This window comes from Acidiferrobacteraceae bacterium (assembly GCA_037388825.1).
Lineage (GTDB): Bacteria > Pseudomonadota > Gammaproteobacteria > Acidiferrobacterales > JAJDNE01 > JARRJV01.
On the sequence record JARRJV010000003.1, the window covers coordinates 1 to 46489 of the forward strand.

At 61.4% G+C, this 46489-nt stretch carries 51 protein-coding genes and 1 tRNA gene; 27 read left to right on the forward strand and 25 right to left on the reverse strand.

From position 1 onward, the window contains the following. Positions 1 to 294, reverse strand: a 294-nt coding sequence (locus P8X48_00820) for a patatin-like phospholipase family protein (protein ID MEJ2105855.1), incomplete at its 3' end; no start/stop codon positions are given. 88 nt (positions 295 to 382) lie between these two features. On the opposite strand from P8X48_00820, the gene P8X48_00825 reads away from it, so the two are divergent. The 3 genes from P8X48_00825 (at position 383) to P8X48_00835 (ending at position 1874) form a co-directional block, all read left to right on the forward strand. Continuing rightward, the gene (locus P8X48_00825; GenBank protein MEJ2105856.1) at positions 383 to 823 is read left to right on the forward strand and encodes a VOC family protein; all 441 of its coding nucleotides are present in this window, start codon (positions 383 to 385) and stop codon (positions 821 to 823) included. 100 nt (positions 824 to 923) lie between these two features. Beyond that, complete coding sequence (locus P8X48_00830; GenBank protein ID MEJ2105857.1) at positions 924 to 1184, forward strand: iron-sulfur cluster assembly protein; 261 nt, start codon at positions 924 to 926, stop codon at positions 1182 to 1184. Between the two features lie 6 nt (positions 1185 to 1190). After that, entirely contained in the window at positions 1191 to 1874 is a 684-nt protein-coding gene (locus P8X48_00835) for a DUF489 family protein (protein ID MEJ2105858.1), read from the forward strand. Here the strand turns inward: P8X48_00835 and gatB are convergent. Genes gatB through gatC form a run of 3 tightly spaced genes read right to left on the reverse strand, consistent with a single transcriptional unit; the run spans position 1777 to position 5055 of the window. Next, a complete protein-coding gene (gene gatB / locus P8X48_00840; protein ID MEJ2105859.1) occupies positions 1777 to 3282 on the reverse strand; it encodes an Asp-tRNA(Asn)/Glu-tRNA(Gln) amidotransferase subunit GatB in 1506 nt (501 codons plus the stop codon). The two genes, P8X48_00835 and gatB, sit on opposite strands and share 98 nt — an antisense overlap. Continuing rightward, the gene (gatA, locus tag P8X48_00845; GenBank protein ID MEJ2105860.1) at positions 3282 to 4736 is read right to left on the reverse strand and encodes an Asp-tRNA(Asn)/Glu-tRNA(Gln) amidotransferase subunit GatA; all 1455 of its coding nucleotides are present in this window, start codon (positions 4734 to 4736) and stop codon (positions 3282 to 3284) included. The genes gatB and gatA overlap by 1 nt, the downstream gene beginning before the upstream one ends. Positions 4737 to 4767: 31 nt before the next feature. After that, positions 4768 to 5055 carry an Asp-tRNA(Asn)/Glu-tRNA(Gln) amidotransferase subunit GatC gene (gene gatC, locus P8X48_00850; protein MEJ2105861.1) on the reverse strand — a complete coding sequence of 96 codons (288 nt, stop codon included), beginning with the start codon at positions 5053 to 5055 and terminating at the stop codon, positions 4768 to 4770. 121 nt (positions 5056 to 5176) lie between these two features. Between gatC and P8X48_00855 the strand changes: the two genes are divergently transcribed. The 13 genes from P8X48_00855 to glgP all read left to right on the forward strand — a co-directional run bounded on the left by P8X48_00855 (position 5177) and on the right by glgP (position 19365). Beyond that, positions 5177 to 6220 (forward strand): rod shape-determining protein, encoded by a 1044-nt coding sequence (locus P8X48_00855; protein ID MEJ2105862.1) that lies wholly within the window; start codon positions 5177 to 5179, stop codon positions 6218 to 6220. A gap of 15 nt (positions 6221 to 6235) precedes the next feature. Then, on the forward strand, positions 6236 to 7105 hold the full coding sequence (gene mreC / locus P8X48_00860; protein ID MEJ2105863.1) for a rod shape-determining protein MreC: 870 nt from the start codon (positions 6236 to 6238) through the stop codon (positions 7103 to 7105). Continuing rightward, positions 7102 to 7593, forward strand: a complete 492-nt coding sequence (mreD, locus tag P8X48_00865) for a rod shape-determining protein MreD (protein ID MEJ2105864.1) — start codon at positions 7102 to 7104, stop codon at positions 7591 to 7593. Before mreC ends, mreD begins: the two co-directional genes overlap by 4 nt. A gap of 3 nt (positions 7594 to 7596) precedes the next feature. Then, on the forward strand, positions 7597 to 9498 hold the full coding sequence (mrdA, locus tag P8X48_00870) for a penicillin-binding protein 2 (protein ID MEJ2105865.1): 1902 nt from the start codon (positions 7597 to 7599) through the stop codon (positions 9496 to 9498). Beyond that, a complete protein-coding gene (rodA, locus tag P8X48_00875) occupies positions 9495 to 10589 on the forward strand; it encodes a rod shape-determining protein RodA (GenBank protein MEJ2105866.1) in 1095 nt (364 codons plus the stop codon). The genes mrdA and rodA overlap by 4 nt, the downstream gene beginning before the upstream one ends. A gap of 56 nt (positions 10590 to 10645) precedes the next feature. After that, complete coding sequence (gene mltB, locus P8X48_00880) at positions 10646 to 11605, forward strand: lytic murein transglycosylase B (GenBank protein MEJ2105867.1); 960 nt, start codon at positions 10646 to 10648, stop codon at positions 11603 to 11605. Then, a complete protein-coding gene (locus P8X48_00885) occupies positions 11602 to 12453 on the forward strand; it encodes a septal ring lytic transglycosylase RlpA family protein (GenBank protein ID MEJ2105868.1) in 852 nt (283 codons plus the stop codon). Before mltB ends, P8X48_00885 begins: the two co-directional genes overlap by 4 nt. After that, complete coding sequence (locus tag P8X48_00890) at positions 12438 to 13685, forward strand: D-alanyl-D-alanine carboxypeptidase (GenBank protein MEJ2105869.1); 1248 nt, start codon at positions 12438 to 12440, stop codon at positions 13683 to 13685. The genes P8X48_00885 and P8X48_00890 overlap by 16 nt, the downstream gene beginning before the upstream one ends. After that, positions 13651 to 14520 carry a D-amino acid aminotransferase gene (locus P8X48_00895; protein MEJ2105870.1) on the forward strand — a complete coding sequence of 290 codons (870 nt, stop codon included), beginning with the start codon at positions 13651 to 13653 and terminating at the stop codon, positions 14518 to 14520. The genes P8X48_00890 and P8X48_00895 overlap by 35 nt, the downstream gene beginning before the upstream one ends. Positions 14521 to 14578: 58 nt before the next feature. Next, the gene (gene lipB / locus P8X48_00900) at positions 14579 to 15229 is read left to right on the forward strand and encodes a lipoyl(octanoyl) transferase LipB (protein ID MEJ2105871.1); all 651 of its coding nucleotides are present in this window, start codon (positions 14579 to 14581) and stop codon (positions 15227 to 15229) included. A gap of 16 nt (positions 15230 to 15245) precedes the next feature. Further along, a complete protein-coding gene (lipA, locus tag P8X48_00905) occupies positions 15246 to 16190 on the forward strand; it encodes a lipoyl synthase (protein ID MEJ2105872.1) in 945 nt (314 codons plus the stop codon). Positions 16191 to 16273: 83 nt separating this feature from the next. Continuing rightward, positions 16274 to 16630, forward strand: coding sequence for a TusE/DsrC/DsvC family sulfur relay protein (locus P8X48_00910; GenBank protein ID MEJ2105873.1), 357 nt, complete (start codon positions 16274 to 16276; stop codon positions 16628 to 16630). A 176-nt stretch (positions 16631 to 16806) separates the two neighbouring features. Then, on the forward strand, positions 16807 to 19365 hold the full coding sequence (gene glgP, locus P8X48_00915; GenBank protein MEJ2105874.1) for an alpha-glucan family phosphorylase: 2559 nt from the start codon (positions 16807 to 16809) through the stop codon (positions 19363 to 19365). Here the strand turns inward: glgP and malQ are convergent. From malQ to glgC, 3 genes are read right to left on the reverse strand one after another with little or no spacing between them, the layout of a single operon-like run. Continuing rightward, complete coding sequence (gene malQ, locus P8X48_00920) at positions 19349 to 20845, reverse strand: 4-alpha-glucanotransferase (GenBank protein MEJ2105875.1); 1497 nt, start codon at positions 20843 to 20845, stop codon at positions 19349 to 19351. The genes glgP and malQ overlap by 17 nt on opposite strands. Then, positions 20842 to 22551 (reverse strand): glycoside hydrolase family 57 protein, encoded by a 1710-nt coding sequence (locus P8X48_00925; GenBank protein MEJ2105876.1) that lies wholly within the window; start codon positions 22549 to 22551, stop codon positions 20842 to 20844. Before P8X48_00925 ends, malQ begins: the two co-directional genes overlap by 4 nt. After that, on the reverse strand, positions 22541 to 23806 hold the full coding sequence (gene glgC, locus P8X48_00930; GenBank protein MEJ2105877.1) for a glucose-1-phosphate adenylyltransferase: 1266 nt from the start codon (positions 23804 to 23806) through the stop codon (positions 22541 to 22543). The genes P8X48_00925 and glgC overlap by 11 nt, the downstream gene beginning before the upstream one ends. Before the next feature lie 131 nt (positions 23807 to 23937). Here glgC and glgA point away from each other — a divergent pair, with 131 nt between their 5' ends. The 3 genes from glgA (at position 23938) to P8X48_00945 (ending at position 27851) form a co-directional block, all read left to right on the forward strand. Beyond that, positions 23938 to 25395 carry a glycogen synthase GlgA gene (glgA, locus tag P8X48_00935; GenBank protein MEJ2105878.1) on the forward strand — a complete coding sequence of 486 codons (1458 nt, stop codon included), beginning with the start codon at positions 23938 to 23940 and terminating at the stop codon, positions 25393 to 25395. Positions 25396 to 25487: 92 nt separating this feature from the next. Next, on the forward strand, positions 25488 to 26246 hold the full coding sequence (locus tag P8X48_00940; GenBank protein MEJ2105879.1) for a DUF4912 domain-containing protein: 759 nt from the start codon (positions 25488 to 25490) through the stop codon (positions 26244 to 26246). A 9-nt stretch (positions 26247 to 26255) separates the two neighbouring features. Then, positions 26256 to 27851, forward strand: coding sequence for a DUF1957 domain-containing protein (locus P8X48_00945; GenBank protein MEJ2105880.1), 1596 nt, complete (start codon positions 26256 to 26258; stop codon positions 27849 to 27851). Positions 27852 to 27872: 21 nt separating this feature from the next. Here the strand turns inward: P8X48_00945 and P8X48_00950 are convergent, their stop codons facing one another. Then, a complete protein-coding gene (locus tag P8X48_00950; protein MEJ2105881.1) occupies positions 27873 to 28154 on the reverse strand; it encodes a DUF4440 domain-containing protein in 282 nt (93 codons plus the stop codon). A 301-nt stretch (positions 28155 to 28455) separates the two neighbouring features. Between P8X48_00950 and P8X48_00955 the strand changes: the two genes are divergently transcribed. Genes P8X48_00955 through P8X48_00965 form a run of 3 tightly spaced genes read left to right on the forward strand, consistent with a single transcriptional unit; the run spans position 28456 to position 31297 of the window. Beyond that, a complete protein-coding gene (locus P8X48_00955; GenBank protein ID MEJ2105882.1) occupies positions 28456 to 29184 on the forward strand; it encodes an ABC transporter ATP-binding protein in 729 nt (242 codons plus the stop codon). Next, positions 29181 to 30101 (forward strand): efflux RND transporter periplasmic adaptor subunit, encoded by a 921-nt coding sequence (locus P8X48_00960; protein MEJ2105883.1) that lies wholly within the window; start codon positions 29181 to 29183, stop codon positions 30099 to 30101. The genes P8X48_00955 and P8X48_00960 overlap by 4 nt, the downstream gene beginning before the upstream one ends. Continuing rightward, the gene (locus tag P8X48_00965; GenBank protein MEJ2105884.1) at positions 30101 to 31297 is read left to right on the forward strand and encodes an ABC transporter permease; all 1197 of its coding nucleotides are present in this window, start codon (positions 30101 to 30103) and stop codon (positions 31295 to 31297) included. Before P8X48_00960 ends, P8X48_00965 begins: the two co-directional genes overlap by 1 nt. A 65-nt stretch (positions 31298 to 31362) precedes the next feature. Here P8X48_00965 and P8X48_00970 read toward each other — a convergent pair whose 3' ends face one another. From P8X48_00970 to rpsU, 8 genes are all read right to left on the reverse strand, one after another. Next, entirely contained in the window at positions 31363 to 31713 is a 351-nt protein-coding gene (locus P8X48_00970; protein MEJ2105885.1) for a YqjK family protein, read from the reverse strand. Further along, positions 31710 to 32093 carry a phage holin family protein gene (locus tag P8X48_00975; protein MEJ2105886.1) on the reverse strand — a complete coding sequence of 128 codons (384 nt, stop codon included), beginning with the start codon at positions 32091 to 32093 and terminating at the stop codon, positions 31710 to 31712. The genes P8X48_00970 and P8X48_00975 overlap by 4 nt, the downstream gene beginning before the upstream one ends. Before the next feature lie 3 nt (positions 32094 to 32096). After that, positions 32097 to 32438: a DUF883 family protein gene (locus tag P8X48_00980; GenBank protein MEJ2105887.1), complete on the reverse strand. Its 342-nt coding sequence runs from the start codon at positions 32436 to 32438 to the stop codon at positions 32097 to 32099. A gap of 191 nt (positions 32439 to 32629) precedes the next feature. Beyond that, positions 32630 to 32706 (reverse strand) — tRNA-Ile (locus P8X48_00985). Between the two features lie 123 nt (positions 32707 to 32829). After that, on the reverse strand, positions 32830 to 34665 hold the full coding sequence (rpoD, locus tag P8X48_00990; GenBank protein ID MEJ2105888.1) for an RNA polymerase sigma factor RpoD: 1836 nt from the start codon (positions 34663 to 34665) through the stop codon (positions 32830 to 32832). 76 nt (positions 34666 to 34741) lie between these two features. Further along, entirely contained in the window at positions 34742 to 36508 is a 1767-nt protein-coding gene (dnaG, locus tag P8X48_00995; GenBank protein ID MEJ2105889.1) for a DNA primase, read from the reverse strand. A gap of 74 nt (positions 36509 to 36582) precedes the next feature. Continuing rightward, the gene (locus P8X48_01000; GenBank protein ID MEJ2105890.1) at positions 36583 to 37029 is read right to left on the reverse strand and encodes a GatB/YqeY domain-containing protein; all 447 of its coding nucleotides are present in this window, start codon (positions 37027 to 37029) and stop codon (positions 36583 to 36585) included. A gap of 26 nt (positions 37030 to 37055) precedes the next feature. Continuing rightward, on the reverse strand, positions 37056 to 37271 hold the full coding sequence (rpsU, locus tag P8X48_01005; GenBank protein MEJ2105891.1) for a 30S ribosomal protein S21: 216 nt from the start codon (positions 37269 to 37271) through the stop codon (positions 37056 to 37058). 142 nt (positions 37272 to 37413) lie between these two features. Here rpsU and tsaD point away from each other — a divergent pair, with 142 nt between their 5' ends. After that, entirely contained in the window at positions 37414 to 38436 is a 1023-nt protein-coding gene (gene tsaD / locus P8X48_01010) for a tRNA (adenosine(37)-N6)-threonylcarbamoyltransferase complex transferase subunit TsaD (GenBank protein MEJ2105892.1), read from the forward strand. Position 38437: 1 nt separating this feature from the next. On the opposite strand, the gene plsY is transcribed toward tsaD, so the two are convergent. After that, a complete protein-coding gene (gene plsY, locus P8X48_01015; protein ID MEJ2105893.1) occupies positions 38438 to 39022 on the reverse strand; it encodes a glycerol-3-phosphate 1-O-acyltransferase PlsY in 585 nt (194 codons plus the stop codon). A gap of 92 nt (positions 39023 to 39114) precedes the next feature. Between plsY and folB the strand changes: the two genes are divergently transcribed. Continuing rightward, the gene (gene folB / locus P8X48_01020) at positions 39115 to 39477 is read left to right on the forward strand and encodes a dihydroneopterin aldolase (protein MEJ2105894.1); all 363 of its coding nucleotides are present in this window, start codon (positions 39115 to 39117) and stop codon (positions 39475 to 39477) included. 7 nt (positions 39478 to 39484) lie between these two features. Next, the gene (gene folK, locus P8X48_01025; GenBank protein ID MEJ2105895.1) at positions 39485 to 39973 is read left to right on the forward strand and encodes a 2-amino-4-hydroxy-6-hydroxymethyldihydropteridine diphosphokinase; all 489 of its coding nucleotides are present in this window, start codon (positions 39485 to 39487) and stop codon (positions 39971 to 39973) included. Positions 39974 to 40033: 60 nt separating this feature from the next. On the opposite strand, the gene P8X48_01030 is transcribed toward folK, so the two are convergent. Next, entirely contained in the window at positions 40034 to 40783 is a 750-nt protein-coding gene (locus P8X48_01030; GenBank protein ID MEJ2105896.1) for a pteridine reductase, read from the reverse strand. Positions 40784 to 40855: 72 nt separating this feature from the next. Between P8X48_01030 and P8X48_01035 the strand changes: the two genes are divergently transcribed. Continuing rightward, positions 40856 to 42031, forward strand: coding sequence for a class I SAM-dependent methyltransferase (locus tag P8X48_01035; protein MEJ2105897.1), 1176 nt, complete (start codon positions 40856 to 40858; stop codon positions 42029 to 42031). Here P8X48_01035 and P8X48_01040 read toward each other — a convergent pair. The 7 genes from P8X48_01040 to P8X48_01070 all read right to left on the reverse strand — a co-directional run bounded on the left by P8X48_01040 (position 42028) and on the right by P8X48_01070 (position 45121). Then, a complete protein-coding gene (locus P8X48_01040; GenBank protein ID MEJ2105898.1) occupies positions 42028 to 42654 on the reverse strand; it encodes a class I SAM-dependent methyltransferase in 627 nt (208 codons plus the stop codon). The genes P8X48_01035 and P8X48_01040 overlap by 4 nt on opposite strands. A gap of 59 nt (positions 42655 to 42713) precedes the next feature. After that, positions 42714 to 42926: a hypothetical protein gene (locus tag P8X48_01045; GenBank protein MEJ2105899.1), complete on the reverse strand. Its 213-nt coding sequence runs from the start codon at positions 42924 to 42926 to the stop codon at positions 42714 to 42716. A 31-nt stretch (positions 42927 to 42957) separates the two neighbouring features. Next, entirely contained in the window at positions 42958 to 43164 is a 207-nt protein-coding gene (locus P8X48_01050; GenBank protein ID MEJ2105900.1) for a DUF2905 domain-containing protein, read from the reverse strand. Positions 43165 to 43169: 5 nt separating this feature from the next. Further along, on the reverse strand, positions 43170 to 43796 hold the full coding sequence (locus P8X48_01055) for a carbonic anhydrase (GenBank protein MEJ2105901.1): 627 nt from the start codon (positions 43794 to 43796) through the stop codon (positions 43170 to 43172). A 162-nt stretch (positions 43797 to 43958) separates the two neighbouring features. Continuing rightward, on the reverse strand, positions 43959 to 44417 hold the full coding sequence (locus P8X48_01060; protein ID MEJ2105902.1) for a pyrimidine dimer DNA glycosylase/endonuclease V: 459 nt from the start codon (positions 44415 to 44417) through the stop codon (positions 43959 to 43961). Between the two features lie 13 nt (positions 44418 to 44430). Further along, a complete protein-coding gene (locus tag P8X48_01065; GenBank protein ID MEJ2105903.1) occupies positions 44431 to 44652 on the reverse strand; it encodes a GDCCVxC domain-containing (seleno)protein in 222 nt (73 codons plus the stop codon). Positions 44653 to 44662: 10 nt separating this feature from the next. Then, a complete protein-coding gene (locus tag P8X48_01070) occupies positions 44663 to 45121 on the reverse strand; it encodes a thioesterase domain-containing protein (protein ID MEJ2105904.1) in 459 nt (152 codons plus the stop codon). Positions 45122 to 45394: 273 nt separating this feature from the next. On the opposite strand from P8X48_01070, the gene P8X48_01075 reads away from it, so the two are divergent. Further along, positions 45395 to 46489, forward strand: a 1095-nt coding sequence (locus P8X48_01075) for a serine/threonine-protein kinase (protein MEJ2105905.1), incomplete at its 3' end; no start/stop codon positions are given.

The window sequence follows — 46489 nt, forward strand, 5'->3', positions numbered from 1 at the left end:
GAAGGCGGTGCGGGCAATGCCGAAGGCGTCGGTTCGAAACACCTGGTCGGCGGAGAAATGCGCCCACACGCGATGCAATCGACGAACACCACGCTGAAAGTTGACGGCGTAGGCGGCCAGGGCGGCGGCATTGATGGCCCCGGCCGAGGTCCCGCAGATGATCTGAAACGGGTTGGGGGCGCCCTTGGGCATCACCTCACAAACCGCCTTGAGGACGCCCACCTGATACGCGGCCCGGGCCCCGCCTCCGGTCAGTATCAGGGCCGTTTCCGGTTTTTCCGACGCCTGGCTCATCTTGTCCTTTGGTCCAACGGGCCCCATCCCTTACGATGCATCTAGCCTCACGCCAGCACGTGACGCAGTCAATACGGAGGGTACGACAATGATGAACCTGGGTCATGTGGTTTTCTACGTACGCGAACTGCAGCGTTCGCTCGCATTCTATCGCGACATCCTGGGCCTGCAGGTTGTGGGCGAGGTGTTCAATGGTCAGGCGGCGGCACTGACTGGCGGTAGCACACACCACGAATTGCTGCTGATCCAGGTGGGCGCCGCGCCCGGCCCGCTGCAGGGCCGACGCATTGGCCTGTATCACGTGGGCTGGAAGATCGGTGAGGATCTGGACACCCTGCGCCAGATGCGCGATCGCCTGGACGCGGCGGGCGTGGAACTGGATGGCATGTCGGACCATACCGTCAGCCAGAGCCTGTACCTGCGTGACCCGGATGGAAACGAGGTGGAACTGTTCGTGGACAATCCCGACGTGGACTGGAAGAACGATCCGCAATGGCTGTCCGAGCCGGTCAAGCCCCTGCGATTGTGACTTCGAAAGCCCGACCACCGGGGTCCACTATCGTCCACTATCGGCAGTGGTGTTGCGGCGCTGTGCTATGCTCGCCAAATCATGTTCCGGGAGTGAATTCATGGGTACCCGACTTAACGAAGAAACGATTCTCGCCGCGCTCGACAAGGTGATGGATCCCGAACTTCACCACAGCATCGTCAAACTGGGGTTCATTCGCGATATCGACATCGCCGAGGACTTCGTTCATCTCGACATTCAGCTGACCACGCCCCACTGCCCGCGCGCCGATGAAATCGTCGGCATGATCAGGGACGCGGTGAGCCAGATTGAAGGCGTACGGGAAGTAGAAGTCGACCGCGCCTGTCAACAGCAAGACTGACCCGCCTTGAGTACCCCGGAACATGACCGGATCCTTGCCCTTGCCGGCGTCTTCCAGTCCGCCGTGCTGGTCCAGCAGCTGGCCCGGGAATCACTCTGTGGGCAAACGGCCTACCGCGCCAGCATTCGCAGCATCCTGATGCTGGACGCGCCTGATGTAGCTTCGTTGTTCGGCGGAATCAGCGGGGTGCGCACCGGTCTGTCCAAGCTGCGGGAACAACTGGGTGGACGTTCCGGCCCCCATGAGCTTGAACTCGCGCGTTATGTCATTGCCATGGTGCAGTTGGCCGGGAAGCTCCCGCGCCACGCGGACGTCGAACAGGAACTGCAGGAAGGCATCTCGGCCGCACGCGTGCGTTACCTTGACGAACTGGATCAGGGAAATGAGGTACCACAGGGACTGGTGGATGAACTGGCACAGCTGTACGCCCGCACGATCAGCAACATGAACCCCCGCATTCTGGTGTCCGGTGAACACGGGTATCTGACCGACCCGGGCGTTGCCGCACGCGTGCGAGCCGGCCTGCTGGCGGGGATCCGTGCGGGTGTTGCCTGGCTGCAGCTGGGAGTCTTTGTTTTCGGGATAAAACACATCAAAATCGCATGTATATTTGGTATGAATCACCGGAAAATAGTTGGCAAAAATGTACCACAATTTTTGACAGTGCGTGTTCACGAGACTTTTTCTTGAGCAGTTCGTTTACCCGGGCGGGATTGGCCTTGCCCTTGCTCGCCTTCATCACCTGGCCGACAAAGTAGCCAAATACGGTCTCCTTGCCGCCACGGTATTGCTCCACCTGGGTCGCACTGTTGGCGAGCACCTCGTCCACCAGTTTCTCGATCGCCCCGGTGTCCGTGATCTGCTTCAGTCCTTTCTTCTCGATCACGGCGTCGGCATCGCCCTCACCGCTCCACATGGATTCGAACACTTCCTTGGCGATCTTCCCGGAGATGGTCTTGTCCTGTATGCGGGCGATGAGGCCGGCGAGCATCTTCGCCGTCACCGGAGAATCCGTGACCTCGAGATTGTCGCGATTGAGAAATGCACTGAAGTCACCGGTGATCCAGTTGGCCGCCTGCTTGGGCTCGCCGACGGACTTCGCCACTTCCTCAAAGAAGTCCGCCATGGCACGGGTGGCGGTAAGCACGCCGGCGTCGTAGGCCGACAGGTCATACTCTTCCATGAACCGTGCGCGCTTGTCGTGGGGCAGTTCCGGCAGGGTCGCCCGCACCTGCTCGACGAATTCCTCACTCAGCACCAAAGGCGGCAGATCGGGATCCGGGAAGTAACGGTAGTCCATGGCCTCTTCCTTGCTGCGCATGGACCGGGTCAGGTCCTTGACCGAATCGTACAGGCGGGTCTCCTGCACCACCGTACCACCACCCTCGATGACATCGATCTGGCGGTCGATTTCGAATCGGATCGCCTTTTCCACGAAACGGAAGGAGTTGATGTTCTTGAGCTCGGCGCGGGTACCGAATTCCTTTTGCCCCTTTGGGCGGACGGAGACATTGGCATCGCAACGGAAGGAGCCTTCCTGCATGTTGCCGTCACAAATCTCCAGGTAGCGCACCAGCTCGTGCAGACGCTTGAGATACGCCACCGCCTCTTCGGGCGAACGCATGTCCGGCTCGGATACAATCTCCAGCAGCGGGGTGCCGGCGCGATTCAGGTCAATGCCACTCATGCCGTGGAAGTCCTCGTGCAGGGACTTGCCCGCATCCTCTTCCAGGTGGGCACGCGTAATGCCAATGAGCTTTTCCTCGCCGTCCACGTCGACGGTGAGAAAGCCCTTGGCCACCACCGGCAACTCGTACTGGCTGATCTGGTAGCCCTTGGGCAGGTCCGGATAGAAATAGTTCTTGCGCGCGAACACGGAGTGCCGGTTCAGTTGCGCGCCGATGGCGAGACCGAACTTCACCGCCATGCGTGCCGCCTCGATGTTCATCACAGGCAAAACACCCGGAAGGGCCAGATCCACTGCACAGGCCTGGGTATTGGGCTCGGCACCGTACCGGGTGGACGCGCCGGAGAAGATCTTGCTCCGGGTACTGAGCTGGGCGTGGACCTCAAGACCGATGACGGTTTCCCATTCCATTACTCATACCCCTTGGGAATGCGCCGGTGCCAGTCGGTGACCTGCTGGAAGGAGTGGGCGACATTCAGCAGGCGCGCCTCGCCGAAGTACTGACCGATGAGTTGCAGACCAATGGGCCTTCCGGAGGAATCGAAACCGGCAGGAATGGACATGCCCGGCAGGCCGGCCAGGTTTACCGAGATCGTGTAGATGTCGTTCAGGTACATGGCCACCGGATCCGTGGTCTTGTCGCCCTGGGCAAAGGCGGTGGCCGGTGCGGTTGGACCCGCGATCACATCGCAAGACTCGAAGGCACGAACGAAATCCTCGGCAATCAGGCGACGCAGTTGCTGCGCCTTCAGATAGTAGGCGTCGTAGTAACCCGCCGACAGGGCGTAGGTGCCGATCATGATGCGGCGCTTGACCTCGGGTCCGAAACCCTCGGCACGGCTGCGTTCGTACATCTCCAGCAGATCGCCATAGTCCTTTGCCCGATGACCATAGCGCACTCCGTCATAGCGCGAGAGATTGCTTGAGGCCTCTGCCGGCGCCAGTACGTAGTAGCACGGGACGGCGAGACCACTGTTTGGCAGGCTGACGTCGACGATCTCGGCCCCCAGATTCCTGTATTCCTCAATCGCCGCCTGCACGGCGTTGCCTACTTCCGCATCCAGGCCTTCGGCGAAATATTCCTTTGGCAAGCCGATACGCAGACCCTTGAGGTCCTGGTTCAGGCTTGCCGTGTAATCGGGGACCGGCTCATTTACCGAGGTGGAGTCACGCTCGTCGAAACCGGCCATGACATTGAGCAACAGCGCCGCGTCTTCCGCGCTTTGCGTCATGGGCCCACCCTGGTCCAGGCTGGAGGCGAAGGCAATCATTCCGTAGCGCGACACACGACCGTAACTGGGTTTGAGTCCGGTGATGCCACACAGGGACGCGGGCTGGCGAATGGAACCGCCGGTGTCGGTACCGGTTGCCACCGGCGCCAGACGAGCCGCCACCGCGGCAGCGGATCCGCCGGAACTGCCACCGGGTACCCGCGTCGGATCCCAGGGGTTCTTTACCGGACCAAAATACGAGGTTTCGTTGCTCGAACCCATGGCGAACTCATCCATGTTCGTCTTTCCGAGAACCACACTGCCGGCCGCGGCGATCTTTTCCGCTACGGTGGCGTTGTACGGCGCCACGAATTCCTCCAGCATGTGCGATCCACAACTGGTGCGCATCCCGTCGGTACAGAAGATATCCTTGTGGGCCAGGGGCACCCCGGTCAGGGCGCCGGCCTTGCCTTCGGCGCGCAGGTCGTCGGCGGCCCCGGCCTGGGCCAGGGCGCGATCCTTGTCGACCGTGATGAAGGCATTGAGGTCCTCGTGGCGCGCAATACGCTCCAGGAACAGCTCGGTCAGTTCCACGCTGGAACATTCCTTGGCCGCCAGTGCGGCAGCCAGTTCGGCCACAGTCTTGTCGTACATGCGGGATCCGGTCTCCTGGTCCGTGACGGGGCTACTCGATCACCCGTGGTACCAGGTACAGCCCGGCCTCGGTCGCCGGCGCGATCTTCTGGAATTTTTCACGCTGGTCCGGCTCGGTCACGGCATCGGTGCGCAGGCGCAGCTCCATGTCCAGCGGGTGCGCCATGGGCGCAACGCCGGTGGTATCGACCTCGTTCATCTGCTCGATCAGCTCGAGAATCCGGGACAGGGTGGCGGAATAGTCCGCCAGCTCTTGCTCATCGAGCCGGAGTCGCGCAAGATGCGCTATCCGTTTTACTTCATCTGTATCGATCGACATGCGCCGGGCTCCGGGGCGTGGAAGGTCGGGGAAATTATCATAATATAAGCTTTGGTTGAACCCGGGTATTCTGATTGCTAGAGTTTGACCACACGCGTACCACTACCTTCGAAAACTACCTATGTTCAAAGCCTTGCGTGGTTTATTTTCCAGCGATCTTGCGATCGATCTGGGTACGGCCAACACGTTAATCTACGCCCGCGACAAGGGCATTGTGCTCAACGAGCCATCGGTGGTCGCCATCCGCCAGGGCCACGGGCACCGCGGCGGTCGCAACATTCTTGCCGTAGGCACCGACGCGAAGAAGATGCTGGGACGTACTCCCGGCAGCATCCAGGCGATCCGCCCCATGAAGGATGGCGTTATCGCCGACTTCACGGTCACCGGCGAGATGCTCAAGTATTTCATCCGCAAGGTACACGAAGACCGCCTGTTTCAGCCCAGCCCGCGCATCATCGTCTGTGTGCCGTGTGGATCCACCCAGGTGGAGCGCCGCGCCATTCGCGAATCGGCCATGAGCGCCGGTGCGCGCGAAGTCTATTTGATCGAGGAACCCATGGCTGCGGCCATCGGCGCCGAGCTCCCCATCGCCGAACCCAGCGGCTCCATGGTGCTGGACATCGGCGGCGGTACCAGCGAGGTGGGGGTGATCTCCCTGGGTGGAATCGTCTATGCCCACTCCCTGCGCATTGCCGGCGACAAGATGGATGAAGCCATCATCAGCTACATCCGCCGCAAGTACAGCCTGCTCATTGGCGATGCCACCGCGGAACAGATCAAGAAGGACATCGGTACCGCCTGGGAGGGCAGCGACGTTCGCGAAATGGAAATCAAGGGGCGCCACATCGCCGACGGCGTCCCGCGCCGCCAGATTCTCAACAGCAAGGAAGTCTACATCGCGCTGTCGGACAACCTGGCCGGCATCGTCAGCGCCATCAAGACCGCGCTCGAACAGACACCGCCGGAACTTGGCGCCGACGTGGCGGAAAAGGGACTGGTGGTAACCGGCGGTGGTGCCCTGCTTCGCGACCTCGACCGCATGCTCGCCGAGCAGACCGGTCTGCCCATCATCATCACCGACGATCCACTGACCTGCGTCGTTCGAGGATGCGGGCGGGCGCTGCAGGAAGCTGAAAACATGTCGGATGTTTTCGTATACGAGTAGGGTTCCGACCCCATCATGATTTCGGCCCCTGGCACGTCCTTTCGTACACCGCCGCTCACGCTTCGCCTGCTTATCTTTGCCATCCTTTCTGTCGGCATCATGTTCGCCGACAACCAGGGCGAGGGTCTGCGCCATATCCGCTCGACCCTGGACGTGCTGGCCTACCCACTGCGCTCCATTGCCGCGCTGCCGGCACGCACAGGTCACTGGATTGCCGACTTCCTAACCAGCAATGAAAGCCTGCAGAAACACTACAACGAATTGCGCATCGAGCAGCTCAAGCTTCATGCGCGTCTGCAGCAGCTGGACGGGCTGAAGAGCGAAAATGCACGCCTGCGCCATCTCCTGGGTTCGGCAACCCGCGTTGCGGACCGGGCCATTGTGTCCGAGCTGGTGGAAGTCAGTTCCGACCCCAGCACGCGCACCATCATTGTCGACAAGGGTTCGGGTGACGGCGTCTACATCGGCCAGCCGGCCCTGGACGCCTGGGGTATTGTCGGACAGGTGACCGAGGTCGACGCCCTGGACAGTCGGGTAACCCTGGTCACCGATCCCGGTCACGCGATCCCGGTACAGATCCTGCGCAACGGTCTGCGCACCATCGTGTTTGGCACCGGGGCCGACGACAAGCTCGATGTCCCCTATCTGACCCCGACCGCGGATATCCGAAAGGGGGACGTACTGATTACTTCCGGACTCGGGGGACGGTTCCCGCCGCTGTATCCGGTGGCACGGGTGAGCAAAATCATCAGTGATCCGAACGAGGCGTTCCTGAGTATTACCGCCACGCCGGCCGCACGCCTCAACTACGACAAGGAGGTTCTGCTCGTCTGGCCAGGCAAGCGCAAGACCGTAGACAAGGAACCGGAGGCATCGAAACCATGACCCTGAATCCGGTCACGCGAAGCTATCTCGTAGTTGCCTCCACTTTTGTCGTGGCCATGATCCTGGCCCAGGTACCGGTGCCGAACTGGGCGGAAGGTTTTCGACCCGACTGGGTTGGCCTGGTGCTGATCTACTGGTGCCTCGCCACACCCAATCGCGTGGGCATAGGCACCGGCTGGCTCGTCGGCATGATCCAGGACGTGCTCTACGGTTCTCTGCTGGGACAACATGCACTGGCGCTTACGGTCATTGCCTACCTTGCCGCGCGCCTGCATCTACGTATCCGGGTGTACCCCCCCTGGCAGCAGGGTCTCGTGGCCCTGGTGCTCCTGTCCATCGGTCAGCTCATTGTCGTTTGGGTGCGGGCTATCATCGGCCAATCGATTACCGGTTGGGCATTCTGGACACCGGGTCTGGTCAGTCTGTTCATCTGGCCCTGGGTCTTTGTCATTCTGCGAGACATACGCCGTCGAGGGCAGGTCAAGTAATCCATGCTCAACATCCCGCTGAAGGATTACTTTCGGGAAACACGCATCTACGGGTCGCGCCTGACCTTTGCCGCCGCATTCATGATCCTGGTTGTCCTGGTCCTGCTGGTGCGCCTGCTTTGGCTGCAGGTGGTCCACCACAAGCACTATGAGACCAGGGCGCTGGCGAACCAGATCACACCGATACCCATCCCGCCGGTACGCGGCCAGATTCTTGATCGAAATGGCGTTGTCCTTGCACAGAACTACCCGGTCTACACCCTGGACCTGATTCCGGAACAGGTTTCCAATATGGCGGCAACCCTCAAGGAGCTGGGTCAGCTCGTCACCCTGACACCGAATGACATCAAGCAGTTTGAGCGCCAACGTAAGGCCGCCCCCCGATTCGAAAGCATTACCCTGCGCGCCCACCTGACGGACGAGGAAGCTGCCCGCGTTGCTATCAACCGTCCGCACCTTCAGGGCGTGGATCTCCGTGCACGCCTGCAACGCCACTATCCACTCGGAAGTTTTGGTGTGCATCTGCTCGGCTATGTCGGGCGCATCAACGAAAAAGAGATGGAACGTATTGACCACGCCGCCTACCGTGGAACCCACTTCATCGGCAAACTCGGGATTGAAGAGAGTTACGAGAATCGCCTGCTGGGCAAGGTCGGTGTTAAACAGGAGGAGACAAACGCCTACGGTCGAAGCCTGGGCGTGCTTCCGGATACCGGCAAGGAACCAGTGGCAGGCAAGAACCTGATCCTGAACATCGATGCCAAACTCCAGGCCATCGGCGAAAAGGCCCTGAAGGGCAAGCGGGCCGCGGCAGTGGTGCTCAACCCCAATACCGGCGCCGTGCTTGCCTTCGTCAGCATGCCGACCTACGACCCGAATCCCTTCGTCGACGGGATCGACCAGGCATCCTACGACGCGCTGCTGAACAACCCCGACAGGCCGTTGATCAATCGTGCGCTCAATGGTCAGTACTCGCCGGGATCCACCATCAAGCCGTTCATCGGACTGGGCGCGCTGGAATCGGGTGAGGTCAAGGCCAGCGATACCATCACCTGTCATGGATTCTTCAGGCTGCCGGGGGACACCCATCGGTATCGCGACTGGAAACACAGCGGCCATGGCGTCATGAACCTGCACGATGCAATCGAGCAGTCATGCGACGTGTACTTCTACAAGACAGCGGTTACGCTGGGTATCAATTACATTCACGACTGGCTCACCCATCTCGGGTTCGGAAAGCGCACCGGAATTGATCTCAAGGGAGAGTCCCCGGGCCTGGTCCCCTCCGAACAGTGGCGCGAAAAGCGGCACCAAAAATGGTATCTCGGCGAAACCGTGGTCACCGGAATCGGGCAGGGTCCGCTACTGGTGACACCGCTGCAACTGGTGACGGCGGTGTCGGCGCTGGCGAACCGCCGGGCCGTCATGAGACCGGAGCTGTTGCGGGCCATTGAAAACCCGGCAACCCACGAGCTGCGGTACGTGAAACCCCGTGTGGATGAGCTGCTCAACCTCACGGATCCGAAACACCTGCAGACCATCGTCCAGGCCATGATCGACGTCGTGCACGGACCTCACGGCACCGCGCGACGCATCGGGTGGAATGCCCCGTACAGGATTGCCGGCAAGACCGGAACGGCACAGGTCCTCGGCGTGGCCCAGGGCGAACGCTACAACAAGGATTTGGTTCCCGAGCGTCTGCGGGATCATGCGCTATTCATCTGTTTCGCGCCGGCGGAGCAACCGCGTGTCGCGGTGGCGGTCATCGTCGAGAACGGCGGTCATGGAGGCAGCGCCGCCGCGCCGGTGGCACGCAAGCTGATGGACTACGTGCTGCTCGGAGACAGAGACCAGCCCCGGCTTGCAACAGGCGAAGGCGCGAAGCGTGCCAAGGCAAAACCATGAATATGCGATTCCGTCTTCCATTCGATCTGCGCTTCGACAAGCCGCTGCTGCTGGCGCTGCTGACCTTCGCCGTGGTCAGCCTGTTTGTGTTGTACAGTGCAAGTGGACGCAATCTTGGCGCGGTAGCTTCACAGGTTTTTCGCTATGTTCTCGCCTTTGCGGTCATGCTCGCCATCGCGCAGGTGCGGCCGGAAACCATGCGGCGCTACTCGCCCCATCTTTTCGGAATCGGCCTGGTCGCGCTGGTCGCGGTTCTGATCGCCGGTGAAATCGGCAAAGGCGCGCAACGCTGGTTGTCACTGGGTCTGCTCAATATCCAGCCTTCCGAAATGATGAAGCTGGCCGTGCCCATGATCGTGTCCTGGTGGATCGCACGCGACGGCATCCCGCCGCGCATGCGAAGCCTGTTGATCGCCGGCGGACTGATCGTGGTGCCCGTATTCCTGATCTACGAACAGCCGGATCTTGGGACATCGATCATGATTCTGGCCTCCGGGCTGATCGTGCTGTTTCTTGCTGGAATCAGCTGGAAGTTCATCATCGGGTCCGTGGTGGCCCTGGCCGGCGCCCTTCCGCTGATCTGGTCCCACATGCTCGACTATCAGCGCGCCCGCGTCATGACTTTTCTCAATCCGGAGTCCGACCCGCTCGGTCGCGGCTACCACAGCATCCAGTCCATGATTGCAGTCGGCTCCGGCGGATTCTTCGGAAAGGGATGGCTGGACAGCAGCCAGGCGCATCTGGGCTATCTGCCGGAACGCACGACGGATTTTGTTTTCGCCGTTTTCGCGGAAGAGTTTGGCCTTCTGGGTGTGTTGCTGCTCTTTGCTCTGTACGGGTTTCTGATTGGGCGCTGCATGATGATCGCCTACTATGCACAGGACGCCTACAGCCGCCTCCTCGCCGGCGCCCTGTCCCTGACCTTCTTCCTGTATTTCTTCGTGAATATCGGAATGGTGACCGGACTCCTGCCGGTAGTCGGCGTTCCCTTGCCGCTGATTAGTTACGGTGGCAGCTCACTGGTTACATTGCTGGCAGGCTTCGGTATCCTCATGAGCATCCAGACACATCGCAAGATCATTGAGCATTGATTCCCCTGACCTGCGCGCGCTCATTCCGATTCTGCATACTCCCGGTACTCATGTTCATGGTCTGTGCCGGTCCCGCCCGGGCCGTGGACCTGGAGCAGTACCCCGAGCTGCAATCCCTCGTACGGTCGCTTCATGAGAAATACAACTACAACGAAACCATCTTGCGCGAACTGTTTGCCCAGGTCGAAATCAGCCCGCGGGTTATTCGCGATACCAAGCATCCCGGGGAACGGCGTCCCTGGTACAAGTATCGAGACCAGTTCGTCACCGCTCTCCATGCACGTCGTGGCAGCCGTTTCTGGCACAAACATGCCGAAGCGCTGTCCCGCGCGCAAAAACAATACGGGGTCGACCCCGAACTTGTGGTGGCCATCATCGGCATCGAGTCCCGCTACGGCCGCAACATCGGACACCTGCGTGTCATCGATACCCTGACGACTCAGATGCTGACTCACCCGGAACGCAAGGACTTTTTCTCCAAAGAGTTGATGCAGTTTCTGCTATTCGTCCGCGATCACCGCTTGCAGCCCCTCGCCATTCGCGGCTCCTATGCGGGAGCCATCGGCATGGCACAGTTCATTCCGAGTACGTATCGAAGCTACGCGGTGGACTTCGACGACGACGGCCGTGCCGACCTGATGAACAGCGTCCCGGATGCAATCGGCAGTGTCGCCAATTACTTTCACCAGCATGGCTGGAAGGCGGGGCAGCCGGTCTGTGACGAGGCCCGCACCCACGGCGACATGGCGCCCTGGCTGAGCGATCTTGGAACCGGGCCCCTGCTTACCCTCGACCAACTGGCCAACTTCGGCATCGTTCCGGCGCACCGCAAACCGGACCTGCACCTGCGCGCGGCGATGATGCAACTGGAAGGCCGCCGCGGAATGGAGCACCGCCTGGTGTTCCACAATTTTTTCGTGGTTCGGCGGTATAATCACAACGACAAGTACGCCATGGCCGTGTGCGACCTGAGCCGCATGATTCGACGACGCTATATTCCCGGGAAATCCTCATGAAGGCGCTGGCCGTCCTGCTGGCAACCGGAGTTCTGCTGACCGCCTGCACCTCGGGTCGCAACCCCGGGGGGTACTACCAGGACGATGGACCGCAGTCGGGTGTGGCCGTGGACTTCTCGCGGATTCCCGACGCGGTGCCAAAGCCCGAACCCGTCAATCCGGCGCGGTCCAGACCTTACACGGTCATGGGTCATACCTATCGTCCGATGCACAACGCTCGGGGCTATCGTGAGATCGGCATCGCATCCTGGTACGGGCGCAAGTTCCACGGTCAGCGCACGGCCACGGGCGAACGCTACGACATGTATGCCATGACCGCCGCGCACAAGACCCTGCCTTTGCCCAGCTATGCCCGCGTCACCAATCTTGCCAATCATCGTTCGGTCGTCGTAAGAATCAACGACCGCGGTCCATTTCTGCACAATCGCCTGATCGACCTGTCCTATGCCGCCGCGATGAAGCTGGGAATCGTGGGTCACGGCACCGGTCGCGTCGAAGTCACCGCGATTGTGCCTGGAGATGAAGTGCCCGCACCCGACGACGGTGTCACGACGCGGCCCCTGCAAGCCGGCGCCCCGGCGTCTGGCAGACCGGTTCCGACCAGCCTTCCGGCCGACGCGCGACTGTACCTGCAGGTCGGAGCATTTTCCGTGCGCGCCAGTGCCGAGAAACTTCGTGCGCGCCTGGAAGCCGCCGGCCTGCGGCCGGTCTTCGTACAGGCGGCGGACCGCTCGCCCTCCCTGTTCCGGGTTCGCATCGGACCGGTACGAGACCGCGACAACCATAGCGGCTTGCTCAAACGCGTCGCCGAATTTGGCATCAGGCAAACCCATTGGGTAACGGAATAGCCCCGTTCCTGCACGTGATTCGCTCGCGTTCCATCCTGCCTGCCCTGTGTCTGGCATTCATCCTGGCAAGCAGTGGCGCACGGGCCGGCCCCGTTGCGGCCAGGGCTGCGCCGGTCATCGAAGCAGAGTCCTACCTGCTCTACGACCACAATTCCGGAGAAGTACTTGCGCAAAAGAACATCGACCAGCAGGTTGCGCCGGGCGAGCTTGTCAGGCTCATGGTTGCCTTTGCCGTGTTCGATGCCATGGCAAATGGAAAGCTGAAGCCCGATGCAACGGTGCCGATCCGGCCGGCCACCCGGAACACACCGGCGCCCCGGCTGTTTGCACCGCTGCATGCGCCCATCGCTGCTCAGACACTCGTTCGCGCGCTCGTCATCGGTGGCGCCAACGACGCCAGCACCGCCCTTGCCCAGGCCATAGACGGCAACGTGCCAGCGTTCCTTGCCCGAATGAACGGATGGGCGCGGCAGTTGGGGATGGATCACACCCGGTTCACCGACCTCACCGGCGTCGACCGGACCCGGCAAACCACGACCGCGCGGGACCTGCAGATCCTCGTCCGCTCCCTGATCCGTCGTTTCCCGCAAGAATACGCTTTGTTTCACGAGCGCCAGATAGGCTACCAGGGCCTGACTCTGTACAACCGCAATGCCCTGCTCTGGCAAGACAAGCAGGTCGATGGGGTGGCCGCGGCCAGGGTGGCGGGCAAGGCACGCCACCTGATCGCGTCCGCCGTGCATGATAAAATGCGCCTGACGGCCATTGTCCTGGGCGCACCCGGTGAACGGTCCCGTGTCTATGGCGCCAGACAGCTGTTAGAATTCGGTTTCGCCCACTTTGAGACCCGATTGCTGTACCGGAGCGATACACCGGCAGTCAGGGTGCGCGTATGGATGGGTGACCGGGATACCGTACCCGTCGGTACCGCGCAGAATCTCTACCTGACCTTGCGCCGAGGCAGTTTCGACCAGGTGCGGGCACGATTGCGCATCGACTCCATCCCCGAGGCTCCGGTAGAGGCAGGCACCCGGCTAGGCACGCTTCAGTTGACACTGGGTGATCGCGATCTTGGACGGTGGCCGCTGGTGGCGTTGCAGACCGTGGGCACCGGGGGTCTCCTGCGACGAAACTGGGATCGCCTGCAGCAGTGGCTGGATGGCGATGATTCTAAACCGAGTGAGTTGACGAACGAACATGCAGGACATCAAGAAGGTCTACCTGAACGGTGAATTCATCGACCCGGATGCGGCGAAGGTATCGGCCTTCGATCGGGGGTTTGTGTTCGGCGACGGCGTGTACGAGGTAATCCCCGTCTACGGGCGGGAACCGTTCCGCCTGCCGCATCACCTGCAACGCCTCGCCCACAGCCTCGAAGCAGTACGCATTCCCAATCCCCTGTTGGGCAGCGAGTGGAGCAAAATGATCCACGAGCTCATCGCCAGTTGCGAACAGGATGACCAGGCGGTCTATCTGCAGGTAACCCGCGGACCCGCGCCACGGGATCATGCCTTCCCGGGAGAGGTGCAGGCCACGGTCTTTGCCTACAGCAAGGCCCAGAAGCCGCCGTCGCTGCAGGAACTGAACGAAGGTGTGCGCGCCATCGTCGCCGACGACATCCGCTGGGATCGCTGTGATATCAAAGCCATCGCCCTGCTCGCCAATGTGATCCTGCGCCAGCAGGCAGTGGAGCAGGGGGCGACGGAAACCATTCTGATCCACGATGGCGAACTGACCGAGGGCGCGGCGAGCAACATCTTTGTTGTCCAGGACGGCGTGCTCGTGACGCCACCGAAGAGCCGCCAGATTCTTCCCGGCATCACCCGCGACCTGCTGGTGGAACTGGCAGGTCAGCACGGTATACCGTACGAGGAACGCGCCGTTGCGCGCGAAGAACTGTTTACCGCCGATGAAGTGTGGATGACCAGCTCGACAAAGGAGATTCTCCCCATCGTACGCATAGACGACCACGTTGTCGGTGCCGGCAAGCCCGGACCCCTGTTTCATCACTGCTACGCCCTCTATCAGGACTACAAGACGGCATTCCGTGCGGGCGAGGTCGCCTGAGGTTTTCATGGTGACCAGTGCACTAAGCCGGACTTCTCGCCCCGCGATGACTTCCGAGGTGCGTATACGCCACCTCGGCGTGGTCGACTACCACGAATCGTGGCACGCGATGCAGGAACTGACGCAGGCGCGCGATGCACACGCGCCGGACGAAATCTGGCTACTGCAACATCCCCCGGTCTACACGCTGGGTTTCAATTGTCACCAGGCCATTGCTCCGGAGGGGAATGGCATTGCCCGTGTCCACAGCGACCGCGGCGGCCAGATCACGTACCACGGCCCGGGCCAACTCGTCGCCTATGTCCTGATGGACCTGCGCCGCCGGGGCTGGGGCGTGCGCCGCCTCGTGAACGCGCTGGAACAATCGGTCGTGGATCTTCTTGATGACCTCGGGATCGACGGGGCGCCCAGGTCGGATGCCCCGGGTGTCTACGTGAATGGGGCCAAGATCGCCGCCCTGGGTCTGCGCGTCCGACGCGGCTGCAGCTATCACGGCTTGGCCCTGAACGTGGACATGGACCTGGAGCCCTTCAGTCATATCGATCCGTGCGGCTATGCCGGGCTGCGCGCGACCGATCTGCGCCGGGAAGGCGCGTCGCTGGATACAGACGGCGCCGCCGCCGCGCTCCTTCCTCACCTGCTGGAGGCCCTGGAACTGGATAGCGCGATGGACCCTGTCGGGACAACGGGGGAGTCAAATCATGGCTGACAACGATACCCCGGTGATGCCCCCCCATCCGGGCAAGGGCGCATCCAAGACCGCGCGCATACCGGTCAAGATCGTGCCGCGGGAAAGCAGTCTGCGCAAACCGCCATGGATACGGGCCCATGCCCCCAACCGGCCCGAGGTACTGGCACTAAAGGAACTGCTGCGCGAACACTCCCTGAATACCGTGTGCGAGGAGGCCGCGTGCCCGAATATTGGCGAGTGTTTTGCCCATGGAACGGCGACCTTCATGATCCTGGGCAAGTTGTGTACACGCCGCTGTCCGTTCTGCGATGTCGCCCACGGCCGCCCGGAACCTCCCGACGCGAACGAGCCTGCCCAACTGGCCGCGGCCATTGCCGCCATGCGGTTGCGTTTTGTGGTGATTACGTCGGTGGACCGGGATGACTTGCGTGATGGAGGCGCGTCCCATTTTGCCGATTGCATACGCGCCGTGCGGGAACAGGCGCCCGATACCACGGTGGAGATCCTCGTCCCTGATTTTCGCGGCCGCCTCGATGTCGCCCTGAAGCATCTGGCCGCGGCGCCGCCGGATGTGTTCAACCACAACCTGGAGACAATCCCCCGCCTGTATCGCCAGGCACGCCCGGGTGCGGACTACAGGCACTCGCTCGAACTGATTCGCCGCTTCGGGGAGCAGAACCCCGGCGTTCCCACCAAATCGGGCCTGATGGTGGGTCTTGGGGAAACGCGCGAAGAGGTCCTGGCGGTCATGGCGGACCTGCGCGAGCATGGGTGCGAGCTGTTGACCGTGGGCCAGTACCTGCAGCCGGGTCCACACCACCTGCCGGTGGAGAGGTATCTGACACCGGAGGAATTCGCCGAATTCGAGACAGCCGGGCTGGAAATGGGGTTTCGCAACGTCGCCAGCGGCCCCATGGTTCGCTCGTCCTACCACGCCGACCTCCAGGCCGCGGGAAGACCCGCCGGTACCGCCCGCTAGACCCGGGTTTGGGCCGCGCGTTCCCCGCGAACAGGAAAGGGTCTATATTGTTAGAGACTGCACCCGCCACTGCGCAAGCGTCCATGGCCGATATCCTGAAATACATCGTCAATGAACAGCTGGGAGACTCCGACCCCAACGGATATCTGCAGCGCCTGGACGACTGGTCGGAAGACATCGCCCGCAACGTCGCGGCGCAAGACGGGATCGAACTCAGTGATGCGCACTGGGAGATCCTGCATTTCCTTCGACGCTACTATAGTGAGTTTGGAATCGCTCCGAACGTGCGCGCACTTTCGAAGGCGATCGCGGCGGAATTTGGCGATGGCAAGGCCAGTCGCAAGTACCTGTACACGCTGTTCCCCCTTGGGCCATCGCGCCAGGGCTGCAAGATCGCCGGACTGCCCCAGCCCAACGATTGCATCGACGGAACGGATTGACGCACCAGAAAGTGACAAGCGTGCGCCAGATCGGGGCACGCACACCTCTTGCCCCCACCTCACAGCTGTACAACAATGTAATCATAACTTTCCGAGTGCGGCGTGGAATTTGCAGCGCAATGGCCCGGTGGGGGTCGAACGGAAAACGAATCTGAAATGACGAAGCAGCGAAAACCATGACCGGTACCCGATTCTCACTCGAAGTCCAGCCCCGCATCCCTCCGAGTCTGTCCCGCCTCAATGAGCTCGCCAATGACCTGCTCTACAGCTGGGACCGCCAGGTGCGCGGACTGTTCTTTCGCCTGGACCGCGAGCTCTGGGAGCAGTGCGGACACAACCCCAAGGTATTCCTGCGCCGCGTAGCGCAGGAGAAGCTCGATGCCGCGGCGGACGACCGGATCTTCGTGGAGGACTACAACCGGGCGCTTTCCGTCTACGACGTCTACCTCGAATCCTCCATGCGCCCGGAGACCGCGGCCGAGGTCAATCCAGACACGGACCTGGTCGCCTACTTCTGCGCCGAATTCGGATTCCATGAAAGCGTCCCGCTGTATTCCGGCGGGCTGGGCATTCTTGCCGGGGACCATTGCAAGGCAGCCAGCGACCTGATGCTCCCTTTTATCGCGGTGGGGTTGCTCTACCGTCGCGGCTACTTCATGCAAACCGTGGACGGACAGGGCAACCAGATCGCCCACTACACCCCGACGCACTTTGACGATATTCCGGTTACTCCCGCAGTCGATGACCATGGGAGTGAAGTGCATGTTTCCGTCACGTTGGAAGACCACGATGTCGTACTCAAGGTCTGGCAGGCCAAGGCAGGGCACATCATTCTTTACCTGCTCGACAGCGATTTGCCCGAAAATCGAGACGAGGATCGCCGCATCACCTATCAGCTCTACGGCGGTGACAAGACCACCCGTATTCAGCAGGAGATCGTACTCGGAATCGGGGGAGTCCGCGCACTGCGCGCGCTCGGACACGAGCCGACCGTGTGGCACATCAATGAGGGGCACTCGGCGTTCCAGATTCTCGAGCGCGTACTCGAAAGGGTACAGGCCGGTCTCGATTTTGCCTCCGCCCTGGAACTGGTTGCCGCCGGTACGGTGTACACGACCCATACTCCGGTGCCCGCTGGCCACGACATCTTCGACCCGACCCTGTTCACCACCTATTTCACCAAGTTCGCACATGACCTGAAGATCCCGCTCGAAGATCTGATGAAGCTGGGTCAAAGCCCAAGCAATCATGGCGGCTTTAACATGACCGCGCTTGCGATGCGCGGCTCGCGCTTCCAGAACGGGGTCAGCGAGATCCATGGCACCGTTGCCTCACGCATGGAAGGATATATCTGGCCCCAGGTGCCGCCGGAAGAGAATCCGGTCCGTTTTGTCACCAACGGTGTGCATGTCCCCACCTTTCTTGCGCGGGAATGGGTCAACCTGTTCGACATGCGCTTCGATCGCACCTGGCGCAACGAGTTGCTGGACGAGGACTACTGGGAACGGATCGACACCATCCCCGACCAGAACTACTGGAGTGTGCGCCAGACCCTGAAATCGGAGTTTCTGGAAGAGGTCCATGAGCGCGCGGTGTACCAACATCGACGCAACGGCTGCAGCGATGTGCAGATCAATCGCATTGTCCAGCATCTGGCGTCGTCAGAAACCGACATCCTTACGCTGGGTTTTGCCCGGCGATTCGCAACCTACAAGCGTGCGCTGCTGATCTTCTCGGATCCTGCCCGGCTGGCACGTATCGTCAATGATCCGGAGCGGCCGGTGCTGATCGTATTCGCCGGCAAGGCACACCCGAGTGACGTTCCGGGACAGGAACTGATTCGGACCATCCACGAGTATTCACACCAGCCCGAGTTCGAGGGCAAGATTATCCTGCTGGAAAACTACGATCTGGCACTGGCGAGAAAACTGGTGACGGGCGTGGATGTCTGGCTCAATACACCGGAATATCCGCTGGAAGCCAGCGGCACCTCCGGCGAGAAGGCGGGAATCAACGGGGTGATCAACCTGAGCGTGCTGGATGGCTGGTGGGGTGAGGGTTACAACGGTGAGAACGGCTGGGGCATCACACCCCACGGACCCCAATACGACCCGGCCTTCCGCGATCGCGAGGAAGCGCAAACCCTGCTCGACATCCTGGAGTACGAAGTGGTTCCCTTGTACTACGAGCGCAACGGCCACGGCTATTCGGAAGGCTGGGTAGCAAAATCGAAGGCCTCCATGAAATCCGTTATGCCCCAGTTCAATGCGCAACGCATGGTCATGGACTACGTCCGGAGCTTCTACGGCCCGGCGATTCGCCACCGTCGCGCCCTGACCGCGGACGACAGCCGACCTGCGAGCAAACTGTCGGAATGGAAATCCCGCGTCTCCGACGCGTGGTCAGGCGTAAGCCTGCGCCGCATGGAGGACGTTCCCACCGAGATCCTGGCGGGTGAGTCCATGCGCGTGCGCGTCGCCGCCCAGCTCAACGGTCTCGCGCCCGAAGACGTGCATATCGAATGCCTGATAGGAACGGCAACCGATGGCGACACCTTCAACGTGGACAACCGCTATCTCTTCGAACCGGTGGAGCAAAGCGATTCCGGGGAAACCACGTTTGAACTGCAGCTTGCGCCGGACCTGGCCGGTCTGCAATTCTACAAGATCCGCATGTTCCCCTGGCACGACCTGTTGGCACACCCCTTCGAGATGGGATTCATGCTGTGGCTTTGACCGGAGTGCGTCCATAGACTTCGACCATGCGCGCAAGCCGGGCCCGCCGGTCATCGGTCAACTGCTCCCATTCAAATCGCCAACGCCAGTTTCCCCGGGTAGTGGAAGGTGTATTCATGCGGTATCCGGCACCCAGTTCGAGCACGTCCTGCAAGGGCGTCACGGACAAGAGCGCCACCGATGCCAGACTGGCGCGAACCAGGGGCCAGGGCATGGCATCGCTGGAGTGGCCCAGGTACTCATCCACCTTGCCACGCTCATCGTCCGCAAGCTCCTCATACCAGGCGCAGGTCGTATTGTTGTCGTGGGTCCCGGTATAGACGACGGAATCCGGTTCGTGATTGTGCGGCAGATACGGATTGTCGGCACCACTGCCGAAGGCAAACTGCAGGATGCGCATGCCGGGGAACCCGAAGCGTCTGCGCAAAGAAGTGACCGCTTCGGTGATGACACCGAGATCTTCGGCAACCAGTGGCAGCTCGCCAAACTCACCGACCAATGAACTGAACAGCTCTTCTCCCGGCGCCTTGATCCATTCCCCGTCAACCGCGCTTTCCTTGTCCGCCGGAATCGACCAGAAGGCCTCAAAACCCCGAAAATGGTCGATTCGGACCAGGTCGTACATAGCCAGCAAGGAGCGCGTGCGCTCGTGCCACCAGGAGAAATTCTGGTCCTGCATCGTCTTCCATGCATAGTGCGGATTGCCCCAGCGCTGGCCGGTAGCAGAAAAATAGTCCGGCGGAACACCGGCCACGGTGCGCGGTTGTCCCTGCTCGTCGAGGTCGAACTGGTCGCGGCGGGCCCAGACATCGGCACTGTCCAGCGCCACGTAGATTGGCAGATCGCCGAACAACAGAATTCCTTTTTGTGAGGCGTAGGCACGCAGGGCGTACCACTGGCGAAAGAATACGAATTGCTCGAACTTCGTCTGATTGATCCCCCCGATGAGCCGGGTATGCGCCTCGCGCAGGGCGTCCGGGTCGCGATCGCGCAATTGGACAGGCCACTCCTGCCAGGCCCGGTGCTCCTGCTCCTCGCGAAGAACGGCATACAAGGCAAAATCATCCAGCCAGTAGGCCTGCGACCGGCAAAACTCGTGAAACGACTCGCAGTCCTCGTCATTCGCCCCGTACTCGAAACCCTGGTAGGCCTCGCGAAGCATCCGGCGCCGCCAGGCCGAGGGGTTGACGCCCGATGGCAGCTCAAAGGAATTCAGCCAGCGCCAGGAAACCAGTTCCTCCAGGTTGATCCACAGGGGATTGCCGGCGTGAACTGACAACGCCTGGTAGGGAGAACCGTCATCATGGGTTGGGCCGTGGGGAAGAATCTGCCAAACCGTAGCACCGGACTCTGACAGGAAATCGATGAAGCGAAACGCATCGGCCCCCAGATCGCCATTGCCGTAGCCGCCCGGAAGAGAAGTCGGGTGCAGGAGAATCCCGGCCCGGCGCCGGTCCAGGGTAGAGAAGGAAGCGTTCACGATTTCGCTTGGCCCGGTTTCATGGTGCCACCGTGCAGGGGCGTACCGCCGCCGGTGGTGAAGGGATGGGAGAGATATTCCGGTGGTTCCCGATGCAGGATCTGATACAGGTGGGTGAGGTGTGCGCGGTACAGGCGGTCGAAGTCGCTCACCGTTTCCGCCGGGTTTTCTCCACCGAACCACCAGAACCAGTCCGACCCCTCGCACACCGCCAGCTGCTGGTCCGCGGTCTCAAGGTGGTCACCCTCGAGCCCGCTGGCCACCGCCTCGTCAAAGGCGTGCTTGGCATCGCCCAGCATGTCCCAGCCGCGATTCTTGTCGTGCTCGCCGATCCAGGTGGAAAACGTTCCGTAGACCCAACTTCCCGGGACCAGGTGCGGCAAACGGTTCGTTTCCAGTTTCTCATCCAGACATTCGGCAAATGTCGTGGGGCGAAGCTTCGGGTTTGTCGCCAGCGCCTGGTACAGCTCACTTAGAAAATGGAAACCGTTTTCGGGATAGTGTTCCCAGGCGTTCTCGCCATCGAGAATGATCGATACCACGCCTGGGGATCGGGAGGAAAAACTATCCGCGATATTCTCCAGGTGGTGCACCAGGTTGGCCACGGCATCGTTCGCCGCCCAGTCCGAAAAGACAAAACCAATCTGGTCGGACAAGCGGTCGTCGCGAAAGAAACACGCGATTTCGCCATCGTCGATGTGGTGTGGCTGGAACAGGTAGTGGCGCTCGGTTTCCGCCAGATCCTTTCCCAGGGCCGATACACTGTTATGCAGCACGCTCTCGCCGGTCGCGATCCACGAAAAGCCAAATTCCTCCATGAGACGAGCGGTGGCATCACTGACGCTGCCTTCCGACGGCCAGCAGCCGCGGGGCTGGAATCCAAAATGTTTCTTGAAACAGTTGATCCCCCGCTCCATGTGCCAGCGTGCACGCGCCTCCCCGTTCGGATAGTCCTGCAAGGCGGGCAGTGGTGCTTCGGGCATGGCCTCCTGGGCACAGCCAATCTCAAGCATCAGCGGCACGATGGGGTGGGCATAGGGACTCATGGCCAGTTCGATCTGCCCACGTTCGGCCAGGGCCCGATAGCGCGGGACGATGGATGTGAGTATCTCGCCGATGATCTCGAGCAAGCCCAGCCGCTCGTGAATGGTATAACGGCTACCCTTGTCCATCAGTTCCCGCACCCGGGGATCATTGCGCCGCACGGTTTCTCCCAGCCAGGCAAGGTGATACCAGACCAGCAGATCGGCGATGAATTGATCGTCCACATAGTCCAGGCCATGCGGCATCTGGCAAAAATGTTGCGCCAGTTCGTGCAGACGCTGGTAGGCCGGAAAGCGCTGAATCATGCGATGCTCGTTGGCCCGCCCGCAGGCTGCGATGAGGGACTCCCGCTCGCCACGCTCGCCCGGTAACACGGGATCTGCCAGGGCGGCCAACAGAGGATCGCGGATGGCCGTCCCTTCCTCCCGCGCGGACTCCACCATGCGTGCATAGTCATCGATCTGGTCCAGCAGGACCGGCGCGAAATTCACCACCGCCTTCATGTCCGGCTGGTTCTCCAGATGCACGGCCATGTCGACGTAGTCCTTGATCGCGTGGAGATAGGTCCAGGGAAGGCGATAGGTATCGCGCACCAGATCCCGGTACTGGGGCTGGTGCATGTGCCAGCACAGCACCACCCGCAAGACGTTGTTAACCGACATAGTGTTCTTCCATATCCAGCATGGCCGGTGTCACCAGCACGACGCCATGGGGGGTTACATAGAAACGCTTGGCGTCCTTCTCGGGATTTTCCCCGATCACCGTTCCTTGCGGCAGGATACAGCCCGAGTCGATCACGGCGCGCTGGATCCGGCAGTCCTTCCCGATCTGGACGCCCGGCAGGATTACGGACTCCGTAACGCTGGAATTGGAGTCGACCCGGACACTGGAAAACAGGACCGAGTGACGCACGACCGAGCCACACACAATACAACCGCCGGACACCATGGAGTTGACTGCCAGACCCAGACGATCCGCGTCATCATAGATGAACTTCGCCGGGGGCAATTGCTCCTGATAGGTCCAGATGGGCCAGTCGGTATCGTAGATGTTCAGTTGCGGAACTGCGTCGGCCAGCTCCAGATTGGCCTGCCAAAAGGCGTCGACAGTCCCGACATCGCGCCAGTAGGCATGACGTCCGCTTTGTACGTCCCGGAATGGATACGCGAACACCCGATAGTTGTTGATGACGGCCGGAATAATGTTGTGACCGAAATCATGGGCCGACATGGAATCTGTATGGTCTTTCTGCAACTGCTCGAACAGAAAAGCGGTATTGAATACGTAGATCCCCATGGAGGCGAGTGACATCTCATCATTACCGGGAATCGACTCGGGTTCCTCCGGCTTCTCGTCGAAGCGCACGATACGTCCACCCTCCACCACTTTCATGATGCCGAAGGACTTGGCATTGCCGATAGGCACCTCGATGCAGCCGACCGTCATGTCCGCCTGCTGGTCCACATGGAACGCGATCATGGGGCCATAGTCCATCTTGTATATGTGGTCGCCGGCCAGCACCAGAACGAACTCCGGCTCGTGCGCGCGGATGATATCGATGTTCTGATAGATCGCGTCCGCGGTACCGGCGTACCAGGACGACTCCACCCGCTGTTGCGCGGGCAACAGTTCCACGAATTCGTCCACCTCGGCGCGCAGGAAACTCCAGCCCTGCTGGATGTGCTTGATCAGGGAGTGTGCCTTGTACTGGGTAAGTACACCGATCCGCCGAATACCGGAATTGATGCAGTTGGACAGGGGAAAATCGATGATGCGAAATTTGCCGCCAAAGGGTACCGCCGGTTTGGCGCGCCAATCGGTCAACGCCCTCAGCCTTGATCCCCGGCCACCGGCGAGAATCAGTGCAAGGGTATCGCGGGTCAGTCGGCTTACGTAACGTTGACGGCGCACACACATGGGTACTCTCTGGGGACCAAGCAATTCTAGGAATTCGGGTTGACTTTATTATTGCGCAAGATCAAGTTTAGGGCTCGAAAAAAATTCAATTCGGTATCTTTGCCGGAAGTCGATCCGGATCCGTCCCTATCATGACCCGCATTTTATTTCCCGTCAGCGAGGCCTACCCGCTCATGAAGACTGGCGGCCTGGGAGACGTCGCGGGGGCGCTGCCGCCGGCGCTGAAGGCCCTGGGCGCGGACGTGCGCATACTCATGCCCGCCTATCGGGACAGTCTGAAAAGGGCAGGCAAGACCCGCAAACGCATCAGTTTCCACGTCCCGGAGCACGATGCCACCGTGACCTTGCGGGAAACGAAGCTGCCGGGGACCGAGGTCAGGGTGTGGCTGTTGGACTTCCCACCGGCCTTCGACCGCAGCGGAAATCCTTACCACGACGAGCACGGCCGACCGTGGCGCGACAACGCCTACCGTTTCGCCCTGTTGTCGCGCGTGGCAGCGACCGTGGCCCTCGGTGGTGCGGGAATGAAGTGGCGCGCCGACTTGGTGCATTGCCATGACTGGCAGACGGCGCTCGTCCCGGCCCTGCTCGCGCAGGAACCGGCCCGACCCGCGACCGTATTCACTATTCACAATCTTGCCTACCAGGGAGTGTTTCCCCGCTTTACCTTTGATTCCCTGCGACTGCCGGAATCGCTCTGGAGTCCGGAGGCACTCGAGTACCACGGGGACATGTCGTTCATCAAGGGCGGAATCGCGTTCGCCGACCTGGTCACCACGGTCAGTCCCCGGTACGCGACCGAAATCCAGACGCCCGCCTTTGGTCATGGGCTGGACGGCTTGCTGCGACACCGTGCCGACCGGCTGATTGGCATTCTCAATGGAATCGACGAAACCAGTTGGGACCCGAAGACCGATCCGCTCATCCGGCACCACTACGACAGCCACTCCTTCGCTCGCAAAAAGGGGAACAAGGCATCACTGCAAAAGGAAATGGGGCTGCCCCAGGAGCCCGAGATCCCGCTCATCGGGATGATCTCCCGGCTCGCCGAACAAAAAGGAATCGATCTGGTACTGGACGCACTGCCACAGCTTCGCGACCAGTCCTGGCAATTGGTCATCCTGGGCAGCGGGGAGCCGGACTACGAAGCCAGCCTGCGTCGCCTGGCCAGGACCAGCGGCGATCGGGTTGCGGTGCGAATCGGCTATGACGAAAGCCTGGCCCATCAAATCGAGGCCGGAGCCGACCTGTTTCTGATGCCCTCACGCTTCGAGCCCTGCGGACTGAACCAGATGTACAGCCTGCGATTTGGCACCGTCCCCGTCGTCCATCGGGTGGGCGGTCTTGCCGATACCGTGGTCGATACCGAAGACGCCACCATCACCGCGGGGACGGCCACGGGGTTTGTATTTGACGGCGCGACGCCGACTGCCCTGGTTTCGGCGGTTTCCCGTGCGATCTTGTACTACGAGCAAAAGAAGGTCTGGCGAAAAATCGCCTTAACGGGAATGAAACAGTCCTTTTCCTGGCGCACCAGCGCGGAACAATATATGCACCATTATCGCACCCTGTCGAAGGGACAGCGGTAACACCAAGGGCGTATAATGATTTTGGTGGCGGAAAAACGGCTATCAGGTCCCGGGTACGGGAATTGCTAGCGATGCAGGTAATGGAGGTCCAAATGAAAGAGATGACCGTGAAAGAGTTGCGCGAACGGGCGCGAGAGTTGGGCATCGTCGGCTTTAGCAAGCTGCGCAAGGAGGAATTGCTGGCTGCCATCACCGAGATCGAATCGGAATCGACGACAGCGGCGCCGGAAACGGAAGCGCCTGTTGCCACGGAGGCGAGCGCCATTGCCGACGTGGAACAGCATATCGAGGAAACCAAGTACCATACCGGCGCCCCGGCGACCAGCTATGCGCCGGATCTGGGCGAGGACATCGACTCGCTACCCCCTCTCCGGGGAGAGCCGCGGATCGTGTTACTCGCGCAGAAACCGGGCGTGCTACACGCCTACTGGTATGTCAGCCCGGGGCATCGCGCGAACCAGCCTGACCTGCGGCTGCGACTTGGCCTCATGTACGACCGTGATTTCCACGTGAAAGAAGAAATCGCCATTCCCTCCGATCAGGGTACCTGGTATTTCCATGTGGACCAGAGCTGGCACCCGGCAACCATCTATGTCCAGCTGGGTCACTACGATGAACAGGGCAAGTTCATCATCGCAATTCGGCGCGGGATTGTCCGCCTGCCGCGTGTACTGGACTATACCGGTCTGGGCGTGAACTGGGCGCTGAATCCGGAAGAGTTTGAACGGGCACGTTCCACCAGCGGGATGCTTGGCTCCCACGCACCGGGCCGTTGGCCCCAGGGCCCATCCAGCTATGAACTCGTCAGCAGCCATATCGTGTCGAGCGAGAGCTCGATGCGCCGGGGCTAGGGACCCGGCTTGAATCCCAAGGGATATCTTTCGCTCGTTCTGCACGCGCACCTGCCCTTCGTCCATCACCCGGAATACGAGCACTTCCTGGAAGAAGACTGGCTGTTCGAGGCGCTGACCGAGACCTACCTTCCTTTGCTGGAAGTGTTCGAAGGCATGCAGTACGACGGCGTGTACTTCCGCATCACCATGTCCCTGACGCCGCCGCTGCTGTCCATGATGACGGATCCTTTGCTGCAGCAACGCTATGTCCGTTATCTGGACGAGCGGATCAAGGCATTGGAAGGCGAACGCAAGCGGACGAACGGAGACCCCTACTTTCAACCCGTAGTCGAGTACTACCAGAACCGTTTTCACGAACTGCGCGACCGCTACGTGAATCGCTATCAATGCGACGTTGCCGGCGCGTTCCGGCGCGTCATGGAGAGCGGCTCCCTGGAGATCATCACCTGCGGCGCGACCCATGGATATTTCCCGCTCCTGGCCCCGGAAGAAGAAAGTCTTTATGCGCAAATCTCCATGGCCGTGCGCACCCACGAGCGGATTCTGGGTCGCCGCCCGACGGGCATCTGGTTGCCGGAATGCGGCTATACCCCGGGTGTGGACCGCATCCTGAACGAGTTCGGGATCGACTTCTTTTTCCTGGACTCCCACGGTGTGCTCGACGCCGAGCCGCAGCCACGCTACGGCGTGCACCGACCTATACGTACCCCCGGTGGCCCGGCGGCCTTCGGCCGCGACTACGAGTCCTCGAAACAGGTCTGGTCGGCGGAGGAAGGCTACCCCGGAGACCCGGTCTACCGCGAGTTCTACCGCGACGCCGGATTCGACGTCGACGCCCCCCACATGGAGCCCTTGCGCCACGCGGGCATCAAGACCTTCACCGGGCTCAAGTACTTCCGCATCACCGGCAAGGGCGACTACAAGGAGCCCTATCACCCGGGATGGGCGCGAGATCGGGCAGCGGAACATGCCGGCCACTTCCTGTTCAACCGCCAGCAACAGGTGAAATGGCTCGCCTCCCAGTTCGATCGCCCGCCCATCGTGGTCGCCCCGTACGACGCCGAGTTGTTCGGTCACTGGTGGTACGAAGGCCCCCAATGGATCGACTTTCTGTTCCGCAAGATGGCCTTCGATCAGGACGACATCCGCCCAATCACGCCGCGCGAGTACCTGGACTCGTTCGGCGACCTGGATACGGCGCAACCACCGGAATGCAGCTGGGGCGCGGGTGGATACAACGAGGTCTGGCTGAACGGCAGCAACGACTGGATCTATCCCTACCTGCACGAGGATGCCGAACGCATGAGTACGCTGGTGCACCGCTTTCCGGATGCCGACGGGGATCGTCGCTGGGCCCTGGACCAGGCCGCCCGGGAACTGCTGCTGGCACAATCCAGCGACTGGGCCTTCATCATGAAGACGGCCACCAGCGTGGAGTATGCCGTGCGCCGAACCAAGACCCATCTCCACCGATTCCAGCGCTGCGCCGACATGGCGGAGTCCGGCCACTACGACCACGACTATCTGCGCGCCATTGGTGAGCGGGACTCCCTGTTTCCGGATATGGACTACCGGATCTTCCGCCGCGGTCCCTGGATCTAGTGCGGGCTTCGCGCGTGTAGTCTACTCCGCGGGGACGAGCGCCCGGCCCTGGTGATACAGAATCTTCCAGCGCCCTCCAACCCGCTTCCAGATCGAGTGCCGCATGGTATGGACGGGCTCGCTACCGCGGGGCCGACGAATCAGCTGATAGTTCACAAGTGCGACGTCGGGATCCAGCCAGCGAGCAGTGAAACCCGTGATGGTGCACGGGTCGATACTGCCAGCGGTGACGGCAGCGATCGTCTGCTGGCGATCGTAGATGCGACCCGATGCGCCGTACTCGACGTATCCCTCAGACAGCACGTCCTCGAGTTATTCGGGCGAGGCCCGCAGCGCCGGAGTCAGGAGGCTGTTCTCCAGATCCAGAAGTTCGTTTTCTTCGGCCGCTGAGAGGTTCATCGGCCCCACTGTATCAGACACCGGCTTCCTCACCCTACGGCGCGCCGAACGCCGCCGCGGAAACCAGTTCGCTCCGGATACGATCGGGATGCAGGACAATGCTTCGGCCTTTATTCGATTTTCACACAGCTTCCGCTTCCGTGTACTTTTCCCGCGACAGACGTATCCTAGGGAACCTGTCTTCCTCCGCCGGAGCGGGATCGGTATGTCTGCCGCTATAGCTCATGACGAATTCGCCGTCCGTTGCCGTGGCATTAGCAAGGCCTACGGCAGCGGTGCCGCAAGGGTGCCGGCCCTGCGCGGCGTCGATCTGGACGTGCGCCGTGGCGAGCTACTGATGGTGGCTGGTCCCTCCGGCTGCGGCAAGACGACATTCCTGTCGATACTCTCGGGTCTGCTCGATCAGGACGAAGGGCAGTGCGAGGTGTTGGGGCGCGAACCTGCCAGGATGGATGCCGACCAACGCGACCGTTTTCGCGGCGAGTCCATCGGGTTCGTGTTCCAGGCATTCAATCTCCTGCCGGCGCTCAGCGCGGTCGACAACATCTCCGTACCTCTCGTCATCGGCGGCATGCCGCGCAAACAGGCCGTGGAGCGTTCACTTGACCTGCTCGATCAGGTTGGCCTCAGGCCTCGTGGTGACCGGCGGCCGGGCCAGTTGAGTGGGGGCGAACAGCAACGTATCGCCATCGCCCGCGCGCTGATTCACAGCCCTCGCCTCATCGTTTGCGACGAACCCACCAGCAATCTTGATCATCATACGGGACGGGAAATGATGTCTCTGCTTCGTGGGCTCACCGCGCAGGCCGGCAATACGCTCATCATCGTTACCCACGATGACCGCATCCTGAAGTTCGCGGACCGCATCGCGCATATGGATGATGGCCGCATCGTGGGAATCGATGACCAGGAAAACCGGGCTCCGGACTCATGAACCGCGCTTATCTCGTTCCGGGCCTGGCCGCGTTGGGCCTGTGTCTGGCCATCGGTGTTGCCGTATACAGCAATGCACCGAGCCGGGTCCAGGCCCAGGGGATCGCGCCGTTCAACCCACCCTATTCCTCGGCCGTCGCCGGTGCTGGCATCGTCGAGGCGAGCACGGGCAACATCGCCATTGGCACTCCGGTCGCCGGTATTGTAGCCAAGCTCTACATAGAGGTAGGAGACCAGGTGCAGCAGGGTGACCCGCTGTTCACCATTGATGATCGCGCCCTGCACGCACAGTTGCGCACCGCAACCGCCCGCGTGCAGGAAGCCGCCGCTGCACTGCGCAAGCCAAAACACCGGCTTGCCAATGCGAACAGACTGGTCCGGCACGATCCCAGCGCGATCAGCGCTCAGGGCCTGAGCGATCTGCGCGACGAGACCGCGCAGGCGGAGGCGACACTGGCGCTGGCACGGGCGCAGCAGGCCCAAATCGAAGTCGATATCGAACGTCATACGGTGCGCGCGCCAGTGGCGGGCAGGATCCTGCGACAACACCTGCGCGTGGGCGAGTACCTCGGCGACGGAGCAGTTTCACCCCCGCTGTTGTTGCTCGGCGGCACCGACCGCCTGTACGTGCGCGTAGACGTCGACGAACACGATGCCTGGCGCGTGCGTCCCGGCGCCGCGGCTATTACCTATGTGCGCGGGCAACCACAACTGAACACGCCCCTGCACTACGAATACACCGAACCGTACATGGTACCCAAAACCTCGCTCACCGGCCTGAGTACCGAACGGACCGATACCCGCGTCCTGCAGGTGCTGTACAGCTTCAAACACGGTGCACTGCCGGTCCATATCGGGCAGCAGCTGGATGTCTATATCGATGCGTCCGCCGCGGGTGGCGCGAAACCGGGCCGATAGTGTTCTATCTCGCATTGAAGCTTCTCAGCGGCGACCGGGGCAAGTATGTCGGCCTGCTGCTGGGCATCACTTTCACCGCCTTTCTCGTCACCTTCGCCGCCTCCTATTTCGCCGGTTTCATGACCCGCGGCTTCGCCCTTATCAGTGAGAATCCCTCCGCCGACGTGTGGGTCATGGACCCGGCGGTGGATTCGGTCGAACGCACCATCAACCTGTCGTCCTCGGCGCTGGAGCGCGTGCGCAGCGTTGACGGCGTGGGCACCGCCGTGCCACTGACACTGGGCACCGTGGATGCACGTTTTCCCAACGGCCGTTTCCAGTCGTTCCAGGTTATCGGCGTCGACGATGCCACCCTCGCCGGTGCTCCAGTCTTGCCGGGTGGCCGGCCCCCGACGGTATTGCACATGCCCGACGCAGCCATCGTTGATGCCGGTGGCACCCACGGCAAACTGGCGACACCGGCGAGAACGAAAGACCAATGGCCCCGCGACGGGGTGCACCTGGACGTCCCTACACGCCGTTTGCGTGCCGGGGATGAGCTCCTTGCGAACGATCGGCGCATCCGCATCGTCGGGCGCTCCGCGACCGTGCCCCGGTTCCCGCCACGGCCGCTGCTCTACACACCCTACTCCAACGCCGCGCGCATCCTGGCGCCGGAACGCAAGCTATTGACCTTCGTGCTGGTCACCGCGCGGCCGGGGGTCGCGCCGCGGCTGTTGGCGCGGCGCATCGAAGGCGAGACCGGCCTGCGCGCGCGTTCGCGCGCCGACTTCAAGGTGGATACGGTACGTTGGTATCTGGTGAATTCCGAGGACGTGGGCGACATGGTCGCCATGATGACCCTGGCGATGACGGTCGGCTTCGGTGTCGCCGGAATCATGCTCTTCATGTTCACATTCGAGAACCTGAAACAGTACGCCGTGTTGAAGACCATGGGTGCGACCCGGCACATGTTGCTGCGTGTGGTCTTCGTTCAGGCAGGGACGTGCGCGTTACTCGGTACCGGCCTGGGGATCGGTCTGTGTGCGGTGATCGGCGAGATTGCGGCGAGCGCCACCGGCTACCCCTTCCGCATGATGTGGTTCACGCCGCTACTGGGAACGGTTGGTGTGCTGATCGTCTCGCTGGTCGCGGCGGCCATCAGCATACGACCGGTATTGAAACTGGAGCCGGGAATGGTCTTCGCCGGGCGCTAGGGTCGGCTGGAGATCGAAGCGGGATGGTTTGTTCCGGGGCGCGTGTGAGCACCGGGAGGGGCGAGCTAATCGCGTCGTTCGGCCTCTTGTTCCAGCTCTGGCGATTCCGTTTCGCGGGAATGCTTCTTTGGCCACAACTCGCGGGTGGTGCGATACACCTCCCAGCCGACGAAGGCGCGCCCGGCCCAGAGCAGCAGGAAGCGATATCGTGGTGCGACCGTGAGCAGTAGCGACTGGCCCACTGCGGCGAGAACCGGGTGGAAACGCAAGCGGCGGACCGTGCCGAAAACCTCATCGATTACACGCAGTGGCTGACGCCAGGTACCAGAAATCCTGACGATCTCGTCGCGCTGGGCCCCGGCCCGTGCGATCAGCCGCTCCTGACGTCGTTTGATTTCGGCCAGTCGCTTGTTCATCGCCGTGAGGAAAGCTGTTCCCGGTCCTTGTCCAGCTCTGACAGGGTTGCGGAAAAAAGCCGCGGTTTTCTGCGAACCACGTAAAGTACCCGCAAGCCGGCGATAATTCCCAACACCAGATAGAAAGCGGCAAAACCGGCGAGCACCTCCATGCGATGCGTTTGCCAGAACACCATGACCAGGACAATGGTCAACAGAACGACACCGAGTCCGATCAAAAACGCAGTGACCAGGCCCAGAATCACGATCTCCTGCAGCCGCTCTCGCTCTTCCTCCAGCTCATTGGACGCAAGCTCGATACGGGTCTGCACCACCTCGATCAGCGTGGAGAAGAGACGCTCAATGGATCCCAGGAGACCCGTGCCGCCGCCGACCGCCATCTGCTAGCGCCGTCCCGACAGCATGCCGAGCAGGAAGGCCACCCCGGCGGTGATGGCGAGGGACTGGATCGGTTTCTCGCGAACCAGGTCCTCGGTCGCCTTGGCATACTGGCGCCCGCGGGCCAACAGGTCGTCCTGGAGCTCGTCCAGCTTGGCGCGCGCGTTCTTGATGCTGTCCTCCGCGCGGGCACGAACCTCGGCTACCTTTTCCCCGGTCTGGTTACGGGTTGCGGCGAGAAGATCCTCGGCATCACGGATGACGGTCTGGAAATCCTTGATCAACCTTTCTTTTGCAACATCTGTTTCACTGGCCATGGCAATGTCCTCTTCTTGGGTATCGGTCATGGTTCTGGCTTCCGACAATGGTTATGGGGGCGACCCCGGCACGTTTCCAGGGTCCGTCCGACGCATCTCTCTACGGCCGGCCGAAGCCCCGAAAATCCTGTTATCGACACCTTTTTATATAGCAGACGGTCACCAATTGATATTGATCGGTATCAAAGGCATCCGGGACAAATCCGGACGGCACCGGTAGATGGTGGGCCCGCCAGGACTCGAACCTGGGACCAAGGGATTATGAGTCCCCTGCTCTAACCAACTGAGCTACAGGCCCTGCGTGGGAAGGGCGCCGATCGACCCGGCGTCGGCGCATTGTAAAGGAGAAGCCTCGCGGGTGTAAGGGCGCAAAAGGAAAGGGCCGCTTTCGCGGCCCTTTCGACTGTTGCTTCGTACCGGATCAGTCCAGGAAGCTGCGCAGGTGCTCCGAGCGGGTCGGGTGACGCAGCTTGCGCAGGGCCTTGGCCTCGATCTGGCGAATACGCTCGCGCGTGACATCGAACTGCTTACCCACCTCTTCCAGGGTGTGGTCGGTGTTCATGTCGATACCAAAACGCATGCGCAGTACCTTGGCCTCGCGCGGCGTCAGCGTCCCCAGGATGTCCGTGGTCGCACCCTTCAGGCCGTCGGCCGTGGCCGCGTCCGGTGGTGCGATCACGTTCTGGTCCTCGACGAAGTCGCCGAGGTGGGAATCCTCGTCGTCGCCGATGGGCGTCTCCATGGAGATCGGCTCCTTGGCAATCTTGAGCACCTTGCGGATCTTGTCCTCGGGCATCTCCATGCGCACCGCCAGTTCTTCCGGCGTCGGTTCGCGGCCCATCTCCTGCAACATCTGCCGCGATATGCGGTTGAGCTTGTTGATGGTCTCGATCATGTGCACCGGGATACGAATAGTGCGCGCCTGGTCGGCAATGGAACGTGTAATCGCCTGCCGGATCCACCAGGTGGCATAGGTCGAGAACTTGTAACCGCGACGGTATTCGAACTTGTCCACGGCCTTCATCAGACCAATGTTTCCTTCCTGGATCAGGTCCAGGAACTGCAGGCCGCGGTTGGTGTACTTCTTGGCAATGGAAATCACCAGTCGCAGGTTGGCCTCGACCATTTCCTTCTTCGCGCGACGGGCCTTGGCCTCACCGATGGAAACCCGGCGGTTCACCTCTTTCAGCTCGTGAATCGGCAGGCCGGTACCTTCTTCCAGCTGCAACAGGCGATCCTGCGCACGCAGGATCGTGTCCGTATGCTCCTCGATCACTTCGGAGTTACCTTCGCCGGACTTGATCACCTTCTTCACCCAGCGCTTGTTGGTCTCATTGCCAGGGAAGGTCTTAATGAAGGCCTTGCGCGACATACGGGCCTTGGAGACGCAAATCTCCATGACCTCTTTCTCGAGCGCACGAACCTGTTCCACGATTCCGCGCAGCTCGTCCACCAGGGCATTCACCTGCTTGGTAACGAACTTGATCTGCATGAGCTCGTCGGCAATCTTGCCGTAGTACTTCTGGCATTCCGGTGCGCCGATCCCCTTCTTCTTGATCGTCTTCTCGATGCTGTTGAAGAGCTTGCGGATGCGACCGAAACGCCTCAGGGCTTCCTCGCGATCGGGACCGGTCGCCTCTTCCTCTTCATCATCGTCGTCGTCCTTGTCCTTGTCGGCGGCGCCGGCGACCGTGGAGGCCGGGCGCGAGATGTCGTCCTCGGCATTGGGATCGACGAAGTCCGCCACCAGGTCGGTCAGGCGCATGTCTTCCGCCTCAACCCGCTCCATCAGGCCAACCAGCGTACGGATGGTCGCCGGGCAGGCAGCAATGGCCTCCATGCTCTGGCGCACGCCTTCCTCGATGCGCTTGGCGAGCTCGATCTCACCTTCGCGCGTAAGCAGCTCCACCGTGCCCATTTCGCGCATGTACATGCGCACCGGATCGGTGGTGCGTCCAAATTCACTGTCGACCGTCGACACGACCTGCTCGGCCGCTTCCGCAGCCTCGTCTTCGTCGGTGCTGGACTCGGCGGTCTCATTCTTGAGGATGAGCGAATCCGCATCGGGAGGCGTATCAAACACCTCGATGCCCATATCGTTGATCATATCGACCACGGCCTCGATCTGGTCTGTATCGTGGACGTCTTCCGGAAGGTGGTCGTTGATTTCCCGATAGGTGAGATAACCCTGCTCTTTCCCGCGAATAATCAGCTTCTTTAGCTGGATCCGCTGCGCTTCCTGATCAATCACTGCCATAGATGTGTACTCGTACCCGTCGTGATCACACAAATATTTACAACTTTAGTCGATAAATTATTGAATTTCCAATAACTTACCCGTTTGAAAGTCCCTTTTTCGCCTCGTGCAGGCGCATTAATTCCTTTTTTTCCTCTGGCGTCAATGCCTGGCCGCGTTCGCCCAGTTCCTGAATCCGGTTTTCCAGATCCTGCTGCCTTAGACGCCGCAACAGGTCCCGAAATTCCGTCACCAGGTCCCGTTCCTCGTCGGCAATCAGCCGCTCGTTCACGGCTGCCAGCTTGCCCAGGGGGCCTGCATCCTCGCTGTCGCGAAAATGCTCCAAAATCTGGCCTGTCGTCGCTGAGCCATGGCTGTCCAAATGCTCCAGCAAGCGGCGGAGCAGGTCTGCCCCGGGCTGCTGCAGGCCCGCGATCGCGTCCCGTTCCGCCACCGTTTGCGCCAATTGCGGATGTTGCACCAGCAGCGCGATGGCCTGGCGCATCAGGCTGGGCTGGCCGCTGGCGCGGGGCCGGGGAACGCGGTCTCTTCTAGATGCGGGCGATTGTGAATTTCCCAACAGTGTAGACAAGTTTTTTGAATTTACACGGGCTTTTTCCGCCAATTGTTCCGTCATCAGGTCGCGAAAAACCCCCGCCGGCAGACGCTCGATCAGAGGTCGGGCAAGCTCCACCAGCCGCGCCTGGCCGTCCAGACGACTGAGGTCCACCTGGGCCGCCAAAGTATCCAGCAGGTACTCCCCAAGGGGCATGGCCGAGCGAACCCGTTTGGAGAATTCCTCACTCCCCTCCTTGCGCACCAGGCTGTCCGGATCCTCCCCCTCGGGCAGGAACAGGAAACTCACCTGCCGCCCCTCGCCCATGATCGGGAGCACCGTATTCAGCGCCCGCCACGCGGCATCGCGGCCAGCGCGGTCGCCGTCGAAGGCGAAAACTACCTCCGGCGCATGGCGGAACAGGCGCTCCAGATGGTCGCGGGTGGCGGCAGTGCCCAGGGTAGCGACCGAATAATCGATCCCGAACTGGGCGAGGGCCACCACGTCCATATAGCCCTCCACGACCAGCACCCGTTGCTCGCGGCGGATGGCATCCCGCGCCCGGTGCAGGCCATAGACCTCCCGCCCCTTGTGAAACACGGGAGTCTCGGGGGAATTCAGGTATTTCGGTTCGCCATCGCCGAGCACGCGGCCGCCGAACCCGACCACGCGCCCCCGGTAATCTTCTATAGGAAACATCACCCGTTGGCGGAAACGGTCGTAGTAGCCGCCCTGGTCCCGCCGCGCCAGCAGGCCGGCCTCCACCATCGCATCGCAGGTGGACTCGTCCTTGCCGAGGGCCTTCAACAGATTGTCCCAACCCGCCGGCGCATAGCCGAGCCCGAAGCTGGCCGCGATCTCGCCGCTCAGGCCCCGCTTCTTGAGGTAGTCCACCGCCTCCGCCGCCGCCGGGTGCTCCCGCAGTTGGCGTTGGTAATACTGATTGGCCTGTTTCAAAAGATCCAGCAGATCCGCCTGGCGCCGCTCGGACTCCCCGACCGAACCGGCTTCCTCGGGCACGCTCATACCGGCGATGGACGCCAGCTCCCGCACTGCCTCGGGGAAACTCATGCGGTCATAGCGCATGAGAAAACCGATGGCGGTACCGTGCTCGCCGCAGCCGAAGCAGTGATAGAACTGCTTGTCGGCACTGACCGTGAACGAAGGGGTCTTTTCCTCGTGAAAGGGACAACAGGCCTTGTAGTCCTTGCCCGCCTTTTTCAGGGGGACGCGGGCGTCGATCACATCGACGATGTCGATCCGCGTCAGCAGTTCGTCAATGAATTTCTCCGGGATTCTTCCTGCCATAGCGGGCACACGCCTGACGCGAGAAAAGGGTATCTGGATCGCGCGGCGCCGGATGCGGCAGCGCGCGGGATCGATCAGCCGCCCAGCTGCGCCTTGATCCGGGCGCTGACGGCGCCCATGTCGGCGCGGCCCTGGATCTTCGGTTTGAGGATCCCCATGACCTTGCCCATGTCCTTCATGGAGGACGCGCCGCTGGCGGCCACGGCATCGGTGATCAACTTGTCGAGTTCGGCCTCGCCCAGGGGCTCGGGCAAATAGTGCTGCCACACGGCGATATCGGCCTTTTCTTTGTCCGCCAGATCCTGGCGCCCGGCCTTCTCGAACTGGTCCGCGGCATCGCGGCTCTGCTTGATGATTTTTTCGACCACCGCCAGGACCTGGGTATCGTCCAGGGTGGTGCGCTCATCGACCTCGCGTCGCTGGATCGCGGCCTGCAGCATACGGATCGCGCCCAGGCGCGCGCTGTCCTTGGCGCGCATGGCGTCTTTCATATCGGCCGTGATGGCTTCCTTCAGGCTCATGGGACCTGGGGCCGGAAAGAAGGAAACTAGTAGAGGCGGGTCAACTGCCGCTGTGCGCGCGACAGCTTCTTGAGCTCACGCTTGCGGGCGGCGGCGGCCTTGCGCTTGCGCACCGAAGTCGGCTTTTCGTAGGCCTCGCGGCGACGCATTTCACTGAAGATACCGGCCTTTTCGCAGGCGCGACGGAACCGGCGCAGGGTCACGTCGAACGGCTCGTTTTCTTTTACACGGACTGAGGGCATAAATTCCTCGGATTCTGGCCGGTCTGCGGGACCGGGTTTCACGGAAAGCGCGGGATTTTATAGGGAGAAGGGCCGTTTGTACACACCCGCCGGATCCCGTCTGGCCTTGCTGTGGGCGGCGGCTGGCCCAACAATACGCCCCATGCTGGTTCTGGGCCTTGAAACTTCCTGCGACGATACCGGTGTCGCCCTGTACGACAGCGGCCGCGGCCTGCTGGGCCACCGCCTCTATTCCCAGCTGGTCCACGTGGAATACGGGGGGGTAGTGCCGGAACTGGCCTCCCGCGACCACGTACGAAAGCTCTTGCCCCTGGTGCGCACCGTGCTGGCCGATACCGGGATCGACCCCCAATCCATCGACGGGATCGCCTATACCGCCGGACCCGGCCTGGCGGGAGCCCTGCTGGTAGGGGCCGCCCTGGCAAGATCGCTGGCCTTTGCCTGGGACCGGCCGGCCATCGGCATCCATCATATGGAGGGCCACCTGCTCTCCCCCATGCTGGAACCGGAACCGCCCGAATTCCCCTTTCTGGCCCTGCTGGTCTCCGGTGGTCACACCCTGATCGCCGACGTCTCCGGCATCGGCCAATATCGCGTGCTCGGGGAGTCGCTGGACGATGCCGTGGGCGAGGCCTTCGACAAGACCGCCAAGATCCTCGGGCTCGGCTATCCCGGCGGACCCGCCATCAGCCGGCTCGCCGCCGAGGGACGCGCGGAGCGATTCGAATTTCCGCGACCCATGACTGATCGGCCGGGCCTGGATTTTTCCTATAGCGGCCTGAAGACGGCGGTGGCCACAGCACTGGCGGAGGAAACAGATGTGGATGAGCAGACACGCGCCGATATCGCCGCCGGCTTCCAGCTGGCGGCGATCGAAACCCTGGTGATCAAGTGCCGGCGCGCGCTGGAGCAAACGGGCCGCTCACGGCTGGTAGTCGCCGGTGGAGTCAGTGCGAACGCGTTGCTGCGACAACTAATGCAGGAAATGACACAGGCCCTGTCGGCCCAGGTCTATTTCCCCAGACCCGAATTCAGCACCGACAACGGCGCCATGATTGCCTTCGCCGGTGCCCTGCGCCTGGCCGCCGGCGAACACGATGCCGGGCTCGACTTCCAGGTTCATCCCCGTTGGACCATGGACAGCCTGGCTGCGCCCGGCGACTAGGCTATTTTCCGATCCGGGTCTCGGTGCCGGCGATCAGACGGCGTATGTTTTGCCGGTGACGCCAGTACAGGAGGGCCGCCACGGCAACACTGATCGCCACCACAGCCGGTACCGGGTGACGCCACCAGACGAAGATTGGCGACAGCGCAGCAGCCACCAACGCCGACAGCGAGGAGTAACGGGTCACCACCGCCACCACCAGCCACGTAAGCGCCAGCAGACCACCGATGACGGGATCGAAGCCAAGGTAGGCACCGAGGGCGGTGGCCACTCCCTTGCCCCCCTTGAATCCAAAGAATACCGGATACAGGTGGCCGAGGAAGACGCTACCCATGACGGCGGCAAGAACAACCGGGTCCTGCGTCAGGAATCGCGCCAGCACCACGGCCATCACTCCCTTCAACGTGTCGCCAATGAGGGTCACGACCGCGGCGCGCTTGCCGCCATAGCGCAGCACGTTGGTCGCACCCGGATTGCCGGAGCCAACGGTGCGCGGATCCTGAAGATGCATCAATCGCGCCACGACAACAGCGGACGAAATTGATCCCACCAGGTAGGCAAACAGGGGGAACAGGTATTCGGACATGCGCGTATTCCACGTGCTTGCGTTGCCGCCGTCAAGACAAGCGTGGGGGATTTCGCTATAGTCCGCGAAATCACGACAATCCGGGAACTCGGGTGGACATCACATTCCTGCACGGTCTGCGCATCGACTGCATTATCGGCATCTGGGACTGGGAGCGCCGAAGCAAACAAACGGTATACCTGGACCTGGACATGGCCAGCGACGTTGGTCGTGCGGCCGGCAGCGACCACATCGATGACACCCTCGACTACAAGGCGGTATCGAAACGGCTAAAGGAATTTGTCGGCCAATCCGAATTCCAGTTGGTGGAAACCCTCGCCGAAAAAGTGGCCGAAGTCCTGCTGGAGGAATTTTCCATCCCCTGGGTCCGCGTGCGCGTCAACAAACGCGGTGCCGTACGCGACGCCGGAGACGTAGGCGTCGTCATCGAACGCGGCCAACGCACGGACAGATAGGTCGGCGGTGCCCCGGGTCTTCGTCAGCATCGGCAGCAACATCGATCCAGGGCAAAACGTGCGCGGCGCACTCAAGGCCCTTGAGCGCCACTTCGGCCCCCTGCTCCGATCCACGGTCTACGAATCCGAACCCGTGGGCTTCGAGGGCTCGAACTTCTACAACCTGGTTGTTGGCTTCGATACCGGCGAAGCGGTGGCCGTCGTAAAGGCCACGCTGGCACAAATCGAGAATGATTTCGGCCGGACACGCGACGTCGGTGACGATTCGCGCACCCTCGACCTGGACCTGCTGCTGTATGGAAACCTGGTGCGCCACAACGGCAACAGCGACCTGCCACGCAGCGATATCAGAAGCTATGCCTTCGTACTCAGACCACTGGCGGAACTGGCGCCGGACATGCCGCACCCGGAAACGGGTCAGACCTTTGATCAGATGTGGAAGGAGTTCCATGGCTCACAACTGTTGTGGCCGGTGGACCTGGAAGAAGACCCATAGACACAGGATTCGGCCGGCTCTTGAGCACGGGAAGCGTAGTCCTTCCCATCTTCTATCTCCCTACAGAACGACCCAGCGACCTCCATCCACCGCCACCACCTGGCCCGTGATGAACTCCGCGTCGCGGACCAGAAACTGCACGGTACGCGCGATATCCTCGGGTGCGCCGGATCGCTTCAGTGGCGTACTGGAGATGATGCGACGCTTGGCCATATCGTCGAGATCCTTTTCCGGCCACAGGATCACGCCGGGCGCAATTGCATTGACCCGAACCTCCGGACCCAGCTCCCGCGCCAGGGACTTGGTCAACATGATCAGACCCGCCTTGGCGACACTGTAAATCGTATGGTTCTTCAGGGGCCGGTCCCCGTAGATGTCGGCGATATTGATGATGCAGCCACTGTGCTGTTTGAGCAACGGTGCCGCCGCCTGCGACAGGAAAAACGGTGCCTTGAGATTGGTACCGATCAGATCATCCCATTCCCGCTCCCCGGCCTTCCCTACCGGCGTGGGATAGAACGTCGATGCATTGTTGACCAGCACGTCCAGTCGACCGAAGGCCTGTCCGGTTTCACTGGCCAGATTCGACAGGACACCGTTGTTCAGCAGATCCCCGCCGAGGAGTACCACCGATTCCGGCCGTTCGGACTGCAGTTCTTCCTGCAGGGCGCGCGCGCCTTCCTGGGAATTGCGATAGTGGATAGCGATATTCATGCCCTCGGCATGCAGGCGACGGGCAATACTGGCGCCAATACGGTGCGCGCCACCGGTAATGAGAGCTACCTTGTTTGCCAGGGGAGAGTCCGCCATCGCGCGAATATTCGTTATGATGCGAGTTTCACCATACCCGCTAAATTGCGAAAAGACTACCGGCCGCCAACCATGTCCGCAGACGATTCCCCACTCCCGGTATCGGGATTGCCCGAACCCGATGAGGATGAACGCCTACACAGCGAGCGTCTCGCAGCCCTGATTCGTTCCGAGATCGAAGCGGCCGGCGGCGCGATTCCGTTTTCCCGTTTCATGGAACGGGCGCTGTATGCGCCGGGCCTGGGCTACTACAGCGCCGGGGCAAGAAAGTTAGGCCCCGGAGGAGACTTCATCACGGCGCCTGAACTGGGCAGTGTGTTCGCCCGTTGCCTGGCGCGCCAATGTGCGCAGCTGCAAACGGAATCCGGTGGCGACCTGCTTGAGTTCGGTCCCGGCACCGGTGCCCTGGCAGCGGAACTGCTGCAGGAACTGCAACGGCTGGATGCCGTGCCGGAACACTATGTACTGGTCGAAACCAGCGCCGATCTGCGGGAGCGCCAACAGGAGCAGCTGCAACGGACCGTCCCGCAACTAACGGATCGCATCGAATGGCTGGAGCATTTGCCTGCAAGCTTCACCGGAACCGTCATCGCCAATGAGGTTCTGGATGCCATGCCGGTAGAGGTGTTTCGTACAACGGGCACGGGCGTGCTGCAACGTGGAGTCACCTGGAATGATGGCGCCTTCGCCTGGAAGGACGGAGCGGCGCCAGACGAACTCGCGCGGCGTGTTGCCGCGCTCGATCTGCCGCCAGACTACACATCGGAGATCAATCTCGCCGCAGAGGCCTGGATCTCGTCGATCGCAGACATACTGGAACGTGGCGCGGTATTGCTGATCGACTACGGGTTCCCGCAACACGAGTACTATCACGTGCAGCGATCCGAGGGCACACTGATGTGTCACTATCGCCACCGTGCCCACGACAATCCGCTGATTCGCGTCGGCCTGCAGGACGTCACCGCCCACGTGGACTTCACCGCCATGGCCCAGGCCGCGGTCGATTCCGGCCTGGATGTCCTGGGCTACACCAGCCAGGCCGCCTTCCTGCTGGGATGCGGGCTGGACGAACTGCTCGCGCAATCGGATCCGGAGGATGCCCGTTCCCATCTGACCCTGACCGCCGAGGCAAAGAAACTGACCCTACCCTCGGAAATGGGCGAGTTGTTCAAGGTCCTGGCCCTGGGCCGAGGCGTGGAGATACCGCTGAGGGGATTCACCCTGGACGATCGCCGCGGGCGGCTCTAGGTAACAGTTCGGCGGCGCAGCCGAAAGAAGGAAAACAACTGACCGGCCCCCGCCGGAGTATGGTGGGTTTCATCCCTCTGCTCCAAAAACTCGAATTCCATTCCCACTTCCTTTTGCAGGCGCATAGCGTCGTATTGCACGATGGGCAGGCCGCTGCAGCGAATCGGGCCGCCAATGGCGAATGCCGCGATAATGACGTGACCGCCTGCGGGAATCGCCTTCTCTAGCGCCTCGACATACCTGCGGCGATCTTCGGCATCGGTGAGAAAGTGGAATACCGCCCGGTCATGCCACAATTCGTATTCCCGGGATGGCGTAAACTCCGTGATGTCGCCCTCGATCCAGTGAATTTCCCCTGCCGCACCGCCGAGGCGATCTTGGGCGACATTCAGCGCCGTAGCCGAGATATCCAGTACCGTGAGATCGGTGAATCCCAATGAATGCAGTCGGTCCACCAGTACCGAAGCGCCCCCACCGACGTCGATGATGGGTGCATCGGATCCGATTCCGGTATGGGAGATCAATTCCAGGGACAAACTCGGCTCGCCCTGGTACCAACTCACTTCCGTGGATGGACGCCGGGCATATACCTCTTCCCAGTGATGCTTGCGGTTCTCGCTCATATCAACCAAAGACTACTGAGAACCAGGGGGAAATACTCTGATCCCAATCAAGCTGCAGCCTACAGTCTCAAAAAATACGGCACCGCCGTCAGCACTGCGCCAACCCCCACGAGGAGAAGGGTATTGGAAATGAAATACGGAAAGGTGCACAGGGCAAGCCCGACGACCAGAGGCACGGGACGCCGCTGCTTCCTGCCATACATGAAGTAGCCAACCCCTATTCCTCCCCACAACACGCCCCAAAGAAGCGTGGAAGTATTGGTCATCGCCATGCGCTTGCTCCTGGCCTGTCAGCGGAAAAACCTACTTGCGGAAGATATTAATAAGTATAGTCAGGACGATGCTGAGAATCAGCATGGAAGAGATGGGGATAAAAATCCGCGTGCGACCGCTGGCGATGCGGATATCCCCTGGCAGACGACCGAACCAGTTCAGCAGCCAGGGAGCGAACTGCAGGATCAGGCCAATCACCAGCAGCGCGGCGCCCAGCAGGATGATCCAGCGCGCCATAGTGACTATTCCGTTATGGCCCCGTCAAGGAATTCGACTTCGCCGGTCTCGATGGAATATTCGGCGCCAAGCACCCGCAAACCTTCGTCGCGAATCAACTGCTCGAGAATCTCCGAGCCGTGCCGCAGGTGATTCACCGATGCCATGACGTTTGCCCGTACGGCGCCCTGAACCAGGGCGGCCATATCGTCTCGCAGATCCGTCTTCATCAGACCTTCCACCGATGGCCGAACCCGGTCGACGATGGATCGCAGATTGCGCGACTGGCTTTCCGCCGGCCGCTGCAGTTCCTCGATCGTGGCAAGGATGGCACCGCACTGGGTGTGACCAAGCACGACGACCAGGCGGGTACCGAAACGTGACGCCGCAAATTCCACGCTTCCGACCTGGGATGGAGCAACAATGTTGCCCGCGACCCGGATGACAAACAGATCGCCCAGGCCCTGGTCGAAGACCAGTTCCGCGGGCACGCGCGAATCGGAACAGCCCAGCACAATCGCGAAAGGACTCTGTTCCTTCACCAGTTCGACCTGGCGCGATCCGCTCAGCGGGCGTTCTCCGCCCTGGATACTGGAGACAAACCGCCGGTTTCCATCCTGAAGTCGTGTTAGTGCCTCTTGCGCTGTAATCATGAATCTGGACTGACTGTTAAATGTTCCGGAATGTGCCCGTGAAACCTTTCGAAGGCGCCATCATAACCCACATTTTCACTGCATACTGCCAGGCACCTGCCCGGGATTGGACCACTCATAGCGGAGAGCGATGACCGCTCCACCGCCCGCCAACTCGAAATTTCATTTCTCGCCACGCCGGGCACGCCCCGGCGGCAATATTTCCCAGGACTCAACGGCGCCTTTTCGTCTGCGAAACATCGGATGCAAACGAATCTGCTTCGTCCCCTTCAACAAGCGGTATCGACCCGGATCCCGGACCTGCAGTTTCGCCAGCAGGTGATGAAACTCATAGTCGACCTGGCCGGTGGTCACCAGGATGGGTCCGCGGGTACTGCGCCTCGCAATCCGGGACCGGTCAAACCGGTAACCCCGCTCGTCCGCCTCGTCGGCCACCGCGCGCAGATAGGTGGCAATGGCGCCCACCGGATTCGCACTTGCGCGAAAACGAACCAATTGAGGATGGTTTCGATAACCGCGTGTTTCGTCCATGAGCACCTTCTGGGCCAGCAGCCCCTCCCGCCACAGCGCGACCAGGCCTTTTGCATCGAGATAACGGGGATGAAGAGACCAAAGCCTCATTGCGAGCGTCCTCTCAGCGGGAACCCGCGGCACGTTTTTGCTGGATCGGCGGGCAAGGTACGGTCCCGTACGAACAGAAGACGCAGCAATCTCCCCCCTTGGGTTTCAACAATGCCCCACAAGCCTTGCACTCGTAATACCACTGGCAGGAGTCAGCCGGCATTGTCTCCATTTCCGAGTGGCCACACTCGGGACAGGTAATCACGGATTCCAGAACAACGGCATGGTCGGACATGGTCTTTTCCTCACGGCGCGGCGCTTTCCGTTCGGAAGGCAACGAACACGCCCTCGAACTTCCCGGTAATTTCGCCGCCGCAATACAAGGATGCCAGAACCCGGATGCGGGCACGGCCCCTGCGCACGAGCACTTCGACAAAGCGGTCCCAGTCAACGGGATCTGGCGAGATGGCCATCGCAACGAACTGTTCCGCCATCGGCTTCTGGTATTTCACGGTGTTTTGCTGAATTACCACCCGGCTGTGCACCCCCTGGTCTTCCAGGCGCAGATGAATGAGCGTCCACCCGGACAGAATTGCGAGCGCGGATGCACTGCCGCCAAAAACTGTGTCCCTGTGGTTGATGTTGGGTTCGAGCGGAGCGGACAACTCGACCCCGCCATTGCGGGTGGACACCACCGATACGCCCATTGCCCGTGAGAGAGGGATATGTTGATGCAGATACTGCTCTATCTCCGGCAAGTCCATACTGCCTCGCGTCGACTCGATCGAGAATGGAAAATACCGCATCCGGGCGGCAATGGAGCATCGCAGCTGGCGCGGCACCGCCGATTCTGCCAGAGAATTCCCACAAAAAAGCGGGGTCGCAACGGGTATCGGTAAAACTTCCGAATTGCGTCTGCCGCAAGCGTCAAAAATTCGGTAAAGTTGGTGCCCCTACGGAGAAGCGGCCGGCTACCGGCGAGCCGGACGTGGATCCGACAAAGGGACCGGGGAGAACCTGGCGGGGAGCTGACAGCGATGTCCAACGCACTTCATAGCCTGGCACCAGGAACGCGCATTGACTGCTTTGAGATCGGGCAGGTACTCGGTATCGGGGGCTTCGGCATCACCTACAAGGGATACGACCATACCCTGTCCTGTGATGTCGCCATCAAGGAATACCTGCCCAGCAGCGTCGCCCTTCGTGCCGGCGACGGAATCACCGTCGCACCGAAATCCGACCAGGACCAGGATGTGTACAGCTACGGGCTCAACCGCTTCCTGGACGAGGCGCGTATTCTCGCCCGATTCAAGGCACCCAGCATCGTCCGCGTCTCCCGATTTCTCGAAGGCAACGGCACCGCCTACCTCATCATGGACTACGAGGACGGCGAACCCCTGGACTCGTACCTGAAACGAAAACGGGTGCTGGACGAGCACCGGCTGATTTCCATCCTCATACCGATCCTCAACGGGCTGCGCGACGTGCATGCGGAGGGCTATTTCCATCGCGATATCAAGCCCGGCAACATCTATCTGCGCCGCAACGGATCGCCTGTACTGCTGGACTTTGGCTCGGCACGCCAGTCCATGGAGGGTCAAACATCAGGGATCACTGCCATGGTGACGCCGGGATACGCGCCGATCGAACAATACAACATGAACGGCAAGCAGGGTCCGTGGACGGATATATATGGTATGGGTGCCACCCTTTATCGCTGCATCACGGGCACCAACCCGGCCGGGGCCCCGGAACGGATGATGGCTTTACACGCAGGCGAGCCGGATCCACTGACACCCGCTGCCGTCGCGGGCGAAGGGAAGTATGCCGATGAACTCCTGGCGATCGTGGACTGGATGTTGCGGCCCAACATTGCCGACCGGCCGGCAAACGTGGATGAGATTCTTGCCCAGCTTCCCTCCGGAGACGCGATTCCCCGCGAGATCGGACCCATGCGCGCCGGCAGTTCGCGTGCGGGAATGGCTTCGGACGCCACCACAGGTGGTAACCGCATGACACTGTCGTCGACCCAGTGGGGTTCGGCGGAACTTGAAACCCTGATGCGAGATCTCGCGGCGGAGATTGGACCCATGGCGAAACTCATGGTGAAGGAGGCCAGCGCCCGAACCGAC

Coding starts and splice junctions, on each gene's coding strand:
- P8X48_00825 (MEJ2105856.1), top strand. CDS start 383: ATGATGAACCTGGGTCATGTGGTTTTCTACGTACGCGAACTGCAGCGT.
- P8X48_00830 (MEJ2105857.1), top strand. CDS start 924: ATGGGTACCCGACTTAACGAAGAAACGATTCTCGCCGCGCTCGACAAG.
- gatB (MEJ2105859.1), bottom strand. CDS start 3,282: ATGGAATGGGAAACCGTCATCGGTCTTGAGGTCCACGCCCAGCTCAGT.
- gatA (MEJ2105860.1), bottom strand. CDS start 4,736: ATGTACGACAAGACTGTGGCCGAACTGGCTGCCGCACTGGCGGCCAAG.
- gatC (MEJ2105861.1), bottom strand. CDS start 5,055: ATGTCGATCGATACAGATGAAGTAAAACGGATAGCGCATCTTGCGCGA.
- P8X48_00855 (MEJ2105862.1), top strand. CDS start 5,177: ATGTTCAAAGCCTTGCGTGGTTTATTTTCCAGCGATCTTGCGATCGAT.
- mreC (MEJ2105863.1), top strand. CDS start 6,236: ATGATTTCGGCCCCTGGCACGTCCTTTCGTACACCGCCGCTCACGCTT.
- mreD (MEJ2105864.1), top strand. CDS start 7,102: ATGACCCTGAATCCGGTCACGCGAAGCTATCTCGTAGTTGCCTCCACT.
- mrdA (MEJ2105865.1), top strand. CDS start 7,597: ATGCTCAACATCCCGCTGAAGGATTACTTTCGGGAAACACGCATCTAC.
- rodA (MEJ2105866.1), top strand. CDS start 9,495: ATGAATATGCGATTCCGTCTTCCATTCGATCTGCGCTTCGACAAGCCG.
- mltB (MEJ2105867.1), top strand. CDS start 10,646: ATGGTCTGTGCCGGTCCCGCCCGGGCCGTGGACCTGGAGCAGTACCCC.
- P8X48_00885 (MEJ2105868.1), top strand. CDS start 11,602: ATGAAGGCGCTGGCCGTCCTGCTGGCAACCGGAGTTCTGCTGACCGCC.
- P8X48_00895 (MEJ2105870.1), top strand. CDS start 13,651: ATGCAGGACATCAAGAAGGTCTACCTGAACGGTGAATTCATCGACCCG.
- lipA (MEJ2105872.1), top strand. CDS start 15,246: ATGCCCCCCCATCCGGGCAAGGGCGCATCCAAGACCGCGCGCATACCG.
- P8X48_00910 (MEJ2105873.1), top strand. CDS start 16,274: ATGGCCGATATCCTGAAATACATCGTCAATGAACAGCTGGGAGACTCC.
- glgP (MEJ2105874.1), top strand. CDS start 16,807: ATGACCGGTACCCGATTCTCACTCGAAGTCCAGCCCCGCATCCCTCCG.
- P8X48_00925 (MEJ2105876.1), bottom strand. CDS start 22,551: ATGTCGGTTAACAACGTCTTGCGGGTGGTGCTGTGCTGGCACATGCAC.
- glgC (MEJ2105877.1), bottom strand. CDS start 23,806: ATGTGTGTGCGCCGTCAACGTTACGTAAGCCGACTGACCCGCGATACC.
- glgA (MEJ2105878.1), top strand. CDS start 23,938: ATGACCCGCATTTTATTTCCCGTCAGCGAGGCCTACCCGCTCATGAAG.
- P8X48_00940 (MEJ2105879.1), top strand. CDS start 25,488: ATGAAAGAGATGACCGTGAAAGAGTTGCGCGAACGGGCGCGAGAGTTG.
- P8X48_00955 (MEJ2105882.1), top strand. CDS start 28,456: ATGTCTGCCGCTATAGCTCATGACGAATTCGCCGTCCGTTGCCGTGGC.
- P8X48_00960 (MEJ2105883.1), top strand. CDS start 29,181: ATGAACCGCGCTTATCTCGTTCCGGGCCTGGCCGCGTTGGGCCTGTGT.
- P8X48_00970 (MEJ2105885.1), bottom strand. CDS start 31,713: ATGAACAAGCGACTGGCCGAAATCAAACGACGTCAGGAGCGGCTGATC.
- P8X48_00975 (MEJ2105886.1), bottom strand. CDS start 32,093: ATGGCGGTCGGCGGCGGCACGGGTCTCCTGGGATCCATTGAGCGTCTC.
- P8X48_00980 (MEJ2105887.1), bottom strand. CDS start 32,438: ATGACCGATACCCAAGAAGAGGACATTGCCATGGCCAGTGAAACAGAT.
- rpoD (MEJ2105888.1), bottom strand. CDS start 34,665: ATGGCAGTGATTGATCAGGAAGCGCAGCGGATCCAGCTAAAGAAGCTG.
- dnaG (MEJ2105889.1), bottom strand. CDS start 36,508: ATGGCAGGAAGAATCCCGGAGAAATTCATTGACGAACTGCTGACGCGG.
- P8X48_01000 (MEJ2105890.1), bottom strand. CDS start 37,029: ATGAGCCTGAAGGAAGCCATCACGGCCGATATGAAAGACGCCATGCGC.
- rpsU (MEJ2105891.1), bottom strand. CDS start 37,271: ATGCCCTCAGTCCGTGTAAAAGAAAACGAGCCGTTCGACGTGACCCTG.
- tsaD (MEJ2105892.1), top strand. CDS start 37,414: ATGCTGGTTCTGGGCCTTGAAACTTCCTGCGACGATACCGGTGTCGCC.
- plsY (MEJ2105893.1), bottom strand. CDS start 39,022: ATGTCCGAATACCTGTTCCCCCTGTTTGCCTACCTGGTGGGATCAATT.
- P8X48_01030 (MEJ2105896.1), bottom strand. CDS start 40,783: ATGGCGGACTCTCCCCTGGCAAACAAGGTAGCTCTCATTACCGGTGGC.
- P8X48_01035 (MEJ2105897.1), top strand. CDS start 40,856: ATGTCCGCAGACGATTCCCCACTCCCGGTATCGGGATTGCCCGAACCC.
- P8X48_01040 (MEJ2105898.1), bottom strand. CDS start 42,654: ATGAGCGAGAACCGCAAGCATCACTGGGAAGAGGTATATGCCCGGCGT.
- P8X48_01045 (MEJ2105899.1), bottom strand. CDS start 42,926: ATGGCGATGACCAATACTTCCACGCTTCTTTGGGGCGTGTTGTGGGGA.
- P8X48_01050 (MEJ2105900.1), bottom strand. CDS start 43,164: ATGGCGCGCTGGATCATCCTGCTGGGCGCCGCGCTGCTGGTGATTGGC.
- P8X48_01055 (MEJ2105901.1), bottom strand. CDS start 43,796: ATGATTACAGCGCAAGAGGCACTAACACGACTTCAGGATGGAAACCGG.
- P8X48_01060 (MEJ2105902.1), bottom strand. CDS start 44,417: ATGAGGCTTTGGTCTCTTCATCCCCGTTATCTCGATGCAAAAGGCCTG.
- P8X48_01065 (MEJ2105903.1), bottom strand. CDS start 44,652: ATGTCCGACCATGCCGTTGTTCTGGAATCCGTGATTACCTGTCCCGAG.
- P8X48_01070 (MEJ2105904.1), bottom strand. CDS start 45,121: ATGGACTTGCCGGAGATAGAGCAGTATCTGCATCAACATATCCCTCTC.